Genomic DNA, 53,038 nt, shown 5'->3' with positions numbered 1-53,038 from the left:
TGAGGCTGCGGCCGAGATGCAGCGGGGTGCACACGCCCGTCACCCAGCCCTCCGTCGCGGAGCGGGTGTGGGTCGCGTTGATGTCGATGCCGACGGCGAGGCGGCCGGGTCCCGCGTGCAGGTTGGCGTGCATCGATCCGAGCGATTCGCCCAGCACGACGTAGGCGCCGCCGTGCAGGAGACCGACCGGCTGGGTGTTGCCGGCCACCGGCATCCGTGCCACCGCCTTCTCGAGGGTGAACTCGACGAGCTCGATCCCCATCTTGTCGGCGAGGGCGCCGAGGCCGCGGTCCTTCGCCCAGCTCAGGCCGTCGCCGGCGGAGAGGGCGTCGGGGGAGGGGGCGTTCTCGGACATGGCTCGGACCTCGGCGTCGGGTGGCGCCGACCCGGCGCCGCTGCGGGGGAGTCGATGTCGCACGCCCGAACTAGGCTGGCTGGGTGAGCGACTCCGCACAGCCTACTCTGCTCGTCGTCGACGGCCACTCGCTGGCCTACCGGGCGTTCTTCGCGCTCCCGGTCGACAACTTCTCGACGAAGGACGGCCAGCACACCAACGGCATCTACGGCTTCCTGTCGATGTTCGTGAACCTCGTGAAGGCCGAACGTCCCACGCACCTCGCGGTCGCATTCGACACCTCGCGGCAGTCGTTCCGCACCCGCGTCTACGAGGACTACAAGGCGAACCGGTCCGAGTCGCCGGCCGAGTTCAAGGGGCAGATCCCGCTGCTGCAGGACTGCCTCGCGGCGATGGGCGTGCCGGTCCTCACGAAGGAGGACGTCGAAGCCGACGACATCCTGGCGACGCTCGCGACCCAGGGTGTCGAGAGCGGCTTCCAGGTGCTCGTCTGCTCGGGCGACCGCGACACGATCCAGCTCGTCGCCGACGACGTGACGCTGCTCTACCCGAGCGTGCAGGGGGTCTCGCAGCTGAAGCGCTACACCCCGGACGCCGTCGTCGAGAAGTACGGCCTGCCGCCCGAGAACTACCCCGACATCGCGGCGCTCGTCGGCGAGACGAGCGACAACCTCCCCGGCGTCCCGAAGGTCGGCGAGAAGACGGCGGTCAAGTGGCTCACCCAGTTCGGGTCGCTCGACGAGCTGCTGAACCGCGCGGACGAGATCAAGGGGGTCGTGGGCGGCAACCTCCGCGAGCACCTCGATGACGTCCGCCGCAACCGTCAGCTCAACGCCCTCCTGCGCGACGTCGAGCTCGAGCTCACCCCGCAAGACCTCGCCGTCCAGCCCATGGACACGCAGGCGGTCCGCGATATCTTCGCCCGCCTGGAGTTCCGGACCCTCCTGCCGCGCGTCTTCGACGCGTTCGGTGCGGACGCCGAGCCGCCCGCTCCCGAGGTCGCGGCCCCCGAACCGCAGGAGACGGGTGCCGCGACCCTCGCGGCGTGGCTGGCGGAGCAGACCGGCGAGCTCGCCCTCACCGTCGCGGTCGCCGGCGGGCTCCCGACCCGCGTCGGCGTCGCGACGACGGACGCGGTGCGCGAGACCGCGTGGGGTGAGTCCGCCCGCACGGTGCTCGCCCCGTGGCTGCAGGGCGACGCGCCGAAGGTGATGGTCGACGCGAAGCCGCAGGTGAAGGCGCTGCGCCGGGCGGGTGTGCGCCTCGGCGGGCTCGCGTTCGACGTCCTCCTCGCCGGGTGGCTGCTGCGGCCGAGCCTGCCCGACAAGAACCTCGCCGACCTCGTCGACCGCTACCTGGACGAGAAGCTTCCCGAGGCCGACCCGTCGCAGCTGGTGCCCGAGACCGAGGGCGCGACCCCGGGTCAGCTCGCCTGGTTCGCCCTGCGCGTCGCGGCCGCCGAGCGGGCGGAGCTCCCGGCACCCGTCTCCGCGGTGCTGACCGACATCGAGCTCCCGACCCTCGACGCCCTGGCCGACATGGAGCTCGCGGGCGTCTCGGTCTCCCGCGACAAGCTGTCGGGTTTCTCGGGTGAGCTCGCCGCCCGCGCCGACGCGATCGCGCAGGACGCGTACGCGATCATCGGGCGCGAGGTGAACCTGGGCTCGCCGAAGCAGTTGCAGGAGGTGCTGTTCGACCAGCTCGAACTGCCGAAGACCCGCAAGACCAAGACCGGGTACTCGACGGATGCCGCGGTCCTCGCCGACCTGCAGGACACGAATCCGCACCCGTTCCTCGGCCTGCTGCTGCAGCACCGCGAGGCCACGAAGCTGCGCCAGATCATCGAGTCGCTGACGGTCGGAATCGCCGACGACGGCCGCATCCACACGACCTACGTCCAGACCGGCAGCCAGACGGGTCGGCTCTCGAGCACGGATCCGAACCTGCAGAACATCCCGATCCGCAACGAGGAGTCGCGCCGGATCCGCGCGGCGTTCGAGGTCGGGGCGGGGTACGAGACCCTCCTGACGGCCGACTACTCCCAGATCGAGATGCGCATCATGGCGCACCTCTCGGGCGACCCCGGCCTCATCGAGGCGTTCAACTCGGGCGAGGACCTGCACCGGTTCGTGGGCGCCCGGGTGTTCGGCGTCGAGCCCGCCGAGGTGACGGCTCCGATGCGCACGAAGGTCAAGGCGATGTCCTACGGGCTCGTCTACGGCCTCAGCGCGTTCGGCCTGTCGAAGCAGCTGCGCATCGAGCAGTCCGAGGCGAAGCAGCTCATGCTCGAGTACTTCGCGCGGTTCGGCGCCGTGCGCGACTACCTGCGGTCCTCGGTCGAGCAGGCCCGCATCGACGGGTACACCGAGACGATCTTCGGCCGCCGCCGCCCGTTCCCCGACCTGACGAGCCCCAACCGCGTGCTCCGCGAGAACGCCGAGCGGGCGGCGCTCAACGCTCCCATCCAGGGCAGCGCTGCGGACATCATGAAGATCGCCCTCGTCGAGATCCACCAGGACCTCCTCGATCAGGGCCTCGGCTCACGCGTGCTGCTGCAGATCCACGACGAACTCGTCGTCGAGGTGGCCACGGGGGAGTGGGATGCCGTGGAGCAGATCGTCCGCACGCGCATGGGCGACGCGGCCGACCTCTCGGTGCCGCTCGAGGTGCAGATCGGCCGGGGCGGCGACTGGGACGAGGCGGCTCACTGACGCGGAGCGTGCGACGCTCTACGCTCGGAGGATGACCGACGCACAACGCACACCCACTCCGATCGACACGATCGCGGACCGCTGGGTGGACACGCTGGCCGAACTCTCCCCGAGCCTCGCGACCTACATCGGGCGCACGGAGCACAACGGCCGACTGGACGACTACTCGCCCGCCGGGCACGAGCGTCTGGCCGCTGCTGCAGCCGAGACGCTCCGCGCGCTCGACGCCGCGGACGCGGTCGACGACGTCGACGAGGTCACGAAGATGGACCTCTCGGCCGAGCTGGGGCTCCACCTCGACCTCCACGCGGCGAAGTCGCACCTGCGCGACCTGAACGTCATCGCCTCGCCGTCGCAGGACATCCGCTCCGTCTTCGATCTGATGCCGACCGACACGGTCGACGACTGGTCGGTCGTCGCCACCCGCCTCGCCGCCATTCCGGGGGCCCTCGCCGGTTACGTCGAGACACTCCGACAGGGCATCGCGGAGGGTGTCGTCCCCGCGCAGCGGCAGGTCCGGGAGGTCGTGACGCAGATCGCGCGCTACACGAGCGACACGGGCTTCTTCGCGTCCTTCGTCGGTGAGGCCGCGCCCGCCGAAGGGCACCTCCCCGCCTCGCTGGCCCGCGACCTCGCCGATAACGCCGGCTCCGCGCGGGTCGCCTACGATCAGCTCGCCGCATTCCTGCGCGACGAGCTGGTGCCCGTCGCGTCCGAGACCGACGCCGTCGGCCGGGAGCTCTACGCCCTCCACTCCCGCAGCTTCCTGGGCGCGACGATCGACCTCGACGAGACCTATGAATGGGGGGTCGAGGAACTGGCCCGCATGGTCGCCGAGCAGGAGGCCATCGCGAACGAGATCAAGAGCGGCGCCACCGTCGAGGAGGCGGTCGCCTTCCTCGAGCAGGACGAGAGCCGCAAGCTCCACGGGACCGAGGCGCTGCAGGCCTGGATGCAGGCGACCAGCGACCGGGCCGTCGAGGAACTCGGCCGCACGCACTTCGACATCCCCGAGCCGATCCGTCGCCTCGAGTGCATGATCGCCCCTACGAACGAGGGCGGTATCTACTACACCGGGCCCACCGACGACTTCTCGCGGCCCGGGCGCATGTGGTGGTCGGTCCCCGAGGGCGTCGACTCGTTCGACACCTGGCGGGAACTCACGACCGTGTACCACGAGGGCGTCCCCGGGCATCACCTGCAGATCGCCCAGGCCGTCTACAACCGCGCAGAGCTCAACTCGTGGCGCCGACTCCTGGCGGGCTCGAGCGGCCACGCCGAGGGCTGGGCGCTCTATGCCGAACGCCTGATGGCCGAGCTCGGCTACCTCGACGACCCGGCCGACCGCCTCGGGATGCTCGACGGTCAGCGGATGCGCGCCGCCCGTGTCGTCCTCGACATCGGCGTGCACCTCGGCAAGCCGCGTCTGGACGGCACCGGGGTGTGGGATGCCGACTACGCGCTCGAGTTCATGCGTCGCAACGTCAACATGTCGGACGAGTTCATCCGCTTCGAGGTGAACCGCTACCTCGGCTGGCCCGGCCAGGCCCCGTCGTACAAGGTCGGCCAGCGTATCTGGGAGCAGATCCGCGACGAGGCGGCGCAGCGCGGGGGCGCCGACTTCGACATCAAGCAGTTCCACATGCGGGCACTCCGCCTCGGCGGCGTCGGTCTCGACACGTTGCGGGCCGCTCTGCGCGACGGCTGAGCGACGGAGACAGACGAACGGGGATGCCGGGAATAGCCGGCATCCCCGTTATCGTTCATTCAGTTGAATGAAAGGGGCGGACATGACCGCAGTTGAGCTGGGCCTCGACACCTTCGGGGACATCACCGTCGACGAGCGGGGCGAGCGCGTGTCGGGCGCGCAGGCGATCCGCAACCTGCTGGCGCAGGCGGAACTCGCCGATCAGGTGGGGGTCGACTTCATCGGGGTCGGGGAGCACCACCGCGCCGAGTACGCCGTCTCAAGCCCCGAGATCGTGCTGTCCGCGATCGCCGCGCGCACCGAACGGATCCGGGTCGGAACGGCCGTGACCGTCCTCTCCAGCGACGACCCGGTACGCGTCTACGAGCGCTTCGCGACGCTCGCAGCGATCTCCGAGGGGCGCGCCGAGGTGATCCTCGGGCGCGGGTCGTTCATCGAGTCCTTCCCGCTCTTCGGCTTCGATCTGTCGGACTACGAGACGCTCTTCGAGGAGCGGCTCGAGCTGTTCTCGCTCCTGCGCCAGGAGAAGCCGGTGACGTGGCAGGGGACGACCCGCCCCGCACTGCAGCAGGCGGACGTCTTCCCGAAGACCGAGGCGGGCATCCGGGCCTGGGTCGGCGTGGGGGGATCCCCCGAATCGGTGATCCGCACCGCGCGCTACGGGTACGGCCTCATGCTCGCCATCATCGGCGGCCCGGCCGCGCGCTTCCGCCCGTACGTGGACCTCTACCACCGCGCGATCGGCGAGCTCGGCACCGAGGCGCAGCCCATCGGCATCCACTCGCCCGGTCACATCGCCGACACCGACGAACAGGCGTGGGAGGAGGCGTACCCGGGCTTCGAGGCGCAGAACAACACGATCGGCCGCGACCGCGGCTGGCCGCCGTACAGCCGGATGCGGTTCCAGCACGAGATCGGACCCGAGGGGTCGATCTACGCCGGCTCGCCCGAGACCGTCGCGCGGAAGATCGCCGACACGGTGAGGACCCTGGGGGTCGGCCGCTTCGACCTGAAGTACGCCAACGGCACCCTCGGCCACGACAAGCTCATGCGCTCGGTCGAGCTCTACGGCACGAAGGTCATCCCGCTCGTGCGCGAGATGCTCGGCGAGTGACCCGGGCGCGGCCCCGACCCTCGTACGATGCAGGGATGACCGCGACCTCGACCGGCACGCTGACCGCCCGTCTCGATCGGCTGCCGTTCACGCGCACCCACCTGCGCGTCCTCACCGGATCGGGAACGGGCTGGGCGCTCGACGCGATGGACGTCGGGCTCATCTCCTTCGTGATCGCGGCCCTTGTGGACCAGTGGCAGCTGTCGACCTCGCAGACGTCGTGGATCGCCTCGGCGGGCTTCGCCGGCATGGCGGTCGGCGCCACCGTCGGCGGACTGCTCGCCGACCGCATCGGACGCCGCTCCGTCTTCGCGCTGACGCTCCTCGTCTACGGCATCGCGACGGGCGCGAGTGCGCTCGCGGGCGGTCTCGTCGCGCTCATCGCGCTGCGTTTCGTCGTCGGCCTGGGTCTCGGCGCCGAACTGCCCGTGGCGAGCACCTACGTGAGCGAGTTCGCACCGGCACGGATGCGGGGACGCATCATCGTCGTGCTCGAGGCGTTCTGGGCGGTCGGATGGACGGCCTCCGCGCTCATCGGGTACCTCGTGATCCCGACGGCCGCAGAGGGGTGGCGGTGGGCGCTCGCGATCGGCGCGATCCCCGCGGTCTACGCGCTCGTCGTGCGCTGGGGGCTGCCGGAGTCGCCGCGCTGGCTCGCCTCCCGCGGGCGGACGGCGGACGCCGAACGGGTCGTGGCGGGCCTCGAGGCCTCTCCCGCGGTGTTCGGACGCCTCGCTCCGGCCGCGGTCGACGCGGTCGAGGCGCCGGCCGCTCCGGCCACGACCGTGGCGATGCGGCTGCGAGGACTCTGGGCGTCAGGGATGCGGCGGCGCACCGCTGCGCTGTGGGCCGTGTGGTTCTGCGTGAACTTCTCCTACTACGGCGCGTTCATCTGGATCCCGACGCTCCTCGTCTCGCAGGGGTTCGGTCTCGTGCGCAGCTTCGAGTTCACCCTCATCATCACGCTCGCGCAGGTACCGGGGTACGCGGTCGCCGCCTGGCTCATCGAGGTGTGGGGCCGCCGCGCGACACTGTCGGTGTTCCTCGCGGGCTCCGCGGTGGCGGCGATCGTGTTCGGCCAGGCCACGACGGTGCCCATGATCCTCGGGGCCGGGATGGCGCTGTCCTTCTTCAACCTGGGCGCGTGGGGCGCCCTGTACGCCGTCACCCCCGAGACGTATCCGACGTCGCTGCGCGCGACGGGCGCGGGCTGGGCCGCCGGCATCGGCCGGATCGCGTCGATCCTGGCGCCGCCTGCTGTCCCCGCACTTCAGGCGATGGGCGGCGTCCCGGTGGTCTTCGTCGTCCTCAGCGCGTTCTTCGCCGTCGCCGCCGCGGCGACGTGGGGGCTCGCCGAGTCCCGCGGGCGGAGCCTCGCCGAGTGAGCGCGTCCTACGCTGGAGGGATGCCGCAGGACATCCGCTACGTCGCGATCGGGGACTCGTTCACGGAGGGTGTCGGCGACGAGCTGCAGGACGGGAGCGTCCGCGGCTGGGCGGACCTCGTCGCGCAGGGCTGGGCGGATTCCCGCGGCGCAGCGATCTCGTACGCGAACCTGGCCATCCGCGGCAAGCTCATGCAGCCGATCGTCGAGGAGCAGCTCGAACGCGCGCTCGCCCTCCGGCCGACTCACCTGTCCTTCAACGGCGGCGGCAACGACATGCTGCGTCCGCGCACGCCGATCGCGCGCATCGCCGACGCGTTCTCGCACGTGCTCCGCCGCTGCGACGAAGAGGGCGTCACGATGATCGTCCTGTCGGGGGCGAACCCGTCCGCGCAGTTGCCGCTGGCGGGCCTCATCCAGAGACGCGGCGACGAACTGTCTCGCGCGGTGACCGACCGCATCCGCGGACGCCACGACCTGGTCGTCGCGTTGAACTGGCCCGACCGCGAGCTCTCGGACCCGTCGTTCTGGTCGGCGGACCGGCTGCACATGAACGCGCGCGGGCATCACCGCGTCGCCGCGCGCGTGCTGGAGGCGCTGGGGGAGCAGCCCCCGACCGAGTGGTGGCGGCTGGAGGAGGACGACACGGCGGTCGCCCTCGGTCGCGGCCGGTACTTCCGCGAGCACCTCGGGCCCTGGTTGCGGCGCCGGCTCACGGGCACCTCGTCGGGAGACGGACGCGAGCCGAAGTTCGCGGAGTGGCTGACGGTCGAACCGCGCTGAAACCGGATTCGACCGTCCTGTCAAGACCATCCAGGATCTTTGCAGCATCCGGGATGATCGGAGCACACAGCCTAGAAAGGGAGTGTGCGCATGAGCATCGGAACCGGAATCGTGCTGTTCGTCATCGGGGCCATCCTGGTGTTCGCCGTCAACGTCGACGTCCAGTACGTCAACCTCGACATGATCGGCTACATCCTGATGGCCGCCGGCGCTGTCGTCTTCATCATCGGACTCGTGCTGATGCTGCGGCGGCGTTCCAGCGAGTCGACCGTCCGAACGGTCGACCCTGTTGCGGGGGAGCGGGTCACCCGCTCCGAGACGCGCACGTCGGGAGACGGCACGTACTGACGCGTGACAGACCTCGAAGGCCCGTCCCCCAGGGGGCGGGCCTTCGTCGTGCGGGCGGTCACCGGCGCGGCCGGCGGGGCGGATCCATCCCGAGGTGGATGCGGGTGCGCCGCCGCTCGATGCTGATGAACGTCGCGCCCACGAGCCACAGCGGGATCTGGACGAGGAAGGCGATGCGGAAGGCCTCGAGCCGGTAGGTGTCGGGGGTGCCCGCGCCCTGGAGGTCGAGGACGAGGCCGATCGCGAAGATCGCCAGCAGCGCGGCGAGGAAGCCGCCGGCGTTCGTGACGCCCGTCGCGGTGCTGAGCCGGTGCGACGGATTGTGCGTGCGGGCGTGGTCGAAGGCGATCATCGACGCCGGTCCTCCCATCGCCAGGGCGACGAGGAGGACGATCAGCAGCCAGAGGGGCGCGGGGCCCGGCCACAGGATGACGGCCGACCACGCCGCGAACTGGAAGCCGACGGCCGGCAGGACGAGCGCGCGGGAGCGCCGGTGCGGGACGCGCCGCGAGAGCTCGCCGAGGACGGGGCCGAGGGCCATGCCGGCGAACACGTAGAGCGAGGTGAGGGCGCCCGCCTCGGCGACCGTCCGCCCCTCGCCCGCCGTCAGGTACGGGAAACCCCACAGGAGGATGAACGCCGTGCCCGCGAAGGGGGTCGTGAAGTGGGACCAGAACGCGAGACGGGTGCCCGGATGCGCGAGGGCGGCGCGGATGCCGACGCCGGTGTCGATCGTCGACGTCACGACCCGGATCGCCCCCGTGTCGGTGTCGACGCTGACGTCGCGCGCGAGGTCCGGCGGACGATTGCGCACCAGGGCGAACACGAGGACGGCGAACAGGACGCACAGTCCGGCGATGCCGCCGAAGGTGACCGTCCACGACGTCGCGTGGAGGATCGTCGCGATGGGGATGACGGCGACGAGTTGACCCGCCTGACCCAGGATGCCGGTCAGCTGCACCATGAGCGGTCCGCGCTGCGCGGGGAACCAGGTCGCGACGAGGCGGAGCACGCCGGGGAACACCGCCGCATCCCCCGCACCGAGGAGCATGCGCGCGACGATGGCGACACCGACGCTGGGGGAGAGGGCCATCGTCAGCTGACCGATGGCCATGAGGATCATGCCGGCGGTCATGATCGGACGCGAGCCGAAGCGGTCGAGGAGGATGCCGACGGGGATCTGCATCCCGCCGTAGACGGCCAGCTGGACGACCGCGAACAACGACAGGGTCGCGGCATCCGCCTGGAACCTGTCCGCCGCGTCGACGCCGACCGCGGCGAGCGAGGTGCGGTTGGTGACGGCGAGGACGTACGCGGCGACGCCGGTGCCCCAGATGATCCATGCGCGCACGCTCGGACCGGTTCGACTCACCCCGCCCACGCTACTCTCCGGCGGGCGTACGCTGGCTCCACCCCACCCGGGCGAACGGAGGACGACATGAAGGCCACCATCGGCGACACCGTCATCGCGGAGGCGGACGACGACCAGATCATCCGCATCGAGGGGAACGCCTACTTCCCGCCCTCGTCGGTGAAGGACGGCGTGCTCGTCGAGAGTCCGACCCCGTACACGTGTCCGTGGAAGGGCGAGTGCCAGTACTTCCACATCGAAGCGGGCTCCGAGCGCCTCGCGGACGGCGCCTGGTCGTACCCGAACCCGTACCCGTCGGCGTTCGACCGCGTCGGTGCGGACTTCTCGGGTTACGTCGCCTTCTCGCCGGGGGTCACGGTCGGCGCCTGACGCCGCATCCGCTCACTCGTGCAGCGGGCCGAGCTCGGCGGCGCGGACGAACCGGGCGGTGACGGGATGGGCTGGCCGCCGTCGAACGCGGGCACCGGGAAGGCGGCGACGTCGTCGCCGAGCGCTTCCTTGATGGCCGGATGGCCCCCGGCATCCAGCAGACCCTCCGTGAGATCGCACCGGATCACGAACTGGCCCGCGTGCCGCAACGCGAGTTCATCGACGGCCTCGCGCGCACGCACCGCGAGTCCGGGGGAGATCCGGTCGTCGAGGAGGTGTCGAACGGACCGCGCTCTACCTCGGCGTCGCACCGGGCGACCTGGCGTCGATCATCGACCCCGAGGTGATGATGTTGACCGGATGGACGGCCTGGTCCTCGGCGACGACCTCGTGGATCCCACGAAGGTCGAACTGCAGCGGCGGGCGCCCGCCGGTGCGATGACCGGAGTCGAACTCGGCGTGTCGACCGTTCGCGGCAGTTCGGTCGCCATCGGCATGGCGACCCTCGCGTTCGAACGCTTCCTCGGTGACGTCGGCCTGTCGACGACCCGTCTGCCGCTCGCTCTGTAGCTCGTCGACGCATCCTCAGCGCACTCGGTCGAGGAGAGCGGGGCCGAGCGCTCGCATCATTGAGTTGACATAATGTGCATTATCGGCTGTTTTCGATCGCTCATGAGTGCTGGTGCCATCTCTATCCCCGGGAAACTGCAGGCGCGCGCCCAGACGGCGGGGTGAGGCCACGGTCTCGGAGCGCACGTGCAGTCTCGCGGACGTGCCGGCGAGCGCAGACGTTCAGGACTCGTCCTGGATCGATGCCTCCGGTTCCCAGCGCAGGAGGTCGCCGGGCTGGCACTCCAGCACCTCGCACAGCGCATCCAGGGTGGTGAAGCGCACCGCCTTCGCGCGACCGTTCTTCAGGACGGCGAGGTTGGCCGGCGTGATGCCGATGCGTGCGGCGAGGTCCCCGACGGCCATCTTGCGCCGGGCCAGCATGACGTCGATGTCGACGATGATCGGCATCAGACGACCCCGTCCAGCTCGGTGCGCATCTCGATCGCCTTGCGCAGCAGTGAGCGCATGACGACCACGACGAGCGCGACTCCCCCGGTCGCCACGGCGGCTCCGTAGATCAGGCCGACGACCCCGGGGGCGACGTCTCCGGGCACGAGCAGGGTGGCGAGGCCCGCGGTCAGGACGGCGGCGACCGTGATCGCACCGATGACGATGTCGACGAAGCGGAAAGCACCGACCGAGAACACGGCCTCCGCGGCGGCCATCGAGACGAGCCGCCAGATGCAGACGGCAACGACCTGCAGGCACACGACCCAGAGCGCGAGGATCGAGACGGCGGCCACCCGCCACGCGAGCGGCACGGTCTCGAGGTCCCGCCAGATCGCGGGAAGGATGCCGACCTGCACGAGGAGCGAGCCCACGAGGGACGCCACCAGCGCCGTTCGGAGCGTCAGGATCGTTGCTGTGCTCATCATCGCCTTTCGATCTGTATCTATCGAAAAACGATAGCCTTTCCCCCAGTCCTCCGCAACGGGAGACCCGCCCTAGGCTCGAAGGGTGCTCGCAGTCCTCACGGGATTCCTCGTCATCGGCGTCGCGATCGCCGTGGGATGGCTGATCGGGCGCATCGATCTGCTCGGCCCGACCGGTGGACAGGTGCTCAGCAGGCTGACCTTCTTCGTCCTGAGCCCGTTCTTGCTGTTCGTGGTGCTGTCCCAAGCCGACGTCCGCACGCTCTTCTCGTCGCTGCTCCCGGTCTCGGCGATCGCGGCGGTCGCCATGTTCGCCGTCTACGTGCTCGTCGCGCGCGTTCTCTGGCGGCGCCCGGCCGGCGAGGTGCTCATCGGTGCGCTGTCGGCGGGACAGGTGAACTCGAACAACATCGGCATCCCCCTGTCGCTCTACGTCCTCGGAAGCGCGGCGTTCCCCGCTCCCGTCATCCTGTTCCAGCTCCTGGTGCTCACCCCGATCACGATGGCGATCTTCGAGGCGCTCACCTCCCCCACCGGGCGGCGGCCCTGGCCGATCCTGCGGCGGACGATCACCAACCCGATCGTCGTCGGCTCGCTTCTCGGCACGATGGTGTCGGCCACCGGCATCCCGCTCCCGCCGATCGTCCTCGACCCGCTGCAGCTGGTCGCGAACGCCGCGGTCCCGATCCTGCTGATCAGCTACGGCATCTCGCTCAACGGTCAGCGCGTGCTGGGGACGACGGGACGACGCCGCGACATCCTCCTGGCGAGCGGGCTCAAGCTGCTCGCCATGCCGGCGGTGGCATGGGTCGTGGCGGCGCTGCTGTTCCGCCTCTCCCCCGCCGAGGTCCTCGTCGTCACCGTGCTCGCGGCCCTCCCGACCGCGCAGAACGTCTTCAACTACGCGCAGCGGTACGCGACGGGGAGGACCATCGCGCGCGACACCGTCTTCCTGACGACGATCGGATGCGTCCCCGTGCTGTTCCTCGTGGTGCTGCTGCTGGGGCCTTCGGCCTGAGCGGCCGGCGGTGTCAGGCGCCGAAGGAGCTGGTGTCGCCGATGAGACGCGTGTGGTCGGCCGGGATCGGCTCGACGGCGGCCCGGGCGACTTCGGCGGCGAACTCCGCGACGTTGTAGAGCTTGCCGGCGCTCTCGCGGCGCTCCGCGATCGCTCCGGGGTTCGCACGCTCGAGCAGGGTCGCCGTGATCGTGCCCTCGATCATGTCGCCCGAGACGACGACGAACTCGACGCCCTTCTCGGTCAGGGCCGGGATCCGCTCGCGGAGGGCGTCCTCGCCGGCGCGCTTGGAGCGAGCGACCGGCTCGTACTCGGGCATGGTCGGCGTGGTCTCGATGAAGTGGGCCTGGTGGCTCGTCACGAACACGACCCGGCTGCCTTCGGACATCAGCGGGAGCGCCGCCTCGAGGGCTCCCACCTGGGCGTCGCGGTTGAGCGTCAGTGCGTAGTCCTCGGCCATGCCGCCTTCCATGCCGCCGGAGGCATTGAGCACGAGGATGTCGAGGGAACCGAAGCGTTCCTTCACCGCGGCGAACATCTCCGAGACGGATGCCGGATCCGTGAGGTCCGCACCGACCGTGAGCACATCGACTCCGAGGCCGCGCAGCTCCGTCGCGAGCTTCTCGGCGCGCGGTGCCTTGTTGCGGAAGTTGATGACGACGTTCGCGCCCGCCTGCGCGAGGTAGCGGGCGGTGTCGGCGCCGATCCCGCGGGACGATCCGGTGACGAGGGCGGTCTGGCCGGTCAGGGATGCGGCGGGAACGGGCTGCGACATGGGGACTCCTGCGGGGTGCTCGGCGGGTGCACGAGACGGACGGGACGGGGACGAGCCTATCAATCGGGGGCGGTTCGGCCTGGCCGTCGACCCCGGTTGGTAGGGTGCGAGGACACGCTCACCGAAGGAGCCGACGATGTTCCCCGATCTCATCCAGTACCTGTGGATCGGTTGGCTGGTGCTCGCGGTCCTCTTCGTCATCATCGAGCTGCTCACCCTCGAGTTCACGTTCCTGATGCTCGCCGCCGGCACCCTCATCGGCGGCCTCGGCGCGAACCTCGCCGGAGGGGTGTGGTGGCTCCAGGTGCTCGCCGCCGCCGCGGTGTCGGCGCTCCTCCTCTTCACGATCCGCCCGCTCCTGCTGCGCGCCCTGCATCGCTCCAGCCAGCACGTCCCGACCAACGTCGACGCGCTCACCGGGATGTCGGCGCGGGCGGTCTCGGCGTTCGTGGACGGCGACGGCTCGGTCAAGCTCGACAACGGCGAGACCTGGACCGCCCGTCTGCTCGACGCCACGGCATCCGTCATACCGGGTCAACGTGTGACCGTCACCGCCGTCCGCGGCGCCACCGTCGTGGTGGCACCCGAAGAAGGGAACCCCGCATGACCTTCCCCGCCCGCGTCGACGTCGGCGCGTTCGTCGGCCAGATCTTCGTCGTCGTCCTCCTGGTCGTCGTCGCGATCTTCGTCGTCGTCGTCCTGTTCCGCTCCATCCGGATCATCCCGCAGGCGTACGCGGGTGTCGTGGAGCGGTTGGGTCGCTATCAGCGCACCCTCTCCCCCGGCCTGAACCTCCTCGTTCCCTTCATCGACCGGCTCCTCCCGCTGGTGGACATGCGCGAACAGGTGGTGTCCTTCCCGCCGCAGCCCGTCATCACCGAGGACAACCTGGTCGTCTCCATCGACACGGTCGTCTACTTCCAGGTGACCGACGCACGCGCGGCGACGTACGAGATCAACAACTACCTCGGTGCCGTCGAACAGCTCACGACGACGACGCTCCGCAACGTGGTGGGTGGTCTGAACCTCGAAGAGGCCCTCACCAGCCGCGACAACATCAACACGCAGCTGCGTGTCGTCCTCGACGAGGCGACCGGCAAGTGGGGCATCCGCGTCTCGCGCGTCGAGCTGAAGGCGATCGATCCGCCCGTGTCCATCCAGGACTCCATGGAGAAGCAGATGCGCGCCGAACGCGACCGGCGTGCCGCGATCCTCACCGCCGAGGGGTCCAAGCAGTCCCAGATCCTCGAAGCGGAGGGCCGCCGGCAGGCCGAGATCCTCCGGGCCGAGGGTGACAAGCAGGCAGCCGTCCTCCGCGCCGAGGGCGAGGCCCAGGCGATCCAGTACGTCTTCGACGCGATCCACAAGGGCGACCCCGACGAGAAGCTGCTCGCCTACCAGTACCTGCAGACCCTGCCGAAGATCAGCGAAGGGGCGTCGAACAAGCTCTGGGTCATCCCCAGCGAGTTCACCGATGCCCTCAAGTCATTCAGCACCGCGTTCGGCGGACCCGCCCGGCCGACGGACGGGACGACACCGGCACCATGACGCATCCGTGGTTCCTCGGTGAGGAGGCCCCGCGGGTACTCGCCCATCGCGGGTTCGTGCCGCCGGACTCCGAGCAGGTCGTCGAGAACTCCGTCGCCGCTCTCGCCGCCGCCCGCGCGACCGGCACCGTCTACCTCGAGTCCGACTGCCACGTCACCGCCGATGGCGACGTGATCCTCTTCCACGACGACGATCTGCGACGCGTCACCGGAGACCCCCGCCCCGTCGCGACCGTCCGCACCCGCGAACTCGTCGAGATCATGTCGACGCGCGGCGGCCTCGCCGTGCTGCCTGATGTCCTCGATGCGTTCCCGGACGCGCGGTTCAATCTGGACGTGAAGGCGGATGCCGCGGCCGAACCCGTCGGCAGGCTCACCGCGCGCGAGGCGCACCGCGTGCTCCTCACGAGCTTCTCGGACTCCCGCCGCGCCGCGGCCCTCACCGCGGCTCGCGCGCGCGGTGGCGAGCCGGCGACGTCCGCGGGGTCGCGCACGCTCGCGCGGGTGCTGGCGGCTGTCACGGCCCGACTCCCCCGCCTCGCGGCGCGGCACCTCGAGGGGCTCGACGCGCTCCAGATCCCGGAGCGTCATCGCGGCATCCGGATCCTGTCCCCGCGCCTCATCGACGCCGCGCACGCGGCGGGCGTCGAGGTGCACGTGTGGACCGTCGACGACCCCGCTCGCATGCACCATCTGTGGAACATGGGCGTCGACGGCGTCGTGACCGATCGAACCGATGTCGGCGTCTCGACGAGGGCATCTCGCGTATAACCGGCGGTCCTGGAGATCGGCTGTGAATAGCACACTCGTTGAGGTCTTCTCGGATGATCCGCACAGGTGAGTTCGTTATACCTGAGGACGACGACGAGAGGACCACACAATGGCAGATCGCAGCCTGCGCGGCATGCGTCTCGGCGCTTCGAGCCTACAGAGCGAAGAGGGCGTCGTGTTCGTGGAGCGCACCAACCACACCTACGTCTGCACCCAGTGCGAGCGCGAGACTGTTCTCACGTTCGCGGCAGACGCCGAGGTTCCCGAGGCCTGGGAGTGCCGCACCTGCGGTTCCGAGGCCGTTCGACGCATCGGCGACACGGTCGCCGTGATCGACCACTCCGGTGACAAGGCCGCACGCACCCACTGGGACATGCTGATGGAGCGTCGCACCATCCCCGAGCTCGAGGAGCTCCTGGAGGAGCGGCTCGCTCTGCTGCGCGCCCGTCGCGGCGGCAGCTCGGACAAGCTGAGCGCCTGACCCTCACACTCCAGCGGCGTCGTCCTCTTCGGACGGCGCCGCTTTTGTGCGCCGGCGGGCGAGGATCCCGAGCAGGACGAGCATCGGAAGCGCCGACCACCCCAGCAGCCACTGGAGGGCCGGACCGAGGACGACCGCGGGGGTGAGCCCGGAGCGCAGCGGCACATCGACCAGGAGCGCCCCCGCCGTGTCGGCGGCGAGGCCGTCGATGACGGAGCCGTCCGGGGCGATCACCTGGCTGGTCCCGACGGTGGAGATGTTGACGACCGAGCGGCCCGTCTCGATGGCGCGCATGCGGGCGAAACCGAGCTGCTGAACGTTCTCGTCGGTCCCGCGGAAGTCGGCATTGTTCGTCTGGAACATGTAGACCTCGGCGCCGTCGCGGGCACCGTCCCAGATGACGTCGTCGTAGATCACGTCGAAGCAGATGGCCAGCCCGACGCCGACGCCGTCCACGTCGAAGAAGGGCGGGTTCGTGCCCGGGGTGTACTCACGCTGGATCAACCCGACGAGGTCGGGCGCGAGCGCTTCGAAGAACCATCGGTCGGGGACGTACTCCCCCATCGGGACGGGACGCGTCTTGTCGTGGAGTGCGAGCGGGTTCTCCGCGCCGGCCTGCCACAGCATCGAGGTGTTGTAGATCTTGTCGCCGCGCTCGGTCGCGGCGTTCACCAGGAGCGGCGCGTCGACCTGGGTGGAGAGGTCGTCGAGCGCATCGGCGATGGAGGAGTTGTTGATCGGGTCGGCGTCGACGCCTCCCTCCGGCCACAGCAGGAGGTCGAGGTCCTGGCCGATCAGGGGCTGCGTGGCGGCGAGCTGGGCGCGGAAGACGGCGTAGGGCTCGCGCTGGTCGAAGTACCCCGACGGGCCGTTCCCCTGCACCGCGCCGACACGCATCGTCCCGGCATCCGTCGTCGGGAACTGCGGTACCAGCAGGAGAAGGGCGGCGGCGACGGCCGCGGGCACGGCGAGCCGTACGCGACGCCACACCCGCAGGCGGACGGCCTCGATGACGGCGGCCGTCAGGAAGACCATGACGAAGGTCAGGCCGCTGACGCCGAGCCACGAGGCGAGCTCGGCGAGCGGACCGTCGGACTGACTCATCCCGAGCCGCGCCCACGGGAACCCCGTGTACGGCCACGATCCGACGAACTGCTCGCGCGCCGTCCAGGCGGCGGCCACGAGGGCAGGCAGTGCGGCGACGCGCGCCCACGGGCCGGGCAGCACCTTCGGCAACCATCTGTAGGCCAGCGTGATGGCGATCGCGCCCACGGCATTCAGCACCGTCTCGACCCCGGCGAGGGCGAACCACGGGACCGGGCCGAGGTAGCGGGTGATCCACGCGATGTGCAGCAGGTAGAAGGATGCCGCGAACGCCGCACCGACAGCGACCGCACCCCATGCGGACCGGCCGATGAGCGTCACCAGGGTCATCGCCGCGCCGACGAAGGCGAGCGGCCAGACCCCGATGTCGGGGAAGGCGAGGTCCAGGACGGCGCCGCCGGCGACCGCCACGGGCAGGGCCAGCCAGAGCGGGAGGAGGGGGCGGTCGCGCATGGAGGAAGCCTAGATGAGACCCGCTATGGCGACGCTGAGAAGCCGCCTCACGCCGCGTCGCCGTGACGGGCGGAGTGGTCGAGGTAGATCGCGGCGTTGCGGAGGATCCCCGCCCGCTCCTCCGGGGTGAGGGGGCGACGCACCGTCGCGGGGACTCCCGCGACCAGCGAGCCGTCGGGGATGACGGCGCCCTCGAGCACGACCGCTCCCCCGGCGATGAGGCATCCCGCACCGATGACCGCGCCGGAGAGGATCACCGAGCCCATCCCGACGAGGGTGCCGTCGCCGATGCGGCAGCCGTGGACGACGGCGTTGTGGCCGATCGAGACGTCCTCCCCCACCTCGACGCCGTGTTCGGCGTCGACGTGGACGGCGACGCCGTCCTGCACGTTGCTGCGGGCACCGATCGAGATCGGCGCACTGTCGCCACGGAGGACCGCGTTGTACCAGACACTCGCGCGGTCGCCGAGGGTGACCGCGCCGACCACGCGCGCGCCGGCGGCGACGAAGGCGGTTTCGGCGACCTCGGGGGTCGCCTCCGGGAGGGCGAGCAGGGTGGCCTGGTCGGACACGGTCATCGGGGGTCTCCTCAGGGGGCGATGTGGGTGAGCCGGCCTGCGACCGTCGTCGCGCCCACGCGTGTCGCGCGGAGACCGGGGTCGTCGGCGGCGAGAGGATCGCGGTCGATCAGGGCGAGGTCCGCGGTCAGGCCGGGCTCGAGCGCACTCCCGGTGGCGGAGCCGCCCGCCGTCGACGCCGCGAGCGCGGTCGCCGCGTCGAGACCCTGCTCGGGGCGCCACGGGGCGCGTCCCCCGCGGGTGCGGTGGACGGCGGCCGCCATCGCGGCCCACGGGTCGAGCGGCGACACCGGGGCATCCGATCCGAAGAGCAGATTCGCCCCCGATTCGGCGAGGGCGCGCAGCGGGTACGGCAGCGCGGTCTGCGCCGCCCACACCGAATCGGTCAGGTCCCGGTCGTCGACGGCGTGCTCGGGCTGCACGCTGGCACCGACGCCGAGTCGGGCGAAGCGTGGGATGTCGGCGTGCGCGACGAGCTGAGCGTGCTCGATCGTGCCCGTGGCGCCGGTGAGGGCGAAGGCGTCCAACGCGTGCGAGTTCGCGACGTCGCCGATCGCGTGGATCGCGCAGGAGAGCCCGGCGCCGGTGGCCCGGATCATCAGCTCCACCAACTCGTCGGGAGCCACCGTCAGGACACCCGTGTTGTGCGGATCGTCGGGGTACGGATGCGAGCACGCGGCGGTCCTCGTGCCGAGGGAGCCGTCGGTGATGACCTTCAGGGAGCCCATGCGCACCAGCCCGAGCGGGTCGACGGCGTCGCCGGTGGCCAGTCCGACGGCGATCGCGCGGTCGAGGAGGTCGGGGTACACGCCGAACGAGACGCGCAGGCTGTCGAAGCCGGCATCCAGGCGGCGGGCCCAGGCATCCGCGTTCCACGCCATGTCGAGGTCGACGATGCCCGTCACGCCGCGGGCGGCGGCACGGTCGAGGGCGTCGCGGACGAAGCCGTCCGAGACGGGGGGATCCACGTCGTTGAGCCGGCGCGAGATCTCGAACGCCGGTCCTTCGCGGAGGATGCCGTCCGCGGTCGGGGCGATCGACTCGCGGCGGAACGCGGCGCTGTTCAGCCAGACGCTGTGGACGTCCGCGTTGATGAGATACGTCGGGACCTCGCCGGTGTGCTCGTCCAGCAGACGGAGCGAGGGGGTGTCGGGCCACAGCGCGTCACGGAAGCCGGTGCCGACGCGTCGTCCGTCGTCGAGGACGGGAGAGTGCCCCATGACGGATGCCGCCTGCACCGCATTCGTCACGCCGCCGAGCGGCGTCCGCTGCGCGACAAGGGCCCACTGCACGGTGTGGACGTGGTGGTCCCACAGCCCCGGGACGAGCCATCCGCCGTCGCCCTCGACGACGACACCACGGCGGGGCAGCGCACCGGCCGGGGCGATGTCCGTGATGACGCCGCCGCGCAGGTGCACGTCGACCGGCGCGTCGCCGAACGGGTCGACCCGCCCGGCGCCGGTCAACCGGACGCCGGCGATGACGTCGACCTGTTCGCCGCGCGACGCCGTCACGAGCGTGCCGCCCGGATCGCGTCGTGGGCGCGTCGCATCTCGTCGGCCAGACGCGGATCGGCATACGGGCTGTCACCGGCGTCGAGGCGGTCGATGATCGTGTCGACGACCTCGTCGGGACGGTTCTGGCTGAGCTTGCGCTTAGCCGTCACGTGCGTCGGAGTCAGTCGGAAGCCGACCGTGCCCTTCTCCAGCCGGCGCACGAACTCGTCGTCGTTCGGCGCCTCCCACATGCGGCGCGGCTGCGGCATCGACCCCTCGAACCGGTCGACGAGACGGTCGAGGACAGCGAGGTTCTCCTCCGCCGAGAGGATCTCGGGTACACCGCGCAGGTGCACCGAGACGAAGTTCCAGGTGGGGACGGCGGGGCCGTCGCCGTACCAGCCGGGCGAGATGTATCCGTGCGGGCCCTGGACGACGACGAGGATCTCGGCCTCGCCGAGGCCGTGGATGAGATCGTCCGGGCGTCCGACGTGCCCGACGATCGTCAGGTCCTCGCGTGTCGGGTCCAGCAGGACCGCGTAGTGGGACGCCACCAGTCCCGCCTCAGTGTCGCTCACGATCGTGACCCAGGGGTTCTCGTCGATCACGCGGCGGAGCTCGGCGGCATCCGTCATCGTGAAACTCGGGTTCTGCCTCACCGTGCGCCCTTCCCGTCCCGGATCATGCCTGGCACCGCGGGCACCAGTACAGCTTCCGCGCGGCCATCTCCTCGAGGACGATCGCCGTGCCGCACACACGGCATGGGAGCCCTGCGCGGTGATAGACCCAGTGGCGGTCGTCGCGGTGCGCCATGGCACGGCGGTACGCCTCCGGGTCGAGGTCGTCCATCGTCATCATCTGGCCGGTCTCGACACCGATCGCGAGCAGGCGCACCCAGTCCTGCCACAGAACCCGCACCGTCTCCTCGGGCACGTCGCGCGCCGGCGTGTGAGGGTTGAGGTTTGCGCGGAAGAGCAGCTCGGCCCGATAGACGTTCCCGATCCCGCTCACGACCTTCTGATCCATCAGCACCTGGCCGATGGGCGTCGGCTTGCGCCGGACGGCGGCGACGAAACGCTCCTCGCCCTCCGCCACGTCGTCCACCAACGGGTCGGGTCCGAGTGCGGCGACGGTGGCGAGCATCTCGTCCACGGTCTGCAGCTCGCACGCTGTGGGGCCGCGCAGGTCCGCGGAGGTCGACGCGGTCAGCAGTCGCAGGCGCACCTGCCCGACGACGGGCGGCGGCCACTCGGCATCCGTCGTCTCGTCGAGTCCGCGGGTCTGCTCGCTCATCCGCACCGCGCCGCGCATGCGACGGGGCGCTCCGATCGACGACAGCGAGTTCTCGCCCGCGTCGTCGTAGACCGGATCGACCCCGCGCTGGTTCGTCTGCCCCATCCGTCCGTTCGCCGACGCGATCGTGGGGTCGAGGAGGATCTCACCCGCGAAGTCCCACGCGCCGTAGATCCCGAGGTGCACCCGCAGCCACACGTCAGCATCGAACTCGAGGAACATCTGCTTGCCGACCGCGCGCACCTGCGTGGGGGTCCGGCCGTCGAGGACGGCGGCGCCCTCCGCGAAACGTCCCTGCGGGCTCGAGGCGGCGACCGGGCGGCCGACGAAGTTGCGGTCGAACTGACGGGCGATGCGATGGACGGAATGACCCTCGGGCATCAGCCCGCTTCCGGGTCGAAGGTCTCCGAGGCGTCGAGCACGTCGGGCTTCGCGGCGCGCGGATCGGCCTCGAGGGTGCCGTCCGTCTCGTACGCCGCGAGCTGCGCGATGCGACGCGCGTGACGCTCCTCCCCCGGGAACGGGGTCGCGATGAAGCGGTCGATGAACCCGACCGCCTCGTCGAACGTGTGCTGGCGCGCGCCGATCGCGATGACGTTGGCGTCGTTGTGCTCGCGCGCGAGTTCGGCCGTCGCGATGTTCCACACGAGGGCCGCGCGGATGCCGCGCACCTTGTTCGCGGCGATCTGCTCGCCGTTGCCGGAACCGCCGAACACGACACCGAGCGTCGGGATGCCGCGCGCCTGGTCCTCGGCGACCGCCTGGGCGGCGCGGATGCAGAAGGCCGGGTAGTCGTCGAGGGGGTCGTAGGTGACGGGACCGTGGTCGACGACGTCGTGACCGGCTTCGGCCAGGTGGTGCTGCAGGCGGGTCGAGAACTCCATGCCCGCGTGATCGGTCGCGATGTGGATGCGCATGTGACGATTCTAGGGAGGCGGATCCCCCGTTCCGGCGAGTCGTCGGCGTAGGCTGGGACGGTTGCCGTCGGCGCCAGCAGCGCCTGTCCACGGCACCCCACCCTCACCCCTGGGAGACACGAACGTGCCTGGAGAGAACCTCACCCGCATCGAAGCGCAGGAGCGCCGCGCGACCGTCGAGACGCACGCGTACGACGTCGCCCTCGATCTGACCACCGGTGACGAGGTCTTCGCGTCGCGGAGCGTCATCCGCTTCGCCGCCACCGCCGGCGCGTCGACCTTCGTCGACCTGATCGCCCGCACCGTCCGCGAGATCACGCTCAACGGTCGCTCGCTCGACCCCGCCGCGGTGTACGCCGATTCGCGCATCGCGCTCGAGGGACTCACCGACGAGAACGAGCTCGTCGTCGTCGCCGACTGCGAGTACACGAACACTGGGGAGGGCCTGCACCGCTTCGTCGACCCCGTCGACGGCGAGGTCTACCTCTACACGCAGTTCGAGGTGCCGGACTCGCGTCGCGTCTTCGCGGTCTTCGAGCAGCCCGACCTGAAGGCCACGTTCCGCTTCACCGTGACGGCTCCCGACGCGTGGAAGGTGGTCTCCAACTCCCCTACCCCCGAGCCGCAGCCCGCGGGTGAGGGCCTCGCGACCTGGTCGTTCGAGCCGACGCCGCGCATCTCGTCGTACATCACGGCCCTCGTCGCCGGTCCGTACGAGCAGGTGTTCTCGGAGCTCACGAGCTCGGACGGGCGCACGATCCCGCTCGGCGTCTACGCGCGCAAGAGCCTGTGGCAGTACCTCGACGCCGACTACGTCTTCGAGAAGACCCGCCAGGGCTTCGCCTACTTCGAGGACAAGTTCGGCGTCCCCTACCCGTTCGCGAAGTACGACCAGCTGTTCGTGCCCGAGTTCAACGCGGGCGCCATGGAGAACGCCGGCGCCGTCACCTTCACCGAGACCTACGTGTTCCGCTCGAAGGTGACGGATGCCGTCAAGGAGCGCCGCGTCGTCACGATCCTCCACGAGCTCGCGCACATGTGGTTCGGCGACCTCGTCACCATGAAGTGGTGGAACGACCTCTGGCTGAACGAATCGTTCGCCGAGTGGGCGTCGACCATCGCCACGGCGGAGGCGACGGAGTGGACCGAGGCGTGGACGACGTTCAACGCCATGGAGAAGACCTGGGCGTACCGTCAGGACCAGCTCCCCTCGACGCACCCCGTTTTCGCCGAGATCAACGATCTCGAGGACGTGCAGGTCAACTTCGACGGCATCACGTACGCCAAGGGCGGATCCGTCCTCAAGCAGCTCGCCGCCTGGGTGGGCATCGAGGCGTTCTTCGCCGGGGTGTCGGCGTACTTCCAGAAGCACGCGTGGGGCAACACCGAGCTCAGCGACCTCCTGGTGGAGCTCGAGAGCACGAGCGGGCGCGAGCTCACCACCTGGTCCAAGAAGTGGCTCGAGACGGCCGGCGTCAACACGCTCGCTCCCGAGATCCGCGTCGACGGTGACGGTGTGATCACGCGCTTCGCGATCGTCCAGACAGCCCCGGCCGACTACCCGACGATCCGCCCGCACCGCCTGGGAGTGGGCTTCTACACGCTGCAGGGCGAGGAGCTCGTCCGGACGCACCACCTCGAGCTCGACGTCGACGGCGACCTCACCGAGGTCCCCGACCTCGTGGGGCACCGGCAGCCGGACCTCGTGCTGCTGAACGACAACGACCTCGCGTACGCCAAGATCCGCCTCGACGAGAAGTCGCTGCGCACCGCCACGGCGCACCTCAGCAAGATCAGCGACCCGCTCGCCCGCTCGCTCGTCTGGGGCGCGGCGTGGGACCAGACGCGCGACGGAGAGGCGTCGGCGACCGAGTACCTCGACCTGGTGCTGCAGAACATCGGCACCGAGACCGAGTCGACCACCGTGCGCACCACTCTCGCCCAGCTGCAGCTCGCCGCGAACTCGTACGTGGACCCGGCGACCCGGGACGCCGCTCGTGAGCGCGTCGCCGAGGGCCTCTGGGCCCTCGCGCAGGATGCCGAGGCCGGCAGCGACAGCCAGCTGCAGTTCGTCACGGCGTACGCGTCGGCGGCATCCACCCCCGCTCAGTGGGAGCGCGTCGCGCAGTTGCGCTCCGGCGCGCAGGAGCTGCCCGGGCTCGAGATCGACGCCGACCTCTCGTGGGCGCTCCTCGTGTCGCTCGCCGCCGGCGGAGTCGTCTCCGCAGCGGAGATCGACGAGGCCCTGGCGGCCGACAACACCGCGAAGGGCGGCGAGTTCGCCGCACAGGCGCGCGCGGCGCTCCCGTCAGTGGAGGCCAAGCGCGCCGCCTGGCAGTCCCTCGTCGACAGCGCCGACCTGCCCAACACCGTGGTGCGTTCGGCCGCGGCCGGATTCGTACACCCCGCGGGCGTGCCTGCGCTCCGCGAGTTCGTCGACGCCTACTTCGACATGCTGCTGCCGGTGTGGGAGTCGCGCACCTACCAGATCGCGCAGTACCTGATCGTGGGGCTGTACCCGGCTCCCCTCGCCGATGCCGCCCTGCGTGACGCCACGCGCGGCTGGCTCGCCGAGCACCGGGACGCGCCCGCTGCCCTCCGACGCCTGGTGAACGAGAACCTCGCCGGCGTCGAGCGTGCCCTCTCCGTGCAGGAGCGCGACCGCCAGGACTGAGCCGCAGGACACACGAGGGGGCGTCGTACCGTGGTACGACGCCCCCTCGTCGATATCGCCCTCACGGGGGACGCGGCGGACGCATCCGGTCCGTAACGTCGAGGTCATGATCGTTGCAGAAGGCCTCACGAAGAAGTACGGAGACAAGACCGCCGTCGACGGGATCGACTTCGCCGTCCAACCCGGCAAGGTGACGGGATTCCTCGGCCCGAACGGCGCCGGGAAGTCGACGACGATGCGCATGATCGTCGGGCTCGACCGGCCCACGGCCGGCCGGGTCACCCTGGACGGACGCGAGTACCGGTCGATGCGCTCGCCCTTGACGGAGGTCGGCATCCTCCTCGACGCGAAGGCGGTCCACACCGGCCGCAGCGCGCGCAGTCACCTGCGGGCCATGGCCGCGACCCACGGCATCCCGCGTTCGCGCGTCGACGAGGTGATCGAGATCACGGGTCTCCAGAGCGTCGCCGGCAAACGCGCCGGCGGGTTCTCGCTCGGCATGGGCCAGCGCCTCGGGATCGCCGCCGCCCTGCTCGGCGACCCGCGCACCCTCATCCTCGACGAGCCCGTCAACGGACTCGACCCCGAGGGTGTCCGCTGGGTCCGCCAATTCGTGCGAGCGCAGGCCGCCGAGGGGCGGACCGTCCTGCTGTCGAGCCACCTGATGAGCGAGATGTCGCAGACGGCGGACCACGTCATCGTCCTGGGTCGCGGGCGCGTGCTCGCCGATGCGGGCATCGATGAGATCGTCCGCGCATGGACCCGGACCACCGTGCTGGTGCGCTCCCCCCGCGCGGCCGAGCTCGCGAACGCGCTGGCCGCCGCGGACGTCACCGTCTCGTCCGGTGCCGACGGCGTGCTCGAGGTCACCGGCCTCACCGCCGCGGCGATCGGCGACACCGCCGCCCGTGCCGGCATTCCGCTCCACGAGCTGACTCCGCGCAGCGGATCGCTCGAAGACGCCTACCTCGCCCTCACCGAGGGTGCCGTCGAGTATCAGACTAAGGAGGTCGCGCGATGACCGCCGTCGCCCCGCCCGCTCCCCTGACCCGTCAGACCTCCGCCCCGGGTCACCCGTCGGCCCGGCTGTCGCTCGGTCGCCTCGTGCGCAGCGAATTCCTCAAACTCTTCACGCTGCGCTCGACCTGGTGGTCCCTGGGCATCGCGGCCCTTCTCACCGTGGGACTTGCCGCGATGGTCGCCGGTGCGTCGTCGAGCTTCGGTCCTGGGTTGAGCCCCGTCGCCGCCATCACCCTGCCCGTCCAGTTCACGATGCTCGTGGCCGGCATCCTGGGCGCCATGGCGATCACCGGCGAGTACTCGACCGGGATGATCCGCTCGACCCTCACGGCCGAGCCCCGCCGTGGTCGGGTGCTCGTGGCCAAGTCCGTCGTGATCGCGACGACCCTCGCCCTGCTCGCGGCCGTGACGTCGGCGATCGCCGGGCTCGTGATCATGCCGATCCTCGGCGCCGACGCCTACGCCTGGGGCGACGCGAAGGAGCTGTGGCTGCCGCTGCTGCTCAGCGTGCTGGCCATGGCCACGTTCGGTCTGCTCGGACTCGGGTGGGGGTTCATCATCCGCAACGGTGCCGGGGCGATCGCGACGACCGTCGGCATCCTGTTCGTCCTGCCCCTCGTGCTGCAGGTGTTCATGCTGTTCGGCGAGTCGTGGCAGTGGATCGTCGATCTCGGCCGTTGGCTGCCGGGCAACGCGGCCGCGGCGCTCACGGATCTGGACGGAGAGGTCTTCTGGCCCTCTCTCGCCGCGACCGTCGCCTGGCCCGCGGGCGCCCTGCTCCTCGGCTGGGCCGTGCTGCGCACCCGCGACGCGTAAGGTCATCGGGTGATCACCGGAAGCCGTGGCGACGCCTCTCCTGAGGCCGAGCCGCGGCTTCCGCGTCCCCCCGGCGTCCTCCGGCGGTTCTGGGCGCGTCACCCGGTCCTCACCGACATCGCGATCGCGGGCTTCTGTCTGCTCCTCTCGGTCGCTCCGGTCGTCGCCCTGCCGGACCGGGCCGTCGCAGACGATCGGATCGACCCGCAGACCTGGGACCGCATCTGGCCGGTCCTCGCGTCGGTCGTCGTCCTCGGGAGCTTCGCCCTCCTCGTCCGTCGTCGCAACCCCGTCGGGGTCTTCGCGATCACCGTCCTCGTCGCGGCGGCCTACCTCTTCTCCCCGGTGTCGCTGGGCGGGCCGCTCGTCGGGATCGCGACCTACACCGTCGCGGTCTACCGCGGCAATCGGGTCTGCCTGATCGCCGTGGGAGCGGGGCTCTCGCTGTTGGTCGTCGTGGCGGGCACGCTCGGGTTCAGCGGCATCATCGCCCCCGACATCGCCTGGAACGTCCTCATCGGCGAAGCGCTTCTGATGCTGATCGGAGGGCTCGTCGGCGCGAACGTCGGCGGCCGCAAACGCTACGTCGAAGCCCTCATCGCGCACTCCCGCCGCCTCCTCGTCGATTGGGATCAGCAGGCGCAGCTCGCCGCCGCAGCCGAGCGCGAGCGGATCGCCCGCGAGCTGCACGACATCGTCGCCCACTCGCTGACGGTGATGGTCGCGCTGGCCGAGGGGGTGGCCGCGTCGAAGGATGCCGCGCACGCCCGTCCCGGTGCGGAGGCGATCTCGGCGACGGGTCGCGAGGCGCTCCGCGACATGCGGGCGACCCTCGGCGTCCTGCGGGACACGGATGCCGCTCCCCTCGCGCCCCTCGTCCGTGACACGACGGCGGAGACGGTCGCCTCCGCCCGCGCTGCGGGCTTCGAGACGCACCTCACGGTGGTGGGCGAGCCCGACGTGCCGACGGCGACGCGGTTGGCGGTGTCGCGGATCGTCCAGGAGGGGGTGACCAACGTGCTGCGCCATGCCCGTGCGGCCACCCGCATCGACGTGGACATCCGGTACACCGACGAAGGAGTCACGGTCTCGGTCGTCGACGACGGCCTCTCCGCCCCGATTCCCTCGGCGGCGGGAGGCTTCGGCCTCCAGGGTGTGCGCGAGCGCGTCGAACTCGCGGGCGGTACCGTGACGGCCGGCCCCGGCGAGCAGCGAGGATGGACGGTGCGGGCGTGGCTGCCGCGGGAGGAGCAGGGATGAGCGAGCGACCGATCCGCGTGGTCATCACCGACGATCAGTCCCTCATCCGCCTGGGGTTCCGGATGGTGCTCGAGGCCGCCGACGACGTCGAGGTGGTCGGCGAGGCCGCGGACGGAGCCGCGGCCGTCGACGCCGTCGCCGCGCTCGCGCCCGACGTCGTCCTGATGGACGTGCGGATGCCGGGGATGGACGGCATCGAGGCGACCCGCCGCATCCGTCGCGACCATCCCGGCACCCGCGTGCTCGTCCTGACGACGTTCGACCTCGACGAGTACGCCTTCGGAGCGCTCCGCGCCGGTGCCGGCGGCTTCCTTCTGAAGGATGCCGAGCGGGAAGAGCTCGTCGCGGCCGTCCGGGCGGTCGCTGCAGGCGAGGCCACGCTCTCGCCCCGCGTCACACGCCGGATGATCGAGCTGGTCACCGCGGGAGGGCGACCGCACCCCGAGCCGCACCGGAGCGCCGCATTGACGGCCCGCGAGCAGGAGGTGCTCGACGCGATGGCGCGCGGGCTCACGAACGCGGAGATCTCCGCGGCGCTGTTCCTCGGCGAATCCACCGTCAAGACGCACGTCGGGCGGATCCTCGCCAAGCTCCCGGCGCGCGACCGGGTGCACGCTGTGCTCATCGCCCACGGGCTGGCGGACCCGGGCGACTCCTAACGCGTCTCAGGCCGGTCCGGGACGGGCTCGATAGGATCGGTGGGATGAACGGAACGGGTGCTGTCGACTGGGAGACCGTCCGCGACGGCTTCCTCCGCTTCCTCGTCGATGCGGGCTGGAACATCCTGTGGGTGGCGGTCACCGTCGTGGTGGCCCTCGCCGCGTCGTGGCTGATGCGACGGCTCATCGCCCGCGTCGTGGACCGGATCGTGACGGGCGCCAAGTCCCGCGCGGCCGCCGAGGACACGCGCGCGATCGACATGTCGCCGCTGGCGCGGGTCCGGATCGTCCAGCGCACCCGCACGCTGGGATCGATCCTCACCAACATCGTCAACGTGGCGATCGTGATCGTCGCGGTGCTCACGATCGTGTCGATCATCAACCAGGGGGTGCTCGGCTCCTTCGCCCTGCTGTCCGCGGCCATCGGTGCGGGCTTGGGCTTCGGCGCGCAGAACATCGTCAAGGACGTCCTCAACGGCATCTTCATCGTGGCCGAGGACCAGATCGGCATCGGCGACGTCGTCGATGTGGGGCTCGCGACCGGCATCGTCGAGTACGTGAGCGTCCGCGTCACCCACGTGCGCGACGTCAACGGCACGCTCTGGTTCGTCCGCAACGGCGAGATCACCCGCATCGGCAACATGTCGCAGGGCTGGGCGCGCGTCGTGATCGACGTCGGGGTCCCGGCCGATGCCGACATCGACGCCGTCGAGGACGCCATGCTCACCGCGGCGAAGGATCTCGTCCGCCAACCGAAGTGGCGTACGCGCATCATCGACAAGCCCGAGATCTGGGGGCTCGAATCGATCGACGGGGACACCCTCGTGACGCGTCTCGTGCTGAAGACCCGTCCGAACGCGAAGGACGACGTCTCGCGTGCGCTGCGCAAGCGCCTGAAGTCGGCGCTCGACACGCTCGGTGTGCCGCTCCCCCAGCTCCAGTCCACCCTGCTCGAGGGTGCGGACGCCGTGCAGAGCATCCGCGGAGCGAACCCGCCGAAGACCAAGCCCCAGCAGGTCGCTCCCATCGCCCCGCCGCGGCTGGCGTGGCGGCCGAAGAAGCGCGGGCGCACCGACGGAGACGCACCCGAGGGGAGCTCGGCCCCGTGAGCGAGACCGTGAGCTTCTACGACGAGGTCGGCGGGCACGAGGTGTTCCAGCGCATCGTCGACGTGTTCTACCGCGAAGTCGCCGCCGACGACGTGCTCCGACCCATGTACCCGGAGGAGGACCTCGGTCCCGCCGCCGAACGGCTGCTGCTCTTCCTCGAGCAGTACTGGGGCGGTCCGACCACCTACGGCGAGACGCGCGGCCACCCGCGCCTGCGTATGCGCCACGCGCCGTTCCACGTCAACCCGGACGCCCGGGACCGCTGGCTGCGAGCCATGCGCATCGCGGTCGACGAGGCACACCTGTCGCCGCTGCACGAGGCGACGCTGTGGGACTACCTCCAGCGTGCCGCCCACGCCATGGTGAACACCTTCGAGCCGACGGGCATCGGACCGACCGCGAAGCCGCACGGCGGGTCGACACTGCCGGTGCGTCCCGAGTCCTGAGCCCGTCGTCCGCTCAGCGGATGCCGGTCGCGCGGACGGCGGTCAGCCCCGTCGGGTTGCCCGCCCGGACGAGGACGTGACCGCGGGGCAGCGTGACACGTGTCCACGTGCCGGTCCGGAGGACGGATGCCTCCCCTCCCGCATCCGGTCCGAGGAACCCGAGTGCGTCGGCCGCGAAGGCGACCCCGGCGATGAGCCCGTTCAATTCGGTGTCCTCGGCGCCCCAGACGGCGGCGCGGACGGTACGGACGAGGTCCTCCCCGGGGGACGCGGGCAGCGCACGGGCCACCTCGTCGACGCCGCGACGCACGGCGCGCGCGAGGTTCTCGACCGGCACCGGATCGCCCGGCACCCATCCGCTGCGCGGCGGGGAGATGCCCGCCCACGCCGCTGAGACGCCGCTGTCGGGCAGGGCGACACGGGTGGCGTCGTCTCCCGCGCGGAGGGCACCGGCATCCACCACCAGATCGCAGGCGAGCTCGGGGTCGATGCGTAGGAACCGCATGCCGAGCACCGTCGGGATGTCCTCCCCGAACCCGCGCGGCGAGAGCGGGGCCGCGGAGACGGCGAGCGTTCCGGCGGCGGCGCGGAGCCGGACGGCGGGATCGCCCAGGCGGGCGGCGCGTCCGGCGAACGTGAGGAGGTCTGCCGCCGAGCGCGGGTCGGGGAAAACGAGCTGCGGAGCCATCCGACCTAAACTACCAACCGGGCGCCGCCTCGGGTCGCCCGGGAGGGGACGCTGTGCGCGAATCGGATCACGTCGACGGTTTGCTGGCGGTGTTGGATCTCGCGTCGAGCGATGCCCGCACGACCGAGGACATCTTCACCGGGGTGTCGCAGTCGATGCCGCTCGGCCGGGTGTTCGGCGGGCAGGTCCTCGCACAGGCGGTCATCGCCGCGGAGCGCACCGTAGAGGACGATCGCGCCGCCCACTCGATGCACGGCTACTTCCTGCGGCCAGGTGACTCGACGCGCGGGATGACCTTCTCCGTGGACCGCATCCACGACGGCCGGTCGTTCTCGACCCGCCGCACTCAGGCGTTCCAGGAGGGCGTCCCGATCTTCTCGATGATCGCGTCGTTCGAGACGGATGCCATGGGGCTCGAGCACCAGGACGAGATGCCGGCGGGCATCCCCGGACCCGAGGACCTCTCGGACGACGCGGTGCTCGCCGGACTCCACCCGATGAGCAAGCGGCACTTCGACCAGAGTCCCATCGAGGTGCGTCACGTCGAGCAGCCCCTCTACGCGACGGCGGGCGAGGAGAAGGTGGCGCAGCAATCCGTCTGGGTCCGCACCCGCGGCGACCTGCCCGACGACCCGCGCTTGCACCGGGCCGCCCTCGCCTATATGAGCGATCTCACGATCCAGGAGTCGGTGCTGCGGGCGCACGGCACGTCGTGGTCCACCCCCGGCCTCAAGGTCGCGAGCCTCGACCACGCGATGTGGTGGCACCGCCCGGCGCGGGTCGACGAGTGGCTGCTGTACGTGCAGCAGTCGCCGAGCGCGCAGGGCGGTCGCGGGCTCGCGACGGGCCGGATCTTCTCCCGCGACGGTCAGCTGGTGGCCTCGGTCGCGCAGGAGATCATGATCCGGGTGCCCGCACCCGAGTGAGCCGCCTCAGCGGCGTCCGAGCGGCGGCAGCGGTTCGCCGAGGTAGGGCTCCCAGGCGGCACGCGTCTCGGGCGACAGCCGCACGGGGCGCCCGGTGACGGCATCCACCTGGACGATGACGGTGGATGCCCGTGCGTAGAGCGTGCGCGGTTCGTGGCCCTCGGGCGTGAAGACCTCGTAGTGCACCTCGGCGCTCGATCCGCCGATCTTGCCGAACCACATCTGCACGTCGATCGGGTCCCGCTGGTACGGCACCGGCGCGAGGTACTCGATCTCCTGTCGCGCGATGAGCGTCAGCTGCGCCGCGCCGTGGCTCGCGTCGATGACCGCGGTGGGCACGGCGCGCTCGGTGGCGCCCGGCATCCAGAAGGCGCGGACGCGCGCCTCCTCGAGGAGTTTCAGCATGGACGCGTTGTTGACGTGGTTGTACGCGTCCAGGTCCCCCCACCGGAGGTGGATGGGGACCCGGATGCGGGCCTCAGTCACGCGTCAGCTTACGGTAGGTCGACTTGGCCGGGTTGGCGGCATCCGCGCCCAGTCGCTCGACCTTGTTCGCCTCGTACGCCTCGAAGTTGCCCTCGAACCAGTACCACTGGTCGGGCTTTTCGGCCGTGCCCTCGTAGGCGAGGATGTGCGTCGCGATGCGGTCGAGGAACCACCGGTCGTGGGTGATGACCACGGCGCAGCCGGGGAACTCGAGCAGGGCGTTCTCGAGCGAGCTCAGGGTCTCGACGTCCAGGTCGTTCGTCGGCTCGTCGAGGAGGAGCAGGTTGCCGCCCTCCTTGAGGGTGAGGGCGAGGTTCAGGCGGTTCCGCTCACCACCGGAGAGCACCCCGGCCTTCTTCTGCTGGTCCGGTCCCTTGAAACCGAACTTCGACACGTAGGCGCGCGAGGGGATCTCGGTCTTGCCGACCGTGATGATGTCGAGCCCGTCCGAGACGACCTCCCACAGCGTCTTGTTGGGGTCGATGTTGGCGCGCGACTGGTCTACGTAGCTGATCTTGACGGTCTCGCCGATCTTCAGGTCGCCGCCGTCGAGGGGTTCGAGACCGACGATCGTCTTGAAGAGGGTCGTCTTGCCGACGCCGTTGGGGCCGATGACGCCGACGATACCGTTCGGCGGCAGGCTGAAGCTGAGCCCGTCGATGAGCGAACGGTCGCCGAAGCCCTTCTGCAGCTTCTTCGCCTCGATGACGACGTTGCCCAGACGCGGCCCGGGCGGGATCGTGATCTCCTCGAAGTCGAGCTTGCGCGTGCGCTCGGCCTCGGCGGCCATCTCCTCGTAGCGGGCCAGGCGCGCCTTCGACTTGGTCTGGCGGCCCTTGGCGCTCGAGCGCACCCAGTCGAGTTCTTCCTTCAGGCGCTTGGCGAGCTTGGCGTCCTTCTTGCCCTGGATGTCGAGGCGCTCGGCCTTCTTCTCCAGGTAGGTCGAGTAGTTGCCCTCGTAGCCGATGAGGCGCCCGCGGTCGACCTCGGCGATCCACTCCGCGACGTTGTCAAGGAAGTACCGGTCGTGGGTGATGGCGATGACGGCGCCCTTGTAGGCCTGCAGGTGCTGCTCGAGCCACAGGACGCTCTCGGCGTCGAGGTGGTTGGTGGGCTCGTCGAGGAGCAGGAGGTCCGGCTTCTGGAGCAGGAGCTTGGCGAGGGCGACGCGGCGCTTCTCACCACCGGACAGCGGCGCGATGGCGGCGTCGGCCGGCGGGGTGCGCAGCGCGTCCATGGCCTGCGCCAGCTGGGAGTCGAGGTCCCAGCCGTCGGCGGCGTCGATCTCCTCCTGCAGGGTGCCCATCTCGGCCAGGAGCGCGTCGAAGTCGGCGTCGGGGTCCGCCATGAGGGCGGAGATCTCGTTGAAGCGGTCGAGCTTGGGCTTGATCGCCACGCCGTCCTGGATGTTCTCAAGGACCGTCTTGGACTCGTCGAGCTCGGGCTCCTGCATGAGGATGCCGACCGAGAAGCCCGGGGAGAGCTTCGCCTCGCCGTTGGACGGGGTGTCGAGGCCCGCCATGATCTTCAGGATCGTCGACTTACCGGCGCCGTTGGGGCCGACCATGCCGATCTTGGCACCGGGCAGGAACGCCATCGTGACGTCGTCGAGGATGAGCTTTTCGCCGACGGCCTTGCGGGCGCGGACCATGGAGTAGATGTATTCGGCCATAACGACCCAAGTCTACGGGCGACGCTTCGTCCTGCGGCACCGCGGAGCGGTCACCAGTCGATCGGGCGGGTCTCCCCCACCAGGCACTCCCCCGCGGGAAGCCCCGGCATCACGAGCGCGGTCGGGCCCGGCACCGACGGACCGACCTGCCCGACGAGGCACTCGTCATCGATGCGCACCGAGAACTGGATGCTGTCGGCCGGGAGGCCGACGGACGTCTCGTCGAAGGTGACCTGCATGGCGTCCTTCGCGAATCCGGCGGCGACGAGCGCGTCGACGTAGTCGCGGCCTTTCACGGACTTCGATCCGCGCCACACCTCGTCCATGACGGAGGTGAAGGTCGGCAGGAGCGCCTCCGCCGAGCCGTCCGCAGGACCCGGGGTCCCCGTGGGCGTGGGACCGGGCGACGACACCGACGGCGAAGGAGAGGCCGGCTCGGAGGCACGCGGCGCCGCATCCGGCGCGCACGCGACGAGGGACACGGCCACGGCGGGGGCGAACGCGATGAGAAGCAGGCGGGTTCCCCGCGGGGACTGGTGTCGGCGCACGGGCCAGAGTCTAGGGCGTGCGCCCTCCGAGCCGGCTGGGTCCCCTCAGAACGGCGTCGCGACCGGTTCGGGGCGGTCGACGCGGTCGTCCGCGGAGTCCTCGACCGGCCCGGCCGGTGCCCACTCGGCATCCGCCTCGACCGGTCGGGCCTCTTCCCGCGGCCGACTCGTTCCGGTGAAGACGGTCGTCCCGAACGCGAGGTCGTGCCCGACGGCGAGAGCGTCGATCTCGGCATCCGTCCCCGACTTCTCCCCGGCCTCCCACCGCTTGATCGCGAGGGTGCCGAGCACGACGACGCGTTGGCCCCGTCGGACGGAGGCGGCCACGTGCTCGCCGAGGGCGCGGAACACCGACACCCGGTACCAGCTCGTGTGTCCGTCGACCCACGCGCCGGCCTTCGCGTCGTACCGGCGTTCGGTGCTCGCCACCCGCAGGGAGACCACCGGTGTGCCGTCGGGCAGCCGCCGGAACTCGGGGTCCGCGCCGACGTTGCCGACGATCGTGATGTGATCCTTCATTGCGACTCCTTGAGAGGTCGGGGGCACGGCGTGCCCGGATGATGCTCCGACGCCCGCGTGCCCGGCGGGCGTCGGAGCCCCCTCAGAATCGCGCCGGAGCCGCACGCACGAACGCCTCGGCCCCCGACCGGTGGATCCGATCGGGGGCCGAGGCGTTGTGGAGGAGGCTCAGCTGCGGGCGTACTCGCCGAACCGCGCCCGGACCTTGTTCACCTTCGGGACGGCGACGGCGAGGCAGTAGCCCTGACCGGGGTTCTTCGCGAAGAAGTCCTGGTGGTAGTCCTCGGCCGGGTACCACTCCGTCAGCGGCTCCATGGTGGTGACGAGTCCGCCGCCCCACCAGTCGGCCGCGCGCTCGGCGGCATGCTCGAACGTCTCGCGCTGCGCGTCGTTGGCGGGGAACATCGCCGAGCGGTACTGGGTGCCGACGTCGTTGCCCTGACGGTTCAGCTGCCGCGGGTCGTGCATCGTGAAGAACGCATCGAGGATGACGTCCGACGGGATGACCTCCTCGTCGAAGGTCACCTTGACCGCCTCGGCGTGCCCGGTGGTCCCGGTGCACACCTGCTCGTAGGTGGGCGACGGCACCGATCCGCCGACGTATCCCGACTCCACCGAGACGACTCCGTTGAGAGCGCGGTAGGCGGCGTCGAGACACCAGAAGCAGCCTCCGGCAAGCACATAGGTCTGCATGCGAGACCTTCCTTTCACTGTGGGATCGTCACCGGTGACAACGCGCGCGACGGCTGCGCTGTTCCCCGAGGGAGGAGTGTCGGAGGCCGAGCGTACCGTGTGGAACCGTCGGAGGAGGGTCCATGAGCACCATCGCAGCGAGCACCGCCCACCGGCTCCGTGCGTACCGGTTGGTCGCGGTGTCCGACCGCGTGGCCCGTGTCGTCGACGGGTCGGGCCGCGTGATCGGCCACGTCGCACGGACCGGTGACGGCGACGGATGCCGCTACCTCGCCCGACGCTACCGCGCCTCGGCGGGCGGTTTCGTCGACGTCGGGGAGTTCTGGCGTATGGACGACGCCGTCGCGGCCCTCCACGATTCCCGCTGAGCGACGAATCAGACGATCGCGGCCATCGCTTCGCGCTCCTCGACGGGGTGAAGCGCGGTGCGACCGGTCACCTCCGGCCACACGCGTGCCAGGACGGCGACCGCCTGACGGATCTGCTCCGGCGGTGCGGTGAAGGGCAGGCGCAGGTGTCCGTCGTAGCCGCCGTCCACCGAGAAGCGCGGACCCGCCGAGAGGAGCACCCCCTCGCGACGAGCCGCCAGGACCAGGCCGCCGCTGCGCGGCGCGTCCAGCCCGACCCAGAGCGAGACACCGCCACGGGGCACCGGCACCGACCAGGTCGGCACCGTCTCGCGCAGCGCGGCGACGGCGGCATCCCTCCCCCGCCCGAGGAGCTCCGCCCGCTGGGGCAGGATCTCGTGCATCGAACGGACCAGGCGCGTCGCGACGGCCTGCTCGAACTCCGCCGTCCCGAGGTCCCGCCGCGGCCGCGACGCGACGAGGCGGCGGACGAACGCCCGCTCGGCGCGGACCCACCCCACACGCAGTCCGCCCCAGACCGTCTTGCCGAGGGATCCGATCCGGACGGCGCGCGGGCCGAAGTCGAGCGCGGCGGGGGTGTCGCCGTCGATGGAGAGCTCCGCCGTCGTCTCGTCGATCACGAGCACGGTGCCCGCGCCGGCGGCCGCGGAGCGGAACGTCGCCGCATCCGCCGTCGTCATGCTCCGTCCCGTCGGATTCTGGAACCACGGCATGAGGTACGCGAGGGTGGGCCGGGCGCGGCGGAAGGCCTGGACCGCTCGGTCGAGGTCCCAGCCGTCCTCCACCGTGACCGGTGTCCCCGTCACCCTCGCGCCCGTCGCCTTGATCGCCTCGGTCGCGTGCGGGTAGGTGGGCGTCTCGAGCAGCGCCGTCGTGCCCGGACGCAGGAGGGCGGAGGTGACGAGATGGATGGCGTGCTGGCCGCCGTTCGTCACCAGGATCTCGTCGGGAGCAGTCGGGAGGCCGCGCATCGTGTACCGGTCCGCAATCGCCGTGCGCAGCTCGCTGCTGCCGACGATGTCGTAGCCCGGCCGGCCGACGAGGGATGCCGCATCGGCACCGACGTCGGCGATGATCCCCGCGAGGCCGGGCCACGCGGCCGGACTCGCCTGCTGCAGATCGATGCCGTCCCCGTCGTCGAAGACCCGGCCCGTCCCGCGACGCACCTGCGGGAGCGTCACGCTCCCCGATCCGCGGGTGCTCTCGATGTGACCGCTGTCGCGCAGCGAGCGGTACGCGGCGGCGACGGTCGCGCGGCTGAGTCCGAGGGTCACGGCGAGTTCCCGCTCGGCGGGAAGGGCGGTGTTGGCCGGGATGCGGTTGTCGAGGCAGAGGAGCCGGATGCCGTCGGCGAGGGCTTCGTAGGTGGGCGTCCGCGTCCGCCAGCCGCCGAGGGCGCCGGCGAGGGTCCGGGCGCCGATTCGAGAGTCCATGGTCCACCGATCCGAGATTGGACTGTGTGCAGGAGGCCAATCGTACGCTGGAATGGACTCATGACCCTCCGCCTCATCCGTCTCGTCGTCGGCCTCGCTCTCTTCGGCGTCGGATGCGCCGTGCTCGTCCAGGCCGGCATCGGCCTCGACCCCTGGACGGTGCTCGCAGAGGGACTCGCGCTGCAGACCGGGATCGGCATCGGTTGGATCGTCGTCCTCACCGGCGCCCTCGTCCTCGTGGCGTGGATCCCGCTCCGCCAGAAGCCCGGGATCGGAACGATCGCGAACATCCTCGTCGTCGGGACGGTCATGCAGGGCGCGCTGGCCGTGATCCCCCCGGTCGGGAACTACCTCTGGGGCGTCGTCGTCTTCCTCCTGGGCATCGCGCTCATCGCCGCCGCATCCGGGATCTACCTCGGGGCCGACCTCGGGCCGGGCCCTCGGGACGGACTCATGACGGGGCTGCACGCGCGGTTCGGCTGGCCGATCTGGGTGTGCCGGTTCGCGGTCGAGGGCAGCGTGCTCGTCACCGGATGGCTCCTCGGCGGCACGGTCGGGCTCGGGACCGTCCTGTTCGCCGTGCTCATCGGCCCCGGCGTCCACCTCGCCCTCGCCCTGTCGGCACGCTGGCGGGCGCTGCGTGTGCGCCGAGCGACCATCGCGGTCTGAGCGGTAGCCTGGGGAACGAGCATCCTTCCCTCCATAGCTCAGTGGACAGAGCGAGCGGTTTCTACCCGCCAGGTCGGGGGTTCGAATCCTCCTGGAGGGGCTCCGAGTCGCCGTGACCACGCCGACTCCTGTGGGAGGAGACCACGTGTCAGCTGCGGAGAACGACCGCCTCGTCTGGATCGACTGCGAGATGACGGGCCTCGACCTGTCGGTGGACGAGCTCGTCGAGGTCGCCGTCGTGATCACCGACTTCGACCTCCGCGTGCTCGACCCGGGGTTCCAGATCGTCATCAAGCCGGACGACTCGGCCCTCGCCCACATGAACGACTTCGTCACGAAGATGCACGAGAGCTCGGGTCTGCTGACCGAGATCCCGAACGGCGTCAGCCTCGCCGACGCCGAGTTCCAGGTGCTCGAGTACATCCAGCGCTTCGTGCCCGAGGGCAAGGCGCCGCTGGCGGGCAACACGATCGGCACGGACCGGATGTTCCTCGCCCGCTACATGCCGCGTGTCGACCGGTGGCTGCACTACCGCAATGTGGACGTGTCGAGCGTGAAGGAACTGGCCCGGCGGTGGTACCCCCGCGCGTACTTCAACGCCCCCGCGAAGGACGGCGGACACCGCGCCCTCGCCGACATCCGCGAGAGCATCCGCGAACTCGCGTACTACCGCGAGACGGTCTTCGTCGCCGCCCCCGGACCGACGAGCGACGACGCGCGAAGCGCCGCGGCCGCGACGGTGTCATCGTTCGCCTCGGGTCTGTAATACACTTGTGTGGTTGCCCGGAGACGGGCACATGGTGGGTATAGCTCAGTTGGTAGAGCACCTGGTTGTGGTCCAGGGGGTCGCGGGTTCGAGTCCCGTTACTCACCCACAGACGGGTCAGGTGTGAACTTTCGACCAAGGGACCACCCTTGGAGGAAGTTCGCACCTGGCCCTATTTCTTTGCCTCGGCGGCCCACCAGGGAAAAGCATGGCGAGGGCCACACTTGCTCGGCGTGCTTACCGAGGCACGGAGACGCCCGCCGGAATCTCTAAGCGAGCGAGAGGAAGAGCTTCTCCAGCTCGTCGATGCGCTCGCCGTCGCCCGGCTCCTCGGCTAGGCACTCCTTCAGGGCACCGGCGACCACCAGGAAGCCAGCCCGGTCGACGGCCTTCGACACTGCGGAGAGCTGCTGCACGACGTCGCGGCAGTGGGCCTCGTCCTCGACCGCAGCGATGACGGCTGCCAGCTGGCCGTGCGCGCGCCGCAGCCGATTCACGATCTTGCGCTTCGCCTCCGGGTCGTGCGCCGCGACGATGTCTGGGCTGATGCTCATCGGATTCCTCCTGGGTTGACATCCACCATACTCCCCAGGGTATAGTTTGGATACCCCCCGGGGTATTCAACCTTCATCGACACCGCCAGGAGGGCGAGATGTGCAGAGCCGCGAAGTGCAACATCTGCGGGAAGACGACCTGGGCTGGCTGCGGCCAGCACGTGAACGACGTGCGCCGCACGGTCCCGGCATCCGACTGGTGCCCCGGCCGGCACACGCAGCGCGACATCGATGAGGCGAAGGCCTCGCGACCCGGCTTCCTCGCGCGCCTGTTCGGCCGCTGATCCACTGACGAGAGGACATCACCATGTGCGCACGCATCACCTGCGACCGCTGCGGCAAGCCGAGCTGGGCCGGATGCGGCCAGCACGTCGAGGAGGCCCTCGGGGGCGTCCCGGCGGCCGACCGCTGCCACTGCTGACGACTACAACGACGACGACGACGAACAAGGAGAGCATCATGCTGCTGGAGCGCATCTACGACGAGGACCTCGCACAGGCGAGTTACGTCATCGGTTGCCAGGCGACCGGCGAGGCGATCGTGATCGACCCCCGCCGCGACGTCGACGAGTACATGCGACTGGCCGACAAGCACGGCCTGCGCATCGCGCACGTCACCGAGACCCATATCCACGCCGACTACCTCTCAGGCACCCGCGAGTTCGCGGCGCGCACCGGTGCCCGCATGCACGTCTCCGACGAGGGCGGACCCGACTGGACCTACGGCACCGGCTTCGACGACGCCGACCGGATGCACGACGGCGACGAGATCGTCGTCGGCAACGTGACGCTGCGAGCGGTGCACACCCCCGGCCACACGCCCGAACACCTGTCGTTCCTCGTGACCGACGGCGCGCAGGCCCAGGAGCCGGGCTTCATGCTCACCGGCGACTTCGTGTTCGTCGGCGACGTCGGCCGACCGGACCTGCTCGACGAGGCGGCCGGCGGCGTCGACACCCGCTTCGAGGGCGCTCACCAACTCTTCGCGAGCCTGCGCGACCGCTTCCTGACACTGCCCGACTACGTCCAGGTGCTGCCAGCGCACGGTGCCGGCAGCGCGTGCGGCAAGTCGCTCGGCGCGATCGCGGCGACGACCGTCGGCTACGAGCGCGCCTTCTCGTGGTGGGCTCCCTACCTCGCCGCCGACGACGAGCAAGGCTTCGTCGACGAGCTACTCTCCGGCCAGCCCGACGCCCACGCGTACTTCGCCCGAATGAAGTCCCAGAACCGCACCGGCCCCGCGGTGCTCCACCCCCGCGCACCGCTCCCCGAGCGGTCCACTGCGGAGGTGCAGCACCTCCTGGAGCGCGACCTCGCGATCCTGGTGGACACTCGGGACCGCCGGCAGGTGCACGACGGCACCGTGGTCGGTTCCCTCAACATCCCGGGCGCAGCGAAGGCCGCGACCTACGGGGCGTGGGTCTACGATCCGGAGGCGGAGCACCGGCCGCTCGTTCTCCTCGCGGACGACCGCGAGGAGGCGGAGCGGATGCGCGACCACCTCGTGCGGGTCGGCATCGACGCCGTCGACGGTTTCATCCGCTCCCTCGACGGGCTCGAGCTGGTGCAGCCCCGACTGCTGCAGCCGGAGGAGCTCGACGGCCTCGCCGACGTGAACCTGGTCGACGTGCGCGGCAGCTCCGAGCACGCCGACGGGCACATCCCCGGCTCCGCGCACCTCAGCGGCGGCCGCGCGCTGTGGCACCTCGACGAGTTGCCCGCGGACGGCACCGTCGTGACGTACTGCCAGAGCGGCGTGCGCAACAGCGTCGTCGCCAGCGCACTGCGCCGGGCCGGCGTCGACGTCGTCGAGCTCGACGGCTCCTACCTCGGGTGGCTCCAGACAACCGGGCGCGAGCCGGCGACCAGCTGACCGCCGAGGATCGAGGCGCCCGATGACGCCGACCGCCACCATCGCCGTTCTTGCGCTCGCCCTGCTGGTCGGCATCAGCCTCGGCCTGCTGGGCGGCGGCGGCTCGATCCTCGCCGTGCCCATCCTGACCGCCGTCGGCGGCGTGGAGCCGCGAGCCGCCATCGCGTCGTCACTGCTCATCGTCGGCACGACGAGCGCCCTCGGACTGCTGCAGCACGCTCGCGCGGGCCGCGTGCGCTGGCGTGTCGGGGTAGTCTTCGGAGCGGCCGGTGTCGTCGGCGCGCTCGTCGGCGGGCTGCTCGGCCGCACGCTGCCCCCAGGCGTGCTCATGGTGCTGCTCGCCGGCACGATGATCGCCGCCGCGGTGGCGATGCTTCGCCGGCGCCCGCGTCACGACCGGGCGGAGCCCGCTCGGCCGCGCATCGCCCTCGTCCTCGTGCTCGGAACGGTTGTCGGCTCACTCGCCGGGCTGGTCGGCGCGGGGGGGCGGCTTCCTCATCGTCCCCGCGCTGATCCTGCTCGCCGGCCTGCCCGCGTCGGCCGCGATCGGCACATCCTTGCTCGTCATCGCGATGCAATCGCTCGCCGGGCTCGCGGCCCAACCAGCACTCCCCGACATCCTCTGGGCGCTGGTGCTGCCGTTCACCGCAATCGCCGTGGCGGGCTCCTTCCTCGGCTCGGCGCTCACCGGCCGCATCCCCGAACGGGCACTGCGCACCGGATTCGCGGTGCTCGTGCTCAGCGTGGCCGTCGCGCTGCTCGTGCAGCAGCTCGCGCTCCACCTCCCGCTCACCTGAACGACACCGCTCACCGGAGAACACCATGACCAGAACCCAGCTCGCCGGCCTCGCCGGCCTCGCGCTCGCCGCCGTCACGACAGGCTGCGCATCGACGCCCCCTGGCAGCGTCGCAGCTCCAGCGGACGCCGTCGTCATCGACGTGCGCACCGCGCCCGAGTTGGCATCCGGTCACCTCGACGGCGCGGTCCTCCTCGACGTGTCGAACGGCGACCTCGCCGCGGCACTGCCCTCGCTCGACCCTGATGCGCCCTACTTCGTCCACTGCAGGTCCGGCAGCCGGTCAGCACAGGCGGTCGCGCTCATGCGCGAGGCCGGCTTCGCGGACGTCACCGACCTCGGCGCGCTCAAGAGCGCGTCAGCGGCGACCGGCCTCGCAATCGGGCGCTGACGCCGGCCCATCCGACCATCACCGATCCAGGGAGCAACCCCGAACATGACCACGCGTGACATCACCATCGAAACGATCGACTCGACCATCGCCGGCGACGGCATGGTGCTCCTCGACTTCTGGGCGGCATGGTGCGGCCCCTGCCGCAGCTTCGCGCCCGTCTTCGACCGAGCTGCCGCGTCGAACACCGACATCGTGTTCGGTAAGGTCGACACCGAGGACCAGCAGCAGCTGGCCGCGGCGTTCCGCATCACGTCCATCCCGACGCTCATGGCCTTCCGCGACGGGATCCTCGTCTTCTCGCAGCCCGGCGCGCTGGGCCAGGCCCAGCTCGACAGCCTCATCGCCGGCGTCCGCGCGCTCGACATGGACGACGTGCGCCGCCAGGTCGCCGAGCAGCGCGCAGCCGCCGAGGCGCCGTGACTTCCCGCCGCCGCGCCCCGGTCTGCGCTCCGGGAAGCATCGAACGCGTCGTGCAGGCCGCTGTCGGCGCGCTGACCGGCGCGTTCGCGCTCAGCAACCTGCACGACGCGCCGCTCGCCATCGCCGCCACGCTCGGCGCTGCGCTCCTCCTCACCGGCGCAGTCCGCGGCTGGTGCCCGGCATCGCTGCTCGCGCGAGTCAGTGCCACCGCCGCAGAGCACAACACGCTTGGCATCCCCGAAGCCCGCCAGCCGCTCGACCAGCGAGGCCCCCGCTAGAGCGCAGGCTTCAGCCGCCCCCTCGTGCTGCCTCGCCGATTGCTAGTCGTCGAGGACGTGTCGTGGGCCGTCGGTTCCGATGACGAGGGCTCCGGCGCAGTGCGCCGAGGCGCACTCGCGCCAACGCCGCGGCGAGCTCGCGTGCAGATCGGCCCGCCAGCGCGGCCGAGCAGGATCAGTTCATCGGCCACGATCCGATGCCGTCACCGCATCCGCTCCGGCTGGCGGTGCGGATGCTGCGCGGTGTCCGCGGCGCGCCAGCGCGATCGTCCAGGCGACGCCGACGAGGAGCAGTAGCCCGCCGGCGGCATTCCACGCGACGTCATACGGCAGCAGCTCCCCCGCCTCGGCTCGCGCGGCGCGCGGCATGCAATGGGGGACGGCATCGACATGCGCCCAGGGTTGCACGGGTACGGATCCTGGCTATCGGCGGACGCTCAGATCCCCATGGCGCCCGAGGCATTCTGCGCTCGTCCGGACGTCCTTAACACTCCCGGCTCCGACACCACGTCCAAGACGCTCCACCGCGAATCGGAGAGCGATGGCGCGGCATGCGCCGGTACGACGCGGTCTCTTTGAAGCGACTCGATCGCCGGTCCGGGCCGCGGCGTCCTGCCGCTCCGGTGACGGCTCCCTCCGCCGGGGAGCTCAGCGCACTTGGCTTACCGCCACGCCGCCGGGCCGCCGGCGGGACGCATGACGTCCGGCTTCTCGGTACCAGCGCGCGCAGAAGAGCGCCACGATCGCGGCCTCGATCAGCTGCCCGCGTAGTACGTGAGCTGCGCGCCGGCTGCACGTCACCGACGGCATACAGGTCGGGAGGAGTGGCGAAGAGCGTCTTGGCGAGGATGCTGTGCGACGCCATCGTGGCGAGGGGTGCGACTGCGGTGGTGAGGTGAGGCGCTCGATGCGGTGTCGAGTCGAGGCCGATGGCCGCGGTCGTCAGGAGGTAGCCCGCGAGGAGCAGGTGGGCGTGGACCGCCACGTGCACCAGCGAACCGGACTGCATCCAGCCGACCAGGGGTGTCGAATAGATCTGCCACAGTCCGCCGGCATTGAGACACGCTGCGGTGACGGCTCGCGTGTCGCCTCTCGCCTGGATGGACAGACGCGGGTCGGCGGGCGCCGCCCTCGCTCATCCACTCCTGTTCTCGAATACTCCTGGGGGTATAGTTGGATGCATCAGCGGGGACCGCGGATCGTGCCGGCACAAGCCTTCGGCCGACTCCCGCCCGCCCCGAGTCGCTTGGAGCAAGTCATGAGCTACGGCATCACCACGACAGTCGCCCTCCCCTTCGACGAAACGGTCACCGCGATCCGCGCGGCGCTCGCCACGCAGGGATTCGGCGTGCTAACCGAGATCGACATGGCGGCGACGCTCAAGGCGAAGCTCGATGTCGACATGCCCCCGCAGGTGATCCTGGGCGCGTGCAATCCTCCGCTCGCGCTCCGCGCGCTCCAGGCGGAGGAGTCCATCGGACTGCTACTCCCCTGCAACGTCACGGTGCGCGACGCCGGCGACGGTACGTCGGTCGTCGAGGCGCTCGACCCGAAGGTCATGGTCGGCGTCACCGGGAACGAGGCGCTGCGAGCGGTCGCAGACGAAGCGGCGGACCGCCTGAGCGCAGCGCTGGCCGAAGTCGGCAGCGGCAACGAGTGACGGCGCGACTGCGCCTTAAGCACGAGAACGGGGAGGTCGAAGCATGTTGATGGGCAACTGGAGCGGCATGGGCAACTGGAGCGGCATGGGCAACTGGGGCGGCATGGGCAACTGGGGCGGCATGGGCAACTGGGGCGGCATGGGCCCCGGAATGGGGTGGGTGTTCCTGCTCTTGATGATCGCGGGCATCGCGGCGCTCGTCGTCCTGACGGTGCGGCTCGCGACCGGCGGTCTGAACCGCGGAGGCCACCGGCCACCGGAGCCGCGAGGCGGATCGGCGCGCGCCATTCTCGACGAGCGCTACGCGCGTGGCGAGATCGACCACGCTGAGTACGACGAGCGAGTCGCACGCCTGCGCGACGCTCCTTGATGGAGCCGATCACCCGCCGCCAGGCTCTGCTGCTGGGCGCCTGCGGCGCCGCGGGCGTGGTACTCGGTGGGCTCGGGCTCAGCAGCACGGGTCTGCCCTGGACCTCGCCCGATGCAACGCCCTCCGGGCCGCTGGCCGAGCCGAGCTCGCTGCGAAGCCGCGGGGGCGTGCTCCGCACCGAGCTGGTCGCCGCGGAGCACGAGAACGAGATAGCCGGCCGCAGGGCGCTCGTGCTCGGCTACAACGGCAGCGTCCCGGCCTCGACGTGGCGCGTGCGCCCGGGCGACCGCATCGAGGTCCGCCTCGAGAACCGTCTTCGCGAGCCGACCAATCTCCACACGCATGGGCTCCACGTCTCCCCGACAGGGAACGGAGACAATCCCCTCATCAGCCTCGCACCCGGCGAGGTGTTCGACTACCGCTTCGACCTTCCTCCCGACCACCCCAGCGGCGTGTTCTGGTATCACCCCCACCACCACGGCAACGTCGCCGATCAGATCTTCGGCGGCCTCTTCGGTGCCATCGTGGTCGAAGGCGACGCGCTCCCGGTCGCCCGCGAGCGGGTGCTCGTGATCTCGGACATCTCGTTCGCCGGCGGAGCCGTCGCTGCCGCTTCGGAGGCAGATCGCATGATGGGCCGGGAGGGCGACTTCCTGATGGTCAACGGTCAACTGCTGCCCGAGATCGTCGCGCGGCCGCGGGAGCGGGAGCGCTGGCGGATCGTCAATGCCTGCACGGCGCGCTACCTCCGACTCGCGCTGCCTGGTCAGCGGCTGGAGCTCCTGGGCATCGACTCCGGGCACGAACCGCGGCCCCGCGCCGTCGATGAGGTCCTGCTGGCTCCAGGCAACAGGGCGGATCTCCTGGTGACGATGCAGGCCGGAAGTGCCCAGCTGCGCACACTCGGCTACGACCGGGGCGCCGCCATGATGGGCGGGATGATGGCCGGCGGGGGCAGCTCCTCCGGCCCGGCGCTGCTCGCCTTCGTCGAAGTTCGCGGGCCCGACGCCGCGGTGCTGCCCGCCGTGCCCCCGCGCGCGCCCGACGCCGACCTGCGCTCCCGCACTCCCGACGCGCTGCGCGAGATCTCCTTCACCATGACCATGGGGATGGGCATGCCGCAGCAGGGCGGGATGATGGCCCTGGGTTTCGACGGGCGCGCATTCGACGCGGGGCGCATCGATCAGCGCGTCGGCGCGGAGACCGTGGAGGAGTGGACGATCCGCAACCCCACGCCGATGGATCATCCGTTCCACCTGCACGTCTGGCCGATGCAGCTGATCCAGGTGAACGGATCGGCGATCGACGGCACCCAGTGGCGGGACGTCGTGAACGTCCCGGCTCAGGGCTCGGTCGTGGTGCGCATCGACTTCGCACGGTTCACGGGCCTCACGGTCTACCACTGCCACATCCTCGATCACGAGGACCTAGGGATGATGGGAACGGTCAAGGCTGCATGAGCGGCGGCCAGCTGCTGGACACCGAGGTTCGCTACCTCACCGAAGACGACGAGTCGATCGATAGCCGGAGCGTTCGACCAGTTCAAGTCCGGTGGGCGACGGACCTATTTCCGTCCCCACTCTCCAATCAGTCACTTGCGTGGGCTCCCTCATCAGCGCCTGCCCAGCACGCTTACAGGGCACCGAGGCCAGCTCTCGAGCGTGCAGCCCTTCGCGGGGTACCCTCAGCGCATGCCATGCCCATGACCCCCCGCCGAACTGGCTGCACAACTCGGCCACGATGACGACGGGCGCGCAATCCGCGCCTTCTTCGTTACCCGACGACGGACGCGGGCACTTCAGCACACATCCCCTGCAAGCTGACGCCCGAGCAGGCCGAACGGGTGCGCGAGCGCTACGTCGCAAGGGCTGTCTGCTGTCGATGCCGCGCGGTGAGATAGAGCCGGTGCGCGGTGATGACGACCGCGAGCCAGCCCACTCCCAACATCCATGCGACGAGCACGTCGGTGAACCAGTGGTGGCCGAGGTAGATGCGGCTGATGCCGATGCTGACGGCGAACACCACGGCCACGGCGATGGTCGCGACCTGGACGACACGGCTCGACTGCCGCAGGAGCAGCATGTAGGCGATCGCGCCCGCAATCGCTGTGGCGTTGAGCGTGTGCCCACTTGGGAACGAGGGCGAATGCTCGAACGGTGGCACGGCGTCGTTGAACCCCGGCCGCACCCGCGCGACGAGTCCCTTGCCGACGACCGTCATCAGCAGCGATCCCACGCCCGCGGCCCCGATGATCAGAACCGGCGCCCAGTTGCGGCGACGCAGCGTCAGCACGACGATGGCGAGCACGGCGATGATCGGCATCACGATCACGCCGCCGATGTTCGTGTACCACGTCACCGCCGTATCGAGCCACGGCGACCTAACCGTCACGAACGCCGCGAGCACCGGACGGTCCAAGCCTGCGACGCCGTCGGATTCTGTCACCGCGTCGTAGACCCAGGCCGCCGCGAGCGTCGCGAGCGCTGCGACCACCGCGCCGACCGCCAGGATGAGGACGAGAGCCGCGTGAGGCCCGAGCAGCTCGCTCAGGCGGTGGACCATCAAAGCGCCGACCCGGCCGGCGCGCGACGGCCAACGGGTCAGATCCTTCGTGCCCAGGTGGCGCTCGACCTCGACTTCCGCGTCGGGACCCGTCTGCTTCGGGTCCTCGCGATCCCGCTGCATCGATGCTCCTGTCCGCCGGCCTGGAGCGATCCTGGCACGGCGTTCCCGATCGAGCACGCCTGCGGCGCTCGCACCTGAGAGCGCTCTCAGGTGGTCTCAGAGTCGCCACAGTGCCGGACCGGGAGTCTCATCACATCGACTCGATCACCGGGTCGGCCCGGACCGGCAAGGGTTCGGAAACCGAACAGGAGCACACCATGAAGAACCTCAAGAAGAAGGCAGCCGTGACCGGCATCATCGCCACGACGCTCGCCTTCGGTGGAGCCGGCCTCGCCATGGCGGCGAACCCCGACAGCACGCAGCCGTCGTCCTCGGCGACCGACGAGCAGGAACCGTCGTACACGGGCACCGTGCAGGCGCCGCAGGACGCGACCTCCCCCGACGGCACCGACACGGAGCTGTCCGAGGCCGACGAGGCCGCGAGCCTGCAGAGCCTCGCCACGGTCACGCCCGAGGAGGCGACGGCAGCAGCGCTCGCAGCGGTGCCCGGCACCGCCGGCGACGCGACGCTCGAGGACGAGAACGGCTACGTCGTCTACGAGGTCCAGGTGACCGCGGCCGACGGCTCCGTGATCGAGGTCAAGGTCGACGCCGGCGACGCGAGCGTGCTCGCGCAGGAGGCTGACGAGCCCGAGTGCACCGACGAGGCCACCGAGAACGGCACCGAGCAGCAGGACGAGACGGGCGAGAACGGCGCCGAAGACCCCAACACCTGACCCCCGACCACCGCCGGCGGAGCAACGCGCTCCGTCGGCGCTGTCGCACGCTCAGCGTCAGTCCGATGAATCAGGAGAATCACACGTGCCCGACGTCTTCCTCGCAGGCCTGCTCGACCCGGTCTCGCTCCTCACCGGAGCAGGGCCGTGGGTGCTGCTCGCCCTCGCCGCCATCATCTTCGTCGAGACGGGACTGCTGTTCCCCTTCCTGCCGGGCGACAGCCTGCTGTTCGCCGCCGGACTGCTGAGCCCGCAGCTCGGCCTTCCCATCCCGCTCGTGCTGGTCGTCGCGGCGGCCGCAGCCATTGCCGGCGATCAGATCGGCTACCTGCTGGGTCGGCGCTACGGTCGGCGGCTGTTCTCGCCTGACGCGAGGATCCTCAAGTCCTCATATCTCGAGCAGGCGGACGCGTTCTTCCTCAAGCACGGCGCGAGAGCGCTCGTGCTGGCTCGCTTCGTGCCGATCGCGCGCACCTTCGTTCCACCGGTCGTGGGAATGTCCCGCCTGCCGTACCGCACCTTCGTCCTCTGGAACGTGCTCGGGGCGGTCGCGTGGGTCGCGATCGCCGTGCTCGCCGGGCGGTGGCTCGGCGGCGTGGCGCGGGTCGCGCACAACGTCGACGCCATCGCCCTTGCGGTCGTCGCGATCTCTGTCGTCCCGCTGGTGATCGAGGTGGTGCGCGCTCGCCGAGCGGCACGCCTGCGCGACGCGGACTGAACGACCACGGGAGTGGAGCGCGGCAGTCACAATGGAACGCATGCGGGTGCTGCTTGTGGAGGACGAACGACGGCTGGCCGAGGCGGTCCGACACGGGCTGATCGCCGAGGCGTTCAGCGTCGACTGGGCCGACAACGGCATCGACGGACTGTGGAAGGCCAAGGAGCAGCAGTACGACGTCGTGGTGCTGGACATCATGCTGCCGGGCCTCAACGGCTACAAGGTGTGCGAGGGCATGCGCGCAGCCGGCATCTGGACGCCCGTGCTGATGCTGACGGCGAAGGACAGAGAATACGACCAGGCGGATGCCTTCGACCTGGGTGCCGACGACTGCCTGATCAAGCCGTGCTCGTTCATCGTGCTCGTCGCGAGGCTGCGAGCGCTCGTGCGCCGCGGCGCGCCGGAGCGGCCGGTCGCGCTCAGCGTGGGCGACCTTTCGCTGGATCCGGTGCGCCACCGCGTCGAGCGCGGCGGGACGGAGATCGCGCTCACGCCGCGGGAGTTCGGGCTGCTCGAGTTCTTGATGCGGCACCCCGGCGAGGTCGCCACGAAGACGCAGATCGTGGAGGCGGTCTGGGACGCGGCCTACGAGGGCGACCACAACGTGGTGGAGGTCTACATCGGCTACCTGAGGAAGAAGATTGACCAGCCGTTCGGACGCACATCGATCAGGACGGTGCGCGGTGTCGGCTATCGACTCATAGCTCGGGACTGACCTCTCGAGTCCGGGTCCGTCCGCGTCGTCACGCCCGGCGTCACGCCTCGCACTGCCGCGGCAGCGTGACGCGCAGCGCAGCTCCGGTGCCGCTGTCGACGACCTCGACCTTGCCGCCGTGAGCGAGCACGATCTCCTTGACGATCGCGAAGCCGAGTCCGGTGCCGCCCTCGTCGCGGGCCCTGCTCTCGTCCAGCCGCACGAAGCGGTCGAACACGCGCTCCCGGTCAGCGGCGGGGATGCCCGGCCCGTCGTCGCGCACTTCGATGACGGCAATGCCGTCCTCGGCTCGCACACTCAGCGCCACCACCTCGCGCGCGTGCCGCACGGCATTGTCGACGAGGTTCCGGACGGCCTGGGCCAGCTGAGGCGACGACCCAGAGACGCGCACCGCCTCGATCCTCGCCTCGACCGTCAAGGCGGTGGTGGAGCGGATGCGGTCGCGCTCGGCCGCGAGCAGATCGTCGAGGTCGACGTCATGCTGCTCTCGGGCGAGCCCCCGCTCGTCAGCTCGGGCGAGCAGCAGCAGCCCGTTCACGAGCCGCTCCATCCGTGTCGCCTCCTCGACGAAAGCCTCCGCGGCGGTCCCAGAGAGCGCCCCGTCGGGATGGGCGACGACCGTCTCCCCCATCGCCTTGATCGTGGCGATCGGGCTGCGCAGCTCGTGGCTGGCGTCGGCGACGAACCGCCGCTGCGAGAGCTGAGCCGCCTCCAGCCGCCCCAGCATCCCATTCATCGTCACGGCCAGCCGGCCGATCTCGTCCTGCGCCGCGGGGACGGGCACGCGCTCGGTCAACTGCCGTCCGCCGATCGCGGCCACCTTCGCACGGATGGCCTCCACCGGCTGCAGCGAGCGACCAACGAGCCAGTACGTCGAGACAGCGACGACGAGCACAAGGATGGGGTAGCCGATCGCCAGCAGCGGCAGCACTGCGGCCGTGCTCTCGTCCACCGACTCGAGCGACTGCGCGACGAGGACGGTGTACGTCCCGGTCGGCGTCCCGATGGCGGCGCGCGCGACTCGGTACGCCTCTTCCTCCTCCACCGGCAGCGTCGCATCGTCCCAGACGATCCCGTCGGCGGGGTCGAGGGGCTGGCCGAGCGCAGGCTCACCTTCCAGGTCGGCCGACTGGCTCGCCACGTCGCCGTCGGCGGTGAGGATCTGCACGACCGTGCCCTGGCGCGACGCGCTCTGCGCGGTCGACCCTAGCGACCGCGCCAGCGCGTCGGCGCTCGTTCCAGCCGGGATCGCCTCGAGCTCGACGAAGACCTCCTCGACGCGGTCCTGCACCGACGCCTCGACACTCGCGCTCAACGAGCGCCGCAGCAGCAGTACGAGCGCCGCCGAACCCAGCGCGAGCGCGACGGCGACGATGATGGTGGCGGCCAGCGCTGCTCGGGCTCGAACCCCGATGACGCCGCGCAGCGGCTCCGGCGCGCGAGACGAGCTCGTGCTGGTGCCGTGATTCATCGCTCCGCCCTTGCCATGGCCGAACGATATCCCAGCCGATTCAGCGGTGTGCTCGCGCCTGAGAGCGCTCTCAGGTGGCCAGGTCGGCCCGGATCGGCAGCGGTCCGCCGTGCCGCTCAGCCAATGGACGCGGGCACCTCGTAGTCGGTTGCGGCTAGGTCCAGCTCATCCGGTCCCGAATCGGCGTCGACGATCGAGACGGCGCTCGGACGTCAGACTGCTGAACCTGGGCGATGCTCATAGCCACGTCCTTCGCCTCCGGTGCGCTGAAACGGGCGCGCCAGACCTGCGCATCCACGGCGAGGCGCACCACCGCTCCATCGCGTTCGGCGAGCGGCTCAACAGCTCCGAGGCGAGCCAGGATGCGGCCCATCACCGGATCGTTGGGTTCGACGAGCATAGACCGCGCCATTCGCGCCGTTCGTTCGTCGGTCGCCAGTTCACTCAAGCTCGGCATCGTCGGTTCCTCTCGGCGTTCGTCACCGACGACGTGCGCCGACAGCCCTGGGGGATCAGCGGCGCGGAGGTGCGTTATGAACCGTCGCTGGCGTCGTCCATGATGAGCCCAGCCTCGACCAGCGCCGCTCGCACGGCCGTGCGGTGGACACCCATCCGGCGACCGATCGCCCGCATCGAGACTCCCGCTCGCGCAAGGCGCACGGCCTCCGCTTTCTCATCAATGCCGAGCCCGGGCCGACGGCTCGGTACGTTGCGACGACGGAGGTGGGAGAACACCGTGGCACGATGGATTCCGTACCGCTCCGCGAGGTGCTTGACGCCCATCCCGGCCAGGTAGTCGCCCACGAGAGCGTCCACCTCAGCAGCGGTCAGAAAAGTTTGAGCCGTCTCGACAGTCCTTACGACTGGCCCCCGATCGTCCCTCGGAGCGCTACTCAGGGGACGCCGCGAGACCTCGTACACACCACGATTCATGCGGTTGACTAGGGTCTTCGTCTTCGGGGAGGAGTTGCCGAACGTGCTACCCAGGCACCCCATGCTTTCCCCTCATGAGGCGCGATCGTGATCGAGATGGATGCCGAGGCCTTCGAGGACCTCGTGGCGTCCGAACTCGACGCCCTGCCCGATGAGATGGTCGCCGGTCTCGACAACGTCGTCTTCGTCGTCGAGGACCGCCCCGAGGACGGATCCCTCGATCTGCTCGGACTGTACGACGGCCTCGCCCTGACCGAGCGCGACCGGTACGGAATGGGAGATCTCCCCGACCGCATCATCGTCTACCGCGAGCCGCACCTGGATGCGTGCGACGACCTCGATCAACTCCGCGACGAGGTGCACACGACGCTCGTGCACGAGATCGCCCACTTCTACGGGATCGACGACACACGACTGCACGAACTGGGATGGGCGTGACATGAGCATCGCGAGTCCCGACCTCGACGAACAGGTCGACCTGCAGGCATCCACCTCGGGTCCCTGGCAGACGGTCGTCTGGAACGACCCGGTGAACCTCATGAGCTACGTCATCCACGTCTTCCGCGAGTACTTCGGGTACTCCCGTGAGAAGGCGCACAGGTTGATGCTGGCGGTCCACCACGACGGGCACGCCGTCGTGGC

At 70.5% G+C, this 53,038-nt stretch carries 64 protein-coding genes, 2 tRNA genes and 1 pseudogene (2 of these 67 running past the window's edge); 41 read left to right on the top strand and 26 right to left on the bottom strand.

Translation table 11 applies throughout. The features are described from left to right. On the bottom strand, positions 1-355 hold the 5' portion of the coding sequence (locus ACPEH0_RS02835) for a PaaI family thioesterase (protein WP_253034445.1). Its footprint begins 92 nt before the window's first position; 355 of the gene's 447 nt are visible here — the first part of the coding sequence; the start codon lies at positions 353-355; the stop codon falls past the left edge of the window. Positions 356-438: 83 nt separating this feature from the next. Here ACPEH0_RS02835 and polA point away from each other — a divergent pair, with 83 nt between their 5' ends. From polA to ACPEH0_RS02805, 6 genes are all read left to right on the top strand, one after another. Then, positions 439-3,066, top strand: a complete 2,628-nt coding sequence (gene polA, locus ACPEH0_RS02830; RefSeq protein WP_366213068.1) for a DNA polymerase I — start codon at positions 439-441, stop codon at positions 3,064-3,066. Positions 3,067-3,097: 31 nt separating this feature from the next. Then, entirely contained in the window at positions 3,098-4,774 is a 1,677-nt protein-coding gene (locus ACPEH0_RS02825) for a DUF885 domain-containing protein (protein WP_217531873.1), read from the top strand. Positions 4,775-4,856: 82 nt separating this feature from the next. Beyond that, a complete protein-coding gene (locus ACPEH0_RS02820) occupies positions 4,857-5,888 on the top strand; it encodes an LLM class flavin-dependent oxidoreductase (RefSeq protein ID WP_366213069.1) in 1,032 nt (343 codons plus the stop codon). A gap of 35 nt (positions 5,889-5,923) precedes the next feature. Further along, complete coding sequence (locus ACPEH0_RS02815) at positions 5,924-7,273, top strand: MFS transporter (RefSeq protein WP_366213070.1); 1,350 nt, start codon at positions 5,924-5,926, stop codon at positions 7,271-7,273. Positions 7,274-7,293: 20 nt separating this feature from the next. After that, the gene (locus ACPEH0_RS02810; RefSeq protein WP_217531966.1) at positions 7,294-8,055 is read left to right on the top strand and encodes an SGNH/GDSL hydrolase family protein; all 762 of its coding nucleotides are present in this window, start codon (positions 7,294-7,296) and stop codon (positions 8,053-8,055) included. A gap of 90 nt (positions 8,056-8,145) precedes the next feature. Next, a complete protein-coding gene (locus ACPEH0_RS02805) occupies positions 8,146-8,403 on the top strand; it encodes a DUF6458 family protein (RefSeq protein ID WP_064002034.1) in 258 nt (85 codons plus the stop codon). Positions 8,404-8,461: 58 nt separating this feature from the next. Here ACPEH0_RS02805 and ACPEH0_RS02800 read toward each other — a convergent pair whose 3' ends face one another. Further along, positions 8,462-9,775, bottom strand: coding sequence for an MFS transporter (locus ACPEH0_RS02800; RefSeq protein WP_366213071.1), 1,314 nt, complete (start codon positions 9,773-9,775; stop codon positions 8,462-8,464). Between the two features lie 66 nt (positions 9,776-9,841). On the opposite strand from ACPEH0_RS02800, the gene ACPEH0_RS02795 reads away from it, so the two are divergent. Then, complete coding sequence (locus ACPEH0_RS02795; protein WP_064002032.1) at positions 9,842-10,144, top strand: DUF427 domain-containing protein; 303 nt, start codon at positions 9,842-9,844, stop codon at positions 10,142-10,144. Here ACPEH0_RS02795 and ACPEH0_RS02790 read toward each other — a convergent pair. Continuing rightward, positions 10,105-10,386, bottom strand: a complete 282-nt coding sequence (locus tag ACPEH0_RS02790) for a hypothetical protein (RefSeq protein WP_366213072.1) — start codon at positions 10,384-10,386, stop codon at positions 10,105-10,107. The two genes, ACPEH0_RS02795 and ACPEH0_RS02790, sit on opposite strands and share 40 nt — an antisense overlap. A gap of 118 nt (positions 10,387-10,504) precedes the next feature. Here ACPEH0_RS02790 and ACPEH0_RS02785 point away from each other — a divergent pair, with 118 nt between their 5' ends. Next, a complete protein-coding gene (locus tag ACPEH0_RS02785) occupies positions 10,505-10,714 on the top strand; it encodes a hypothetical protein (RefSeq protein ID WP_366213073.1) in 210 nt (69 codons plus the stop codon). Between the two features lie 222 nt (positions 10,715-10,936). On the opposite strand, the gene ACPEH0_RS02780 is transcribed toward ACPEH0_RS02785, so the two are convergent. Then, positions 10,937-11,164, bottom strand: coding sequence for a helix-turn-helix domain-containing protein (locus ACPEH0_RS02780; RefSeq protein ID WP_217531867.1), 228 nt, complete (start codon positions 11,162-11,164; stop codon positions 10,937-10,939). Further along, on the bottom strand, positions 11,164-11,628 hold the full coding sequence (locus ACPEH0_RS02775) for a DUF2975 domain-containing protein (RefSeq protein WP_423719405.1): 465 nt from the start codon (positions 11,626-11,628) through the stop codon (positions 11,164-11,166). The genes ACPEH0_RS02780 and ACPEH0_RS02775 overlap by 1 nt, the downstream gene beginning before the upstream one ends. An 85-nt stretch (positions 11,629-11,713) precedes the next feature. On the opposite strand from ACPEH0_RS02775, the gene ACPEH0_RS02770 reads away from it, so the two are divergent. Beyond that, positions 11,714-12,646 carry an AEC family transporter gene (locus ACPEH0_RS02770; RefSeq protein ID WP_366213076.1) on the top strand — a complete coding sequence of 311 codons (933 nt, stop codon included), beginning with the start codon at positions 11,714-11,716 and terminating at the stop codon, positions 12,644-12,646. A 13-nt stretch (positions 12,647-12,659) separates the two neighbouring features. Here the strand turns inward: ACPEH0_RS02770 and ACPEH0_RS02765 are convergent, their stop codons facing one another. Next, the gene (locus ACPEH0_RS02765) at positions 12,660-13,421 is read right to left on the bottom strand and encodes an SDR family oxidoreductase (protein WP_217531861.1); all 762 of its coding nucleotides are present in this window, start codon (positions 13,419-13,421) and stop codon (positions 12,660-12,662) included. Positions 13,422-13,557: 136 nt separating this feature from the next. On the opposite strand from ACPEH0_RS02765, the gene ACPEH0_RS02760 reads away from it, so the two are divergent. The 4 genes from ACPEH0_RS02760 to ACPEH0_RS02745 all read left to right on the top strand — a co-directional run bounded on the left by ACPEH0_RS02760 (position 13,558) and on the right by ACPEH0_RS02745 (position 16,220). After that, on the top strand, positions 13,558-14,028 hold the full coding sequence (locus tag ACPEH0_RS02760) for an NfeD family protein (protein WP_217531859.1): 471 nt from the start codon (positions 13,558-13,560) through the stop codon (positions 14,026-14,028). Then, the gene (locus ACPEH0_RS02755) at positions 14,025-14,969 is read left to right on the top strand and encodes an SPFH domain-containing protein (protein ID WP_217531858.1); all 945 of its coding nucleotides are present in this window, start codon (positions 14,025-14,027) and stop codon (positions 14,967-14,969) included. Before ACPEH0_RS02760 ends, ACPEH0_RS02755 begins: the two co-directional genes overlap by 4 nt. Further along, positions 14,966-15,739 carry a glycerophosphodiester phosphodiesterase family protein gene (locus ACPEH0_RS02750; RefSeq protein ID WP_366213077.1) on the top strand — a complete coding sequence of 258 codons (774 nt, stop codon included), beginning with the start codon at positions 14,966-14,968 and terminating at the stop codon, positions 15,737-15,739. Before ACPEH0_RS02755 ends, ACPEH0_RS02750 begins: the two co-directional genes overlap by 4 nt. Positions 15,740-15,848: 109 nt before the next feature. After that, positions 15,849-16,220 (top strand): RNA polymerase-binding protein RbpA, encoded by a 372-nt coding sequence (locus ACPEH0_RS02745; RefSeq protein ID WP_217531854.1) that lies wholly within the window; start codon positions 15,849-15,851, stop codon positions 16,218-16,220. A gap of 3 nt (positions 16,221-16,223) precedes the next feature. Here ACPEH0_RS02745 and lnt read toward each other — a convergent pair whose 3' ends face one another. From lnt to ACPEH0_RS02715, 6 genes are read right to left on the bottom strand one after another with little or no spacing between them, the layout of a single operon-like run. Then, positions 16,224-17,777 carry an apolipoprotein N-acyltransferase gene (lnt, locus tag ACPEH0_RS02740; protein WP_217531852.1) on the bottom strand — a complete coding sequence of 518 codons (1,554 nt, stop codon included), beginning with the start codon at positions 17,775-17,777 and terminating at the stop codon, positions 16,224-16,226. A gap of 47 nt (positions 17,778-17,824) precedes the next feature. Beyond that, positions 17,825-18,355, bottom strand: a complete 531-nt coding sequence (locus ACPEH0_RS02735) for a gamma carbonic anhydrase family protein (protein WP_217531850.1) — start codon at positions 18,353-18,355, stop codon at positions 17,825-17,827. Between the two features lie 11 nt (positions 18,356-18,366). After that, complete coding sequence (locus tag ACPEH0_RS02730) at positions 18,367-19,869, bottom strand: amidohydrolase (RefSeq protein ID WP_217531848.1); 1,503 nt, start codon at positions 19,867-19,869, stop codon at positions 18,367-18,369. After that, positions 19,866-20,510, bottom strand: a complete 645-nt coding sequence (locus tag ACPEH0_RS02725) for an FMN-binding negative transcriptional regulator (protein WP_217531846.1) — start codon at positions 20,508-20,510, stop codon at positions 19,866-19,868. Before ACPEH0_RS02725 ends, ACPEH0_RS02730 begins: the two co-directional genes overlap by 4 nt. Before the next feature lie 22 nt (positions 20,511-20,532). Beyond that, positions 20,533-21,525, bottom strand: coding sequence for an Fpg/Nei family DNA glycosylase (locus ACPEH0_RS02720; protein ID WP_366213078.1), 993 nt, complete (start codon positions 21,523-21,525; stop codon positions 20,533-20,535). Further along, entirely contained in the window at positions 21,525-22,061 is a 537-nt protein-coding gene (locus ACPEH0_RS02715; protein ID WP_217531842.1) for a ribose-5-phosphate isomerase, read from the bottom strand. The genes ACPEH0_RS02720 and ACPEH0_RS02715 overlap by 1 nt, the downstream gene beginning before the upstream one ends. Before the next feature lie 124 nt (positions 22,062-22,185). On the opposite strand from ACPEH0_RS02715, the gene pepN reads away from it, so the two are divergent. From pepN to ACPEH0_RS02680, 7 genes are all read left to right on the top strand, one after another. Next, the gene (gene pepN, locus ACPEH0_RS02710; protein WP_359918666.1) at positions 22,186-24,735 is read left to right on the top strand and encodes an aminopeptidase N; all 2,550 of its coding nucleotides are present in this window, start codon (positions 22,186-22,188) and stop codon (positions 24,733-24,735) included. 106 nt (positions 24,736-24,841) lie between these two features. After that, positions 24,842-25,756 carry an ABC transporter ATP-binding protein gene (locus tag ACPEH0_RS02705; protein WP_366213079.1) on the top strand — a complete coding sequence of 305 codons (915 nt, stop codon included), beginning with the start codon at positions 24,842-24,844 and terminating at the stop codon, positions 25,754-25,756. Beyond that, a complete protein-coding gene (locus ACPEH0_RS02700; RefSeq protein ID WP_366213080.1) occupies positions 25,753-26,571 on the top strand; it encodes an ABC transporter permease in 819 nt (272 codons plus the stop codon). The genes ACPEH0_RS02705 and ACPEH0_RS02700 overlap by 4 nt, the downstream gene beginning before the upstream one ends. A gap of 9 nt (positions 26,572-26,580) precedes the next feature. Continuing rightward, a complete protein-coding gene (locus tag ACPEH0_RS02695; RefSeq protein ID WP_366213081.1) occupies positions 26,581-27,831 on the top strand; it encodes a sensor histidine kinase in 1,251 nt (416 codons plus the stop codon). Then, on the top strand, positions 27,828-28,490 hold the full coding sequence (locus ACPEH0_RS02690; RefSeq protein WP_359918660.1) for a response regulator transcription factor: 663 nt from the start codon (positions 27,828-27,830) through the stop codon (positions 28,488-28,490). The genes ACPEH0_RS02695 and ACPEH0_RS02690 overlap by 4 nt, the downstream gene beginning before the upstream one ends. A gap of 44 nt (positions 28,491-28,534) precedes the next feature. Continuing rightward, the gene (locus tag ACPEH0_RS02685; protein ID WP_366213083.1) at positions 28,535-29,599 is read left to right on the top strand and encodes a mechanosensitive ion channel family protein; all 1,065 of its coding nucleotides are present in this window, start codon (positions 28,535-28,537) and stop codon (positions 29,597-29,599) included. Next, positions 29,596-30,045 carry a globin gene (locus ACPEH0_RS02680; protein ID WP_366213084.1) on the top strand — a complete coding sequence of 150 codons (450 nt, stop codon included), beginning with the start codon at positions 29,596-29,598 and terminating at the stop codon, positions 30,043-30,045. The genes ACPEH0_RS02685 and ACPEH0_RS02680 overlap by 4 nt, the downstream gene beginning before the upstream one ends. A 13-nt stretch (positions 30,046-30,058) precedes the next feature. On the opposite strand, the gene ACPEH0_RS02675 is transcribed toward ACPEH0_RS02680, so the two are convergent. Continuing rightward, complete coding sequence (locus ACPEH0_RS02675) at positions 30,059-30,733, bottom strand: hypothetical protein (protein WP_366213085.1); 675 nt, start codon at positions 30,731-30,733, stop codon at positions 30,059-30,061. Positions 30,734-30,786: 53 nt separating this feature from the next. Between ACPEH0_RS02675 and ACPEH0_RS02670 the strand changes: the two genes are divergently transcribed. Next, entirely contained in the window at positions 30,787-31,659 is an 873-nt protein-coding gene (locus ACPEH0_RS02670) for an acyl-CoA thioesterase (protein WP_359918654.1), read from the top strand. A gap of 6 nt (positions 31,660-31,665) precedes the next feature. Here the strand turns inward: ACPEH0_RS02670 and ACPEH0_RS02665 are convergent, their stop codons facing one another. The 5 genes from ACPEH0_RS02665 to msrA form a co-directional block, all read right to left on the bottom strand. Beyond that, on the bottom strand, positions 31,666-32,145 hold the full coding sequence (locus tag ACPEH0_RS02665; RefSeq protein ID WP_253034426.1) for an acyl-CoA thioesterase: 480 nt from the start codon (positions 32,143-32,145) through the stop codon (positions 31,666-31,668). After that, positions 32,138-33,817 (bottom strand): energy-dependent translational throttle protein EttA, encoded by a 1,680-nt coding sequence (gene ettA, locus ACPEH0_RS02660; protein ID WP_217531822.1) that lies wholly within the window; start codon positions 33,815-33,817, stop codon positions 32,138-32,140. Before ettA ends, ACPEH0_RS02665 begins: the two co-directional genes overlap by 8 nt. A 50-nt stretch (positions 33,818-33,867) precedes the next feature. Continuing rightward, positions 33,868-34,365, bottom strand: a complete 498-nt coding sequence (locus tag ACPEH0_RS02655; protein ID WP_311283781.1) for a DUF6993 domain-containing protein — start codon at positions 34,363-34,365, stop codon at positions 33,868-33,870. A gap of 45 nt (positions 34,366-34,410) precedes the next feature. After that, the gene (locus tag ACPEH0_RS02650) at positions 34,411-34,884 is read right to left on the bottom strand and encodes a single-stranded DNA-binding protein (RefSeq protein ID WP_217531820.1); all 474 of its coding nucleotides are present in this window, start codon (positions 34,882-34,884) and stop codon (positions 34,411-34,413) included. A 168-nt stretch (positions 34,885-35,052) separates the two neighbouring features. After that, a complete protein-coding gene (gene msrA / locus ACPEH0_RS02645) occupies positions 35,053-35,577 on the bottom strand; it encodes a peptide-methionine (S)-S-oxide reductase MsrA (RefSeq protein WP_217531818.1) in 525 nt (174 codons plus the stop codon). Between the two features lie 122 nt (positions 35,578-35,699). Between msrA and ACPEH0_RS02640 the strand changes: the two genes are divergently transcribed. Further along, entirely contained in the window at positions 35,700-35,945 is a 246-nt protein-coding gene (locus ACPEH0_RS02640; protein WP_359918648.1) for a hypothetical protein, read from the top strand. 8 nt (positions 35,946-35,953) lie between these two features. On the opposite strand, the gene ACPEH0_RS02635 is transcribed toward ACPEH0_RS02640, so the two are convergent. Beyond that, complete coding sequence (locus ACPEH0_RS02635; RefSeq protein WP_217531814.1) at positions 35,954-37,378, bottom strand: PLP-dependent aminotransferase family protein; 1,425 nt, start codon at positions 37,376-37,378, stop codon at positions 35,954-35,956. Between the two features lie 60 nt (positions 37,379-37,438). Here ACPEH0_RS02635 and ACPEH0_RS02630 point away from each other — a divergent pair, with 60 nt between their 5' ends. The 4 genes from ACPEH0_RS02630 to ACPEH0_RS02615 all read left to right on the top strand — a co-directional run bounded on the left by ACPEH0_RS02630 (position 37,439) and on the right by ACPEH0_RS02615 (position 38,920). Then, entirely contained in the window at positions 37,439-38,047 is a 609-nt protein-coding gene (locus ACPEH0_RS02630) for a YczE/YyaS/YitT family protein (RefSeq protein WP_311862232.1), read from the top strand. A 27-nt stretch (positions 38,048-38,074) separates the two neighbouring features. Beyond that, positions 38,075-38,147, top strand: a tRNA-Arg gene (locus ACPEH0_RS02625). Between the two features lie 45 nt (positions 38,148-38,192). After that, positions 38,193-38,813: an oligoribonuclease gene (gene orn, locus ACPEH0_RS02620; RefSeq protein ID WP_082886092.1), complete on the top strand. Its 621-nt coding sequence runs from the start codon at positions 38,193-38,195 to the stop codon at positions 38,811-38,813. A gap of 34 nt (positions 38,814-38,847) precedes the next feature. Continuing rightward, positions 38,848-38,920 (top strand) — tRNA-His (locus ACPEH0_RS02615). Between the two features lie 162 nt (positions 38,921-39,082). On the opposite strand, the gene ACPEH0_RS02610 is transcribed toward ACPEH0_RS02615, so the two are convergent. Continuing rightward, positions 39,083-39,367, bottom strand: a complete 285-nt coding sequence (locus ACPEH0_RS02610) for a metal-sensitive transcriptional regulator (protein ID WP_016465089.1) — start codon at positions 39,365-39,367, stop codon at positions 39,083-39,085. A 98-nt stretch (positions 39,368-39,465) separates the two neighbouring features. Here ACPEH0_RS02610 and ACPEH0_RS02605 point away from each other — a divergent pair, with 98 nt between their 5' ends. The 7 genes and pseudogenes from ACPEH0_RS02605 (at position 39,466) to ACPEH0_RS02575 (ending at position 43,128) form a co-directional block, all read left to right on the top strand. Next, positions 39,466-39,651, top strand: coding sequence for a hypothetical protein (locus ACPEH0_RS02605; protein WP_016465088.1), 186 nt, complete (start codon positions 39,466-39,468; stop codon positions 39,649-39,651). Between the two features lie 175 nt (positions 39,652-39,826). Then, the gene (locus tag ACPEH0_RS02600; protein ID WP_033107194.1) at positions 39,827-41,239 is read left to right on the top strand and encodes an MBL fold metallo-hydrolase; all 1,413 of its coding nucleotides are present in this window, start codon (positions 39,827-39,829) and stop codon (positions 41,237-41,239) included. Positions 41,240-41,261: 22 nt separating this feature from the next. Then, positions 41,262-41,666 (top strand): annotated as a pseudogene (locus ACPEH0_RS02595) (sulfite exporter TauE/SafE family protein); the annotation flags it as partial. Between the two features lie 22 nt (positions 41,667-41,688). Beyond that, positions 41,689-42,036: a sulfite exporter TauE/SafE family protein gene (locus ACPEH0_RS02590; protein ID WP_366213086.1), complete on the top strand. Its 348-nt coding sequence runs from the start codon at positions 41,689-41,691 to the stop codon at positions 42,034-42,036. Positions 42,037-42,061: 25 nt separating this feature from the next. After that, positions 42,062-42,427 (top strand): rhodanese-like domain-containing protein, encoded by a 366-nt coding sequence (locus ACPEH0_RS02585; RefSeq protein ID WP_016465084.1) that lies wholly within the window; start codon positions 42,062-42,064, stop codon positions 42,425-42,427. A gap of 45 nt (positions 42,428-42,472) precedes the next feature. Continuing rightward, a complete protein-coding gene (locus tag ACPEH0_RS02580) occupies positions 42,473-42,850 on the top strand; it encodes a thioredoxin family protein (protein ID WP_016465083.1) in 378 nt (125 codons plus the stop codon). Then, complete coding sequence (locus tag ACPEH0_RS02575; protein WP_016465082.1) at positions 42,847-43,128, top strand: YgaP-like transmembrane domain; 282 nt, start codon at positions 42,847-42,849, stop codon at positions 43,126-43,128. Before ACPEH0_RS02580 ends, ACPEH0_RS02575 begins: the two co-directional genes overlap by 4 nt. A gap of 180 nt (positions 43,129-43,308) precedes the next feature. Here ACPEH0_RS02575 and ACPEH0_RS02570 read toward each other — a convergent pair whose 3' ends face one another. After that, the gene (locus ACPEH0_RS02570; protein WP_366213087.1) at positions 43,309-43,497 is read right to left on the bottom strand and encodes a hypothetical protein; all 189 of its coding nucleotides are present in this window, start codon (positions 43,495-43,497) and stop codon (positions 43,309-43,311) included. A 115-nt stretch (positions 43,498-43,612) separates the two neighbouring features. After that, complete coding sequence (locus ACPEH0_RS02565; RefSeq protein WP_423719416.1) at positions 43,613-44,230, bottom strand: cytochrome c oxidase assembly protein; 618 nt, start codon at positions 44,228-44,230, stop codon at positions 43,613-43,615. A 156-nt stretch (positions 44,231-44,386) separates the two neighbouring features. Between ACPEH0_RS02565 and ACPEH0_RS02560 the strand changes: the two genes are divergently transcribed. From ACPEH0_RS02560 to ACPEH0_RS02550, 3 genes are read left to right on the top strand one after another with little or no spacing between them, the layout of a single operon-like run. Further along, positions 44,387-44,788, top strand: a complete 402-nt coding sequence (locus ACPEH0_RS02560; RefSeq protein WP_366213088.1) for a DUF302 domain-containing protein — start codon at positions 44,387-44,389, stop codon at positions 44,786-44,788. Positions 44,789-44,837: 49 nt separating this feature from the next. Beyond that, a complete protein-coding gene (locus tag ACPEH0_RS02555; protein ID WP_366213089.1) occupies positions 44,838-45,158 on the top strand; it encodes an SHOCT domain-containing protein in 321 nt (106 codons plus the stop codon). Then, entirely contained in the window at positions 45,158-46,618 is a 1,461-nt protein-coding gene (locus tag ACPEH0_RS02550; RefSeq protein WP_071645090.1) for a multicopper oxidase family protein, read from the top strand. The genes ACPEH0_RS02555 and ACPEH0_RS02550 overlap by 1 nt, the downstream gene beginning before the upstream one ends. Before the next feature lie 394 nt (positions 46,619-47,012). Here the strand turns inward: ACPEH0_RS02550 and ACPEH0_RS02545 are convergent, their stop codons facing one another. Further along, complete coding sequence (locus ACPEH0_RS02545; protein WP_033107199.1) at positions 47,013-47,843, bottom strand: phosphatase PAP2 family protein; 831 nt, start codon at positions 47,841-47,843, stop codon at positions 47,013-47,015. Between the two features lie 197 nt (positions 47,844-48,040). On the opposite strand from ACPEH0_RS02545, the gene ACPEH0_RS02540 reads away from it, so the two are divergent. From ACPEH0_RS02540 to ACPEH0_RS02530, 3 genes are all read left to right on the top strand, one after another. Continuing rightward, positions 48,041-48,559 carry a PepSY domain-containing protein gene (locus ACPEH0_RS02540; RefSeq protein WP_016465076.1) on the top strand — a complete coding sequence of 173 codons (519 nt, stop codon included), beginning with the start codon at positions 48,041-48,043 and terminating at the stop codon, positions 48,557-48,559. An 85-nt stretch (positions 48,560-48,644) separates the two neighbouring features. Next, positions 48,645-49,277, top strand: a complete 633-nt coding sequence (locus ACPEH0_RS02535; protein ID WP_359917836.1) for a VTT domain-containing protein — start codon at positions 48,645-48,647, stop codon at positions 49,275-49,277. Between the two features lie 40 nt (positions 49,278-49,317). Next, entirely contained in the window at positions 49,318-49,992 is a 675-nt protein-coding gene (locus ACPEH0_RS02530) for a response regulator transcription factor (protein WP_366213091.1), read from the top strand. A gap of 40 nt (positions 49,993-50,032) precedes the next feature. Here the strand turns inward: ACPEH0_RS02530 and ACPEH0_RS02525 are convergent, their stop codons facing one another. From ACPEH0_RS02525 to ACPEH0_RS02515, 3 genes are all read right to left on the bottom strand, one after another. Continuing rightward, a complete protein-coding gene (locus tag ACPEH0_RS02525; RefSeq protein ID WP_366213092.1) occupies positions 50,033-51,463 on the bottom strand; it encodes a sensor histidine kinase in 1,431 nt (476 codons plus the stop codon). A 154-nt stretch (positions 51,464-51,617) separates the two neighbouring features. After that, positions 51,618-51,920, bottom strand: a complete 303-nt coding sequence (locus tag ACPEH0_RS02520; RefSeq protein WP_228545768.1) for a hypothetical protein — start codon at positions 51,918-51,920, stop codon at positions 51,618-51,620. Positions 51,921-51,994: 74 nt separating this feature from the next. Continuing rightward, on the bottom strand, positions 51,995-52,279 hold the full coding sequence (locus ACPEH0_RS02515) for a helix-turn-helix domain-containing protein (protein ID WP_177243847.1): 285 nt from the start codon (positions 52,277-52,279) through the stop codon (positions 51,995-51,997). Between the two features lie 213 nt (positions 52,280-52,492). Between ACPEH0_RS02515 and ACPEH0_RS02510 the strand changes: the two genes are divergently transcribed. Then, on the top strand, positions 52,493-52,834 hold the full coding sequence (locus tag ACPEH0_RS02510) for a metallopeptidase family protein (RefSeq protein ID WP_064002475.1): 342 nt from the start codon (positions 52,493-52,495) through the stop codon (positions 52,832-52,834). 1 nt (position 52,835) lies between these two features. After that, positions 52,836-53,038, top strand: partial view of an ATP-dependent Clp protease adapter ClpS gene (gene clpS / locus ACPEH0_RS02505; protein ID WP_366213093.1) — the 5' portion only. 88 nt of this gene lie beyond the right edge of the window; the window shows 203 of its 291 coding nt (coding positions 1-203); the start codon lies at positions 52,836-52,838; its stop codon lies off the right edge, out of view.

Origin of the sequence: Microbacterium sp. NPDC079356, from assembly GCF_049545465.1 — a bacterium.
Taxonomy (GTDB): Bacteria; Actinomycetota; Actinomycetes; order Actinomycetales; family Microbacteriaceae; genus Microbacterium; species Microbacterium gawkjiense.
The sequence above is the reverse complement of the archived record's forward strand: the minus strand, read 5'-3'. Positions and strand labels throughout refer to the sequence as shown.

Excerpts from the sequence above, each read along its gene's own strand:
- ACPEH0_RS02825 (WP_217531873.1), top strand. The coding sequence starts at position 3,098 with ATGACCGACGCACAACGCACACCCACTCCGATCGACACGATCGCGGAC.
- ACPEH0_RS02820 (WP_366213069.1), top strand. The coding sequence starts at position 4,857 with ATGACCGCAGTTGAGCTGGGCCTCGACACCTTCGGGGACATCACCGTC.
- ACPEH0_RS02815 (WP_366213070.1), top strand. The coding sequence starts at position 5,924 with ATGACCGCGACCTCGACCGGCACGCTGACCGCCCGTCTCGATCGGCTG.
- ACPEH0_RS02810 (WP_217531966.1), top strand. The coding sequence starts at position 7,294 with ATGCCGCAGGACATCCGCTACGTCGCGATCGGGGACTCGTTCACGGAG.
- ACPEH0_RS02805 (WP_064002034.1), top strand. The coding sequence starts at position 8,146 with ATGAGCATCGGAACCGGAATCGTGCTGTTCGTCATCGGGGCCATCCTG.
- ACPEH0_RS02795 (WP_064002032.1), top strand. The coding sequence starts at position 9,842 with ATGAAGGCCACCATCGGCGACACCGTCATCGCGGAGGCGGACGACGAC.
- ACPEH0_RS02785 (WP_366213073.1), top strand. The coding sequence starts at position 10,505 with ATGGACGGCCTGGTCCTCGGCGACGACCTCGTGGATCCCACGAAGGTC.
- ACPEH0_RS02780 (WP_217531867.1), bottom strand. The coding sequence starts at position 11,164 with ATGCCGATCATCGTCGACATCGACGTCATGCTGGCCCGGCGCAAGATG.
- ACPEH0_RS02775 (WP_423719405.1), bottom strand. The coding sequence starts at position 11,628 with ATGAGCACAGCAACGATCCTGACGCTCCGAACGGCGCTGGTGGCGTCC.
- ACPEH0_RS02765 (WP_217531861.1), bottom strand. The coding sequence starts at position 13,421 with ATGTCGCAGCCCGTTCCCGCCGCATCCCTGACCGGCCAGACCGCCCTC.
- ACPEH0_RS02760 (WP_217531859.1), top strand. The coding sequence starts at position 13,558 with ATGTTCCCCGATCTCATCCAGTACCTGTGGATCGGTTGGCTGGTGCTC.
- ACPEH0_RS02755 (WP_217531858.1), top strand. The coding sequence starts at position 14,025 with ATGACCTTCCCCGCCCGCGTCGACGTCGGCGCGTTCGTCGGCCAGATC.
- ACPEH0_RS02750 (WP_366213077.1), top strand. The coding sequence starts at position 14,966 with ATGACGCATCCGTGGTTCCTCGGTGAGGAGGCCCCGCGGGTACTCGCC.
- ACPEH0_RS02745 (WP_217531854.1), top strand. The coding sequence starts at position 15,849 with ATGGCAGATCGCAGCCTGCGCGGCATGCGTCTCGGCGCTTCGAGCCTA.
- lnt (WP_217531852.1), bottom strand. The coding sequence starts at position 17,777 with ATGCGCGACCGCCCCCTCCTCCCGCTCTGGCTGGCCCTGCCCGTGGCG.
- ACPEH0_RS02735 (WP_217531850.1), bottom strand. The coding sequence starts at position 18,355 with ATGACCGTGTCCGACCAGGCCACCCTGCTCGCCCTCCCGGAGGCGACC.
- ACPEH0_RS02720 (WP_366213078.1), bottom strand. The coding sequence starts at position 21,525 with ATGCCCGAGGGTCATTCCGTCCATCGCATCGCCCGTCAGTTCGACCGC.
- ACPEH0_RS02715 (WP_217531842.1), bottom strand. The coding sequence starts at position 22,061 with ATGCGCATCCACATCGCGACCGATCACGCGGGCATGGAGTTCTCGACC.
- ACPEH0_RS02705 (WP_366213079.1), top strand. The coding sequence starts at position 24,842 with ATGATCGTTGCAGAAGGCCTCACGAAGAAGTACGGAGACAAGACCGCC.
- ACPEH0_RS02700 (WP_366213080.1), top strand. The coding sequence starts at position 25,753 with ATGACCGCCGTCGCCCCGCCCGCTCCCCTGACCCGTCAGACCTCCGCC.
- ACPEH0_RS02690 (WP_359918660.1), top strand. The coding sequence starts at position 27,828 with ATGAGCGAGCGACCGATCCGCGTGGTCATCACCGACGATCAGTCCCTC.
- ACPEH0_RS02685 (WP_366213083.1), top strand. The coding sequence starts at position 28,535 with ATGAACGGAACGGGTGCTGTCGACTGGGAGACCGTCCGCGACGGCTTC.
- ACPEH0_RS02675 (WP_366213085.1), bottom strand. The coding sequence starts at position 30,733 with ATGGCTCCGCAGCTCGTTTTCCCCGACCCGCGCTCGGCGGCAGACCTC.
- ettA (WP_217531822.1), bottom strand. The coding sequence starts at position 33,817 with ATGGCCGAATACATCTACTCCATGGTCCGCGCCCGCAAGGCCGTCGGC.
- ACPEH0_RS02650 (WP_217531820.1), bottom strand. The coding sequence starts at position 34,884 with ATGAAGGATCACATCACGATCGTCGGCAACGTCGGCGCGGACCCCGAG.
- msrA (WP_217531818.1), bottom strand. The coding sequence starts at position 35,577 with ATGCAGACCTATGTGCTTGCCGGAGGCTGCTTCTGGTGTCTCGACGCC.
- ACPEH0_RS02640 (WP_359918648.1), top strand. The coding sequence starts at position 35,700 with ATGAGCACCATCGCAGCGAGCACCGCCCACCGGCTCCGTGCGTACCGG.
- ACPEH0_RS02635 (WP_217531814.1), bottom strand. The coding sequence starts at position 37,378 with ATGGACTCTCGAATCGGCGCCCGGACCCTCGCCGGCGCCCTCGGCGGC.
- ACPEH0_RS02630 (WP_311862232.1), top strand. The coding sequence starts at position 37,439 with ATGACCCTCCGCCTCATCCGTCTCGTCGTCGGCCTCGCTCTCTTCGGC.
- ACPEH0_RS02610 (WP_016465089.1), bottom strand. The coding sequence starts at position 39,367 with ATGAGCATCAGCCCAGACATCGTCGCGGCGCACGACCCGGAGGCGAAG.
- ACPEH0_RS02605 (WP_016465088.1), top strand. The coding sequence starts at position 39,466 with ATGTGCAGAGCCGCGAAGTGCAACATCTGCGGGAAGACGACCTGGGCT.
- ACPEH0_RS02600 (WP_033107194.1), top strand. The coding sequence starts at position 39,827 with ATGCTGCTGGAGCGCATCTACGACGAGGACCTCGCACAGGCGAGTTAC.
- ACPEH0_RS02585 (WP_016465084.1), top strand. The coding sequence starts at position 42,062 with ATGACCAGAACCCAGCTCGCCGGCCTCGCCGGCCTCGCGCTCGCCGCC.
- ACPEH0_RS02580 (WP_016465083.1), top strand. The coding sequence starts at position 42,473 with ATGACCACGCGTGACATCACCATCGAAACGATCGACTCGACCATCGCC.
- ACPEH0_RS02570 (WP_366213087.1), bottom strand. The coding sequence starts at position 43,497 with ATGCCGCGCGCCGCGCGAGCCGAGGCGGGGGAGCTGCTGCCGTATGAC.
- ACPEH0_RS02560 (WP_366213088.1), top strand. The coding sequence starts at position 44,387 with ATGAGCTACGGCATCACCACGACAGTCGCCCTCCCCTTCGACGAAACG.
- ACPEH0_RS02555 (WP_366213089.1), top strand. The coding sequence starts at position 44,838 with ATGGGCAACTGGAGCGGCATGGGCAACTGGAGCGGCATGGGCAACTGG.
- ACPEH0_RS02550 (WP_071645090.1), top strand. The coding sequence starts at position 45,158 with ATGGAGCCGATCACCCGCCGCCAGGCTCTGCTGCTGGGCGCCTGCGGC.
- ACPEH0_RS02545 (WP_033107199.1), bottom strand. The coding sequence starts at position 47,843 with ATGCAGCGGGATCGCGAGGACCCGAAGCAGACGGGTCCCGACGCGGAA.
- ACPEH0_RS02540 (WP_016465076.1), top strand. The coding sequence starts at position 48,041 with ATGAAGAACCTCAAGAAGAAGGCAGCCGTGACCGGCATCATCGCCACG.
- ACPEH0_RS02530 (WP_366213091.1), top strand. The coding sequence starts at position 49,318 with ATGCGGGTGCTGCTTGTGGAGGACGAACGACGGCTGGCCGAGGCGGTC.
- ACPEH0_RS02525 (WP_366213092.1), bottom strand. The coding sequence starts at position 51,463 with ATGAATCACGGCACCAGCACGAGCTCGTCTCGCGCGCCGGAGCCGCTG.
- ACPEH0_RS02520 (WP_228545768.1), bottom strand. The coding sequence starts at position 51,920 with ATGCCGAGCTTGAGTGAACTGGCGACCGACGAACGAACGGCGCGAATG.
- ACPEH0_RS02510 (WP_064002475.1), top strand. The coding sequence starts at position 52,493 with ATGGATGCCGAGGCCTTCGAGGACCTCGTGGCGTCCGAACTCGACGCC.